This window comes from Peribacillus muralis (assembly GCF_001439925.1).
Lineage (GTDB): Bacteria > Bacillota > Bacilli > Bacillales > DSM-1321 > Peribacillus > Peribacillus muralis.
In genome coordinates this window covers 442,443-493,293 of record NZ_LMBV01000001.1, presented here as the reverse complement: position 1 = coordinate 493,293, position 50,851 = coordinate 442,443, and the positions used below count along the sequence as shown (strand labels likewise).

General features: G+C 42.5%; 46 protein-coding genes. 9 read left to right on the top strand and 37 right to left on the bottom strand.

Annotated elements, in window-relative coordinates:
- The first annotated feature begins 397 nt into the window (after positions 1 to 397).
- A complete protein-coding gene (locus ASU00_RS02370) occupies positions 398 to 835 on the top strand; it encodes a hypothetical protein (protein ID WP_057911821.1) in 438 nt (145 codons plus the stop codon).
- Between the two features lie 419 nt (positions 836 to 1,254).
- Here the strand turns inward: ASU00_RS02370 and ASU00_RS02365 are convergent, their stop codons facing one another.
- The 4 genes from ASU00_RS02365 to ASU00_RS02350 form a co-directional block, all read right to left on the bottom strand.
- Entirely contained in the window at positions 1,255 to 1,659 is a 405-nt protein-coding gene (locus ASU00_RS02365) for a DUF6262 family protein (protein ID WP_057911820.1), read from the bottom strand.
- Positions 1,652 to 3,658, bottom strand: a complete 2,007-nt coding sequence (locus tag ASU00_RS02360) for a tyrosine-type recombinase/integrase (RefSeq protein WP_057911819.1) — start codon at positions 3,656 to 3,658, stop codon at positions 1,652 to 1,654. Before ASU00_RS02360 ends, ASU00_RS02365 begins: the two co-directional genes overlap by 8 nt.
- Positions 3,648 to 4,742, bottom strand: a complete 1,095-nt coding sequence (locus ASU00_RS02355) for a tyrosine-type recombinase/integrase (protein WP_057911818.1) — start codon at positions 4,740 to 4,742, stop codon at positions 3,648 to 3,650. The genes ASU00_RS02360 and ASU00_RS02355 overlap by 11 nt, the downstream gene beginning before the upstream one ends.
- Positions 4,743 to 4,939: 197 nt before the next feature.
- Positions 4,940 to 6,202 carry a Y-family DNA polymerase gene (locus tag ASU00_RS02350; protein WP_057911817.1) on the bottom strand — a complete coding sequence of 421 codons (1,263 nt, stop codon included), beginning with the start codon at positions 6,200 to 6,202 and terminating at the stop codon, positions 4,940 to 4,942.
- Positions 6,203 to 6,609: 407 nt separating this feature from the next.
- Here ASU00_RS02350 and ASU00_RS02345 point away from each other — a divergent pair, with 407 nt between their 5' ends.
- A complete protein-coding gene (locus ASU00_RS02345; protein WP_330219506.1) occupies positions 6,610 to 7,278 on the top strand; it encodes a C40 family peptidase in 669 nt (222 codons plus the stop codon).
- Between the two features lie 190 nt (positions 7,279 to 7,468).
- Here the strand turns inward: ASU00_RS02345 and ASU00_RS02340 are convergent, their stop codons facing one another.
- A complete protein-coding gene (locus ASU00_RS02340) occupies positions 7,469 to 7,996 on the bottom strand; it encodes a DUF3221 domain-containing protein (RefSeq protein ID WP_057911816.1) in 528 nt (175 codons plus the stop codon).
- 204 nt (positions 7,997 to 8,200) lie between these two features.
- Between ASU00_RS02340 and ASU00_RS02335 the strand changes: the two genes are divergently transcribed.
- Complete coding sequence (locus tag ASU00_RS02335; protein WP_330219505.1) at positions 8,201 to 8,551, top strand: GyrI-like domain-containing protein; 351 nt, start codon at positions 8,201 to 8,203, stop codon at positions 8,549 to 8,551.
- Positions 8,552 to 8,761: 210 nt separating this feature from the next.
- Here ASU00_RS02335 and ASU00_RS02330 read toward each other — a convergent pair whose 3' ends face one another.
- Positions 8,762 to 9,553: an SDR family NAD(P)-dependent oxidoreductase gene (locus ASU00_RS02330; protein ID WP_057911815.1), complete on the bottom strand. Its 792-nt coding sequence runs from the start codon at positions 9,551 to 9,553 to the stop codon at positions 8,762 to 8,764.
- 23 nt (positions 9,554 to 9,576) lie between these two features.
- Entirely contained in the window at positions 9,577 to 10,545 is a 969-nt protein-coding gene (locus ASU00_RS02325; RefSeq protein WP_057911814.1) for an MBL fold metallo-hydrolase, read from the bottom strand.
- A 512-nt stretch (positions 10,546 to 11,057) separates the two neighbouring features.
- Here ASU00_RS02325 and proC point away from each other — a divergent pair.
- The gene (gene proC / locus ASU00_RS02320) at positions 11,058 to 11,903 is read left to right on the top strand and encodes a pyrroline-5-carboxylate reductase (protein ID WP_057911849.1); all 846 of its coding nucleotides are present in this window, start codon (positions 11,058 to 11,060) and stop codon (positions 11,901 to 11,903) included.
- 110 nt (positions 11,904 to 12,013) lie between these two features.
- Here proC and ASU00_RS02315 read toward each other — a convergent pair whose 3' ends face one another.
- Positions 12,014 to 12,445: a VOC family protein gene (locus ASU00_RS02315; RefSeq protein WP_057911848.1), complete on the bottom strand. Its 432-nt coding sequence runs from the start codon at positions 12,443 to 12,445 to the stop codon at positions 12,014 to 12,016.
- A gap of 226 nt (positions 12,446 to 12,671) precedes the next feature.
- Here ASU00_RS02315 and ASU00_RS02310 point away from each other — a divergent pair, with 226 nt between their 5' ends.
- Positions 12,672 to 13,226 carry a MerR family transcriptional regulator gene (locus ASU00_RS02310; RefSeq protein ID WP_057911813.1) on the top strand — a complete coding sequence of 185 codons (555 nt, stop codon included), beginning with the start codon at positions 12,672 to 12,674 and terminating at the stop codon, positions 13,224 to 13,226.
- A 74-nt stretch (positions 13,227 to 13,300) separates the two neighbouring features.
- On the opposite strand, the gene ASU00_RS02305 is transcribed toward ASU00_RS02310, so the two are convergent.
- From ASU00_RS02305 to rnz, 5 genes are all read right to left on the bottom strand, one after another.
- The gene (locus ASU00_RS02305) at positions 13,301 to 14,095 is read right to left on the bottom strand and encodes an ABC transporter ATP-binding protein (protein ID WP_057911812.1); all 795 of its coding nucleotides are present in this window, start codon (positions 14,093 to 14,095) and stop codon (positions 13,301 to 13,303) included.
- Entirely contained in the window at positions 14,070 to 15,101 is a 1,032-nt protein-coding gene (locus tag ASU00_RS02300) for an ABC transporter permease (RefSeq protein ID WP_057911811.1), read from the bottom strand. The genes ASU00_RS02305 and ASU00_RS02300 overlap by 26 nt, the downstream gene beginning before the upstream one ends.
- 32 nt (positions 15,102 to 15,133) lie before the next feature.
- Positions 15,134 to 16,129, bottom strand: a complete 996-nt coding sequence (locus tag ASU00_RS02295; protein ID WP_057911810.1) for an ABC transporter substrate-binding protein — start codon at positions 16,127 to 16,129, stop codon at positions 15,134 to 15,136.
- A 212-nt stretch (positions 16,130 to 16,341) separates the two neighbouring features.
- Positions 16,342 to 17,160 (bottom strand): squalene/phytoene synthase family protein, encoded by an 819-nt coding sequence (locus ASU00_RS02290; protein WP_057911809.1) that lies wholly within the window; start codon positions 17,158 to 17,160, stop codon positions 16,342 to 16,344.
- A 64-nt stretch (positions 17,161 to 17,224) separates the two neighbouring features.
- The gene (gene rnz, locus ASU00_RS02285; RefSeq protein ID WP_057911808.1) at positions 17,225 to 18,166 is read right to left on the bottom strand and encodes a ribonuclease Z; all 942 of its coding nucleotides are present in this window, start codon (positions 18,164 to 18,166) and stop codon (positions 17,225 to 17,227) included.
- 231 nt (positions 18,167 to 18,397) lie between these two features.
- Between rnz and zwf the strand changes: the two genes are divergently transcribed.
- Positions 18,398 to 19,894 carry a glucose-6-phosphate dehydrogenase gene (gene zwf, locus ASU00_RS02280; protein WP_057911807.1) on the top strand — a complete coding sequence of 499 codons (1,497 nt, stop codon included), beginning with the start codon at positions 18,398 to 18,400 and terminating at the stop codon, positions 19,892 to 19,894.
- Between the two features lie 50 nt (positions 19,895 to 19,944).
- On the opposite strand, the gene ASU00_RS25280 is transcribed toward zwf, so the two are convergent.
- The 6 genes from ASU00_RS25280 to mce all read right to left on the bottom strand — a co-directional run bounded on the left by ASU00_RS25280 (position 19,945) and on the right by mce (position 26,935).
- A complete protein-coding gene (locus tag ASU00_RS25280) occupies positions 19,945 to 20,106 on the bottom strand; it encodes a hypothetical protein (protein ID WP_161809681.1) in 162 nt (53 codons plus the stop codon).
- Between the two features lie 496 nt (positions 20,107 to 20,602).
- A complete protein-coding gene (gene gndA / locus ASU00_RS02275; RefSeq protein WP_057911847.1) occupies positions 20,603 to 22,015 on the bottom strand; it encodes an NADP-dependent phosphogluconate dehydrogenase in 1,413 nt (470 codons plus the stop codon).
- A 41-nt stretch (positions 22,016 to 22,056) separates the two neighbouring features.
- Positions 22,057 to 23,331, bottom strand: coding sequence for a DNA polymerase IV (locus tag ASU00_RS02270; protein WP_057911806.1), 1,275 nt, complete (start codon positions 23,329 to 23,331; stop codon positions 22,057 to 22,059).
- Positions 23,332 to 23,635: 304 nt separating this feature from the next.
- Positions 23,636 to 24,754, bottom strand: coding sequence for a tripeptidase T (locus tag ASU00_RS02265; protein ID WP_057911805.1), 1,119 nt, complete (start codon positions 24,752 to 24,754; stop codon positions 23,636 to 23,638).
- A gap of 205 nt (positions 24,755 to 24,959) precedes the next feature.
- Positions 24,960 to 26,513: an acyl-CoA carboxylase subunit beta gene (locus ASU00_RS02260; RefSeq protein WP_057911804.1), complete on the bottom strand. Its 1,554-nt coding sequence runs from the start codon at positions 26,511 to 26,513 to the stop codon at positions 24,960 to 24,962.
- Positions 26,510 to 26,935, bottom strand: a complete 426-nt coding sequence (gene mce, locus ASU00_RS02255; protein ID WP_057911803.1) for a methylmalonyl-CoA epimerase — start codon at positions 26,933 to 26,935, stop codon at positions 26,510 to 26,512. Before mce ends, ASU00_RS02260 begins: the two co-directional genes overlap by 4 nt.
- A gap of 143 nt (positions 26,936 to 27,078) precedes the next feature.
- Between mce and prli42 the strand changes: the two genes are divergently transcribed.
- Positions 27,079 to 27,174, top strand: coding sequence for a stressosome-associated protein Prli42 (prli42, locus tag ASU00_RS26605; RefSeq protein ID WP_152983664.1), 96 nt, complete (start codon positions 27,079 to 27,081; stop codon positions 27,172 to 27,174).
- Between the two features lie 41 nt (positions 27,175 to 27,215).
- Here prli42 and ASU00_RS02250 read toward each other — a convergent pair whose 3' ends face one another.
- The 5 genes from ASU00_RS02250 to ASU00_RS02230 all read right to left on the bottom strand — a co-directional run bounded on the left by ASU00_RS02250 (position 27,216) and on the right by ASU00_RS02230 (position 31,247).
- Entirely contained in the window at positions 27,216 to 27,731 is a 516-nt protein-coding gene (locus tag ASU00_RS02250; protein ID WP_057911802.1) for a L,D-transpeptidase, read from the bottom strand.
- Positions 27,732 to 27,761: 30 nt separating this feature from the next.
- Positions 27,762 to 28,751 carry an aromatic acid exporter family protein gene (locus ASU00_RS02245; protein WP_057911801.1) on the bottom strand — a complete coding sequence of 330 codons (990 nt, stop codon included), beginning with the start codon at positions 28,749 to 28,751 and terminating at the stop codon, positions 27,762 to 27,764.
- Between the two features lie 191 nt (positions 28,752 to 28,942).
- Positions 28,943 to 29,665, bottom strand: coding sequence for an amino acid ABC transporter ATP-binding protein (locus tag ASU00_RS02240; RefSeq protein ID WP_057911800.1), 723 nt, complete (start codon positions 29,663 to 29,665; stop codon positions 28,943 to 28,945).
- Complete coding sequence (locus ASU00_RS02235) at positions 29,658 to 30,317, bottom strand: amino acid ABC transporter permease (protein WP_057911846.1); 660 nt, start codon at positions 30,315 to 30,317, stop codon at positions 29,658 to 29,660. Before ASU00_RS02235 ends, ASU00_RS02240 begins: the two co-directional genes overlap by 8 nt.
- A gap of 126 nt (positions 30,318 to 30,443) precedes the next feature.
- Positions 30,444 to 31,247, bottom strand: a complete 804-nt coding sequence (locus ASU00_RS02230; RefSeq protein ID WP_201786261.1) for a transporter substrate-binding domain-containing protein — start codon at positions 31,245 to 31,247, stop codon at positions 30,444 to 30,446.
- A 685-nt stretch (positions 31,248 to 31,932) separates the two neighbouring features.
- Between ASU00_RS02230 and ASU00_RS02225 the strand changes: the two genes are divergently transcribed.
- The gene (locus ASU00_RS02225; RefSeq protein WP_057911798.1) at positions 31,933 to 32,469 is read left to right on the top strand and encodes a hypothetical protein; all 537 of its coding nucleotides are present in this window, start codon (positions 31,933 to 31,935) and stop codon (positions 32,467 to 32,469) included.
- Between the two features lie 221 nt (positions 32,470 to 32,690).
- On the opposite strand, the gene ASU00_RS02220 is transcribed toward ASU00_RS02225, so the two are convergent.
- The 10 genes from ASU00_RS02220 to ASU00_RS02175 form a co-directional block, all read right to left on the bottom strand.
- Entirely contained in the window at positions 32,691 to 33,128 is a 438-nt protein-coding gene (locus ASU00_RS02220) for a BrxA/BrxB family bacilliredoxin (RefSeq protein ID WP_057911797.1), read from the bottom strand.
- A 212-nt stretch (positions 33,129 to 33,340) separates the two neighbouring features.
- Positions 33,341 to 34,462 carry a methylmalonyl Co-A mutase-associated GTPase MeaB gene (gene meaB, locus ASU00_RS02215; protein WP_057911796.1) on the bottom strand — a complete coding sequence of 374 codons (1,122 nt, stop codon included), beginning with the start codon at positions 34,460 to 34,462 and terminating at the stop codon, positions 33,341 to 33,343.
- Entirely contained in the window at positions 34,462 to 36,654 is a 2,193-nt protein-coding gene (scpA, locus tag ASU00_RS02210; protein WP_057911795.1) for a methylmalonyl-CoA mutase, read from the bottom strand. Before scpA ends, meaB begins: the two co-directional genes overlap by 1 nt.
- A gap of 1 nt (position 36,655) precedes the next feature.
- Entirely contained in the window at positions 36,656 to 38,554 is a 1,899-nt protein-coding gene (locus ASU00_RS02205; RefSeq protein ID WP_082630114.1) for a methylmalonyl-CoA mutase family protein, read from the bottom strand.
- Positions 38,555 to 38,829: 275 nt separating this feature from the next.
- A complete protein-coding gene (locus tag ASU00_RS02200; protein WP_057911794.1) occupies positions 38,830 to 40,125 on the bottom strand; it encodes a dihydrolipoamide acetyltransferase family protein in 1,296 nt (431 codons plus the stop codon).
- Between the two features lie 26 nt (positions 40,126 to 40,151).
- On the bottom strand, positions 40,152 to 41,135 hold the full coding sequence (locus ASU00_RS02195) for an alpha-ketoacid dehydrogenase subunit beta (RefSeq protein ID WP_057911793.1): 984 nt from the start codon (positions 41,133 to 41,135) through the stop codon (positions 40,152 to 40,154).
- 12 nt (positions 41,136 to 41,147) lie between these two features.
- On the bottom strand, positions 41,148 to 42,143 hold the full coding sequence (locus ASU00_RS02190; RefSeq protein WP_057911792.1) for a thiamine pyrophosphate-dependent dehydrogenase E1 component subunit alpha: 996 nt from the start codon (positions 42,141 to 42,143) through the stop codon (positions 41,148 to 41,150).
- A 24-nt stretch (positions 42,144 to 42,167) separates the two neighbouring features.
- A complete protein-coding gene (lpdA, locus tag ASU00_RS02185; RefSeq protein ID WP_057911791.1) occupies positions 42,168 to 43,589 on the bottom strand; it encodes a dihydrolipoyl dehydrogenase in 1,422 nt (473 codons plus the stop codon).
- Positions 43,590 to 43,699: 110 nt separating this feature from the next.
- Positions 43,700 to 44,797, bottom strand: coding sequence for a branched-chain amino acid dehydrogenase (bcd, locus tag ASU00_RS02180; protein ID WP_057911790.1), 1,098 nt, complete (start codon positions 44,795 to 44,797; stop codon positions 43,700 to 43,702).
- Between the two features lie 403 nt (positions 44,798 to 45,200).
- Positions 45,201 to 47,258: a sigma-54 interaction domain-containing protein gene (locus ASU00_RS02175; RefSeq protein WP_057911789.1), complete on the bottom strand. Its 2,058-nt coding sequence runs from the start codon at positions 47,256 to 47,258 to the stop codon at positions 45,201 to 45,203.
- Between the two features lie 200 nt (positions 47,259 to 47,458).
- Between ASU00_RS02175 and ASU00_RS02170 the strand changes: the two genes are divergently transcribed.
- The gene (locus tag ASU00_RS02170; protein WP_057911788.1) at positions 47,459 to 47,695 is read left to right on the top strand and encodes a DUF2627 domain-containing protein; all 237 of its coding nucleotides are present in this window, start codon (positions 47,459 to 47,461) and stop codon (positions 47,693 to 47,695) included.
- Positions 47,696 to 47,739: 44 nt separating this feature from the next.
- Here the strand turns inward: ASU00_RS02170 and ASU00_RS02165 are convergent, their stop codons facing one another.
- The 3 genes from ASU00_RS02165 to spo0A form a co-directional block, all read right to left on the bottom strand.
- On the bottom strand, positions 47,740 to 48,474 hold the full coding sequence (locus tag ASU00_RS02165; RefSeq protein WP_057911787.1) for a glycerophosphodiester phosphodiesterase: 735 nt from the start codon (positions 48,472 to 48,474) through the stop codon (positions 47,740 to 47,742).
- A gap of 90 nt (positions 48,475 to 48,564) precedes the next feature.
- Positions 48,565 to 50,142 carry a DUF342 domain-containing protein gene (locus ASU00_RS02160; protein WP_057911786.1) on the bottom strand — a complete coding sequence of 526 codons (1,578 nt, stop codon included), beginning with the start codon at positions 50,140 to 50,142 and terminating at the stop codon, positions 48,565 to 48,567.
- A 337-nt stretch (positions 50,143 to 50,479) separates the two neighbouring features.
- A partial coding sequence (gene spo0A, locus ASU00_RS25965) for a sporulation transcription factor Spo0A (protein WP_236712563.1) occupies positions 50,480 to 50,851 on the bottom strand: 372 nt, incomplete at its 5' end.

Sequence of the window (50,851 nt, the reverse complement as noted above, 5' to 3'; positions counted from 1 at the left end):
TGAGAGTAATAAAGGGAAGGATATATTTTTCTTTCCAGATGAAAAGCAGGCAATTGAAAAACTAAGTTTGGTGTAATCATTACTGATAAAGATAATTTTTTTTTTTTTATATCAAAGATAGTGAAAGGTTGTACTTTTTTATTCAATTAACAACATTAAAATTTAAAAGAGCCTATTCATTAAGCAAGATTGTGAAGAATTGTACTTAAACTAACGGGTGCGTTAGCTTGAGAACAATGGCTGCCATTTGGTGGCCTTTTTGCTTAATGAACTAAAGGGGCAGTATAGTTCCATAGGGTTTTATTCCTTTTTGGGTTAATTTAGCAACAAGTGAATTGAAACATCATTGATTCGGGAAACGTATAAGAAGAAACTATAAAAAAGGAATTGAAGGAAATTGGCACAGTATTTCTCTTTACTAATCTTGTCATTTGTAATGCTTGTGGGGATGTCGGCTTATTTTTGGCATTTTTATAAATTGAAAAAGAAAAACGGAGATTCATATAAGATACCGATCAAGGACATTCTTGGAGTCGCCTTTTTATTTCTCCTATCAGGATTCCTGTTTGTTTATTCTTTGTTAGACCTTCCTAACGTTTTAGCTGATAAGACGAAACAATATAAAGGGGATTGTGAGATCGTCATATTCGATATTACAAGAGGGGGACATACAGAGGCGAACTTTGGAAAACATAGCATTATGTTTCCTAAGAATTATCAGGGTGTAGAAGAAGGAAACTACTACTGTGAAGTGGAGTATTATTCACAAACTGAACAAGGAAAGTTATTGAGAGTTTATCAGTCAAAAGGCGGAATACTAATAAATGAAAAATAGTGATCCTTAATCAACTAACGAGTGCGTTAGTTGAATAAGAATAACTAAAAAAGTCGATTCCTTGAGATGGAAATCGGCTTTTTAAATAGGTGACATTTCCTTAGCGTTGTAAATCCGCATTTTCCTGACGCTACCCCAGGGAGAACAACCAAACATGGCGGGTGTCAATGGTAAATGTCTGACCGATTAAGGAATTGATACCTTATCTCTCCAAGAAGCTTACCCAAATTCATTTGGTTTGACGGTCTTCCAAACCGAATGGAATGGCACGTGCCGAGCGAGCCCCCAAGGGTTGGGGGTTCGCTCGATTGTTGAACAAGAAGTAAAAGGGCAATACATATTATCCATGTCTAATATGTATCGCCCTTTATTTTTTTGACTTTTTAAACAAATATTTTGAGTTGGAATGCTATCCCTAACTATATCTTGTCATAAATATTCCCTAGCTCAACTTTACGTGTTTCTTTTAGTTGTTTGTTTTCAAGTTCCAATTCCCGGATCTTTTGATTTAATTCACTTATTTTATTCTTTAATGCCTCAATAATGACATCTTTCGATGTTTCCGAGACACTTTTCTTATAATGGTTTAGAGACTTAATTCCTTCCTGTTCTTTTCGAAATGATTCAATTTTATTGCGATACTCTAATTCTTTATAAAGAAATGCTTTTGACACTTTGGCCACCTTTGAAACTGAATTAAAGTTAATTCTCACGTTCTCTTTATACATTTTTTTTAGAGCTTCATCCACACGTTCCTTCGTAATTATTTTCTTCTGTAATGCGTATGTTTTTAGTCCTTGAGTATTTGGATTTACATTAGCCATGTGGTCCTCCTTTTTTACGTTCAGAGCCTATATATTCTCTTCTCTCTTTTGATAGTCCCAAGATTTCAGTACCCTCAGATATTGAGTCACGTATCTCCTTGTATTTACTTATTTTTGGCTCTATTAATTCAATAGAGCGATAACGTCCACTTTTTTTATATAATTCTATATCCGATTCCATTTTTAAGATTTGACTATTGTAATAATCTAAAAACGTTTGATCTACATGAAAGCTTCGACAATTATTCTTTATACAAGGTGGTTCCAATGTTTGTTCTAAAAAATCACAATTAAGTTTCGGACTTTTTATACAAAAACCATGGTCTAGTCTTACGGAATCCATATTATGACGTATCCATTCTAACTCAAGACCATTTTCTTCAACTTGTTCACTTAAATCTGCATGTATAACCTCTCCATAAGGATTTAAACGAACTGCATTTTCGACTTTTTCCCATTCCTTACGGAGGGTGTTATCTAGTATTCTAGCGTAAGTTAGAGTCATCTCAGGGCTTGTATGTGCCATTAATTTTTGTACGTGGAGGATATTCATTCCATTATTTATTAAGGTTACGCCATATCGGTGCCGAAAGGCATGGTTTTTAAAATGATAAATAGAGCCATCCTTGTCTAATATGTTCATCTTCTGTGCCAACCGATTAAGGGCATTGCTCACTATTTTCTGTGATACAACTTTACCTTTATTTCTACCGGATAGCACAGGAAACAAAAACCTGTTAGGATTATCGTCCTCTTGAGAACGCGAAAGTACATACTCTTGCTGCATTTTTATAATAGTTACGATTTCCTCAGATATAGGAACAGTATGCTTTTCATGCCTAACTTTGCGTTGATCACCTATTAACCACCAGCCATCACTTTTGCAAATTAGACAATCATAATTTAATTGACATACATCTGAGACACGGAAGCCACTAGCCTCTAAAATAATAATTAATCTTGCAATTTCCGGTTCAAGAAGGTGTAAATATTGTTGTACTTGTTCCCAAATTTCATCTGGTACATGTTTAATATGGTCACTATAACGAATAAACTTTCTTTTAGGCATATCTTCCGGAAAAATCAATAGTTTGACCGGTATTGTCGGTGCTTCTTCCCATTCGTATCTCTGCATATATTCAATTAACCTTTTAACATTAGAAATACATTCTAAAATGTGTCTATTACTTGGTTTCCGATTTTTTGTGTAACTCCTGCCACCCATCTCAATATTTCTGACATACAAGAGAAACCGTTCGATATCCATTCGGGACAAATTGCGTAAATCTTCCCAAGTTGGGTGATCTTCAACAATAAAGTCAAAAAATAAGTACATTTTTTTCATAATATTTGTTGCTGTTGAGTAAGTAATTAACTGCTGAACAAGAAGGGTTTGATACATATACTCTTTGACCAGTTCTCGGAATATAGGCGGAATATTCTCAAAATTTATATGTTTATCTCTTCTAGACATATTAAATTCAATGCCTAACTTTTCAACATTCCAACAATCTTTTTTATATTCAGGTCGATCATCATAAAAATCTGTCCAAAATTTATAAAACTCATTATAAACACCTATGTACTTCGAAATACAATTTCTGCTACTTCCTTTTAAAGGTTTGTTGTTCTCAATTAGAAATTGTTTATATTTTTGAAAGGACTCTTGATACGGCATTTCTGTTATCGATTGGATATCTTTATGGTATGAGGAGATGAATTTCCAAACCCAAAGTAAATAATTGTATGTACCATTGCTGTAAGAGGAAAGAAGCCAATACTCATGAGACAAACCATAATACGAATAGTATTTCATTTGGTGCCTAATGCTTGAATTTTGAATTACCGTAAAATCAAATTTTGCTTTACCTACACCGCGTCCGAGTTTATCAGGATATGGAAAGTCTTTCACTTCCCAAATGTCAGCTGCCCAATAGTCCGTTAAATTAGGATCTATGATGCTATTAGAATTTAGTAATGTTACTACATTAGTTGTCATATAAGTCTCCTGTTTGTTTTTTTATTGCACTTTCCCAATGTTTTCGAATAGTCTCATCTGAAGGATGAACATACATTTGCATAGTTGTCTGAACATAAGCATGTCCTAAAAACTTTTGAATAGATGAAGCATCCATTCCATGCTCATGTAAGTTAGTTGCACATGTATGACGAAGCATATGGGCTGAAAAGTCAATACCAGTCTTTTTCCCTATTCTTCGCATTAAGGATTGAATTGTCCAATATTGTATTGGTTTTCCTTTATTTTTGCCTGATAAGTTAAAAAAAACAAAATTTGTATCTACCTCATCAGTATGATAATCAATTATATAATCTTGGAAAACATTCATTGTCTCCTTAGAAACATAAACCTTACGGTTTTCTCCGGCTACAGTTTTAGATTTTCTAACAAGAACACTATGATCATTAATATTAAAATCTTCTATCCATAAATTTATTACTTCGCTTGCTCTTAGACCCCCTTCGTACATTATTCTAATAATTAATTGGTCCCTAATGGTCTTACACGCTTTTTGAATCTGTGTTATCTGTTCCTCGGTTACAGTTTTAATTTTTCTTCTAGGTTCTTTAACTTTTAATACGTTCATTATTTGTAACTGCTTATCCGAAATGTGATTCAGAAAAGATTTATAAGAGTGCTTATGTACCTTTATTTCTTTCATTACTTTAGTTTTAAGATCTTTCTCGAAGCCATCTAATCTCATTAAATAATCATAAAAATTGATAACACAGCTAACAATTATATTTATAGATCGCTCACGTCTTTTCGCTTTTTCCCCATAAAGGTATTTAACTTTTCCATTTTGTTGCGGCATCCTCAACCAACCTATAAAACTTGCTAGTAAATTAAGATCAACTTCTTTATAGCTCTTATTGTGACTAAGTAGAAATTCCCAGTAAAGCTTTAAATGATAACAGTAGGATTTGAGTGTATTAGGAGCCTTTCCTAGACTATCAAGGTACTTTATATATTTCATTATTGGAATGACTGGCTCAATTTCATTAGCTAACACTATCCACCTTTTTTCCCCAGAAGGTATAACAACCTCTCTTACTATAACCATCTTGTTCCTCCATTTGATTAATCATTAATTACTATAAAGACTATATAGAAATACAATATTGATAATAAATAAACAACGATAAAAAAGAAGGAGAAGTATATCGTTATAAACGTTATAGCCTCCCCTATATTATAGTATTGTTTAGATACGACCTCGATCTCGAATCATTCTTTTCCCCTCCCTTCAAAATTTCAGCCTCACGCCTTATGCCCGCCAAGCAGCTTGCTTCGGTATACGGCTGTACCCGCTTCGGTATACGAAACGGCACGCAATAACGCTTTCGGCCCATATTTATGGCGAATTCGATCAACCGTGTAACTCAGCTCCCGCTTTTTCCAGCGCGACATATCAAATAAAGTCAGCTGCATCTCGTTATCGTCGACAATATTCGCGAGTGTGACCGCTATGCTGCGAACCGTTTTTTGCTTCTTATAGTTCTCATGGAAAAGCTCCAGGCACACTTTATACAGCTCCATCGTAATATTGGTCGGTTCGCTAATCGAACGCGAACGATGGAAGCCCCCGCCAAATTCATCCTTGCTGTAACCAATGCCCAGGCTGACCGTCCTTCCTGCTTTGTGATGGGTGCGTGCCCTTCTTCCGACTTCTTCGCAAATCTCCAGCATCACCTGCTTGATTTCATACTCTTCCTTATAATCCCGCAGCAGAATCTGACTTTTACCAAAGCTCACCTGTCCTTCAATAATCGGTGCCCCCAAATCCGATAAATCTATTCCCCACGCATGGTGGTAAAGCTGATTGCCCATAATTCCAAACTTCGCTTCAAGTAATTCAAGATCATAATTGGCAAGCTGCCCAACCGTAAATATTCCCATTCCATGAAGGGTTTTTTCCACACGCCTGCCGATACCCCACATTTCATGAAGCGGGGAAATTGGCCAAAGCTTATTGGGCACATCCTCATACGTCCATTCGGCGATCCCTTCATGCTTGGCTTCTAAATCCAAGCAAAGCTTAGCCATAAGCATGTTCGGACCAATTCCAATGGCACAGGGGAGCTGTAATTCCCTTTCGATTTCATCTCTTATCTTTTCAGCTATCATCCGGGCATCTCCCCATAAAGAAGCGGCCCCATCGACTTTCACAAAACTTTCATCCACACTATATACATGAATCGCTTCTTTGGGCACATAACGGTTGAACAATCGCGTAATTTCCGTCGAGACCCTTAAATAGGTAGCCATTTTCGGTTCAACGACGACAATCCTTGGATCATTCGGAATCTCAAACATCCGCGAACCCGTTTTGATGCCAAATTCCTTCTTCATCTTTGGAGAAGCGGCCAGCACAATGCTCCCCGTCCTCTGCAAATCACCAACCACCGCCAGGTAACACTCGAGCGGGTCCAAGCCAAGCATGACCGCTGAACAGCTTGCATAAAAGCTTTTCATATCGATACACATAATTGATTGTTTCGGCATCGTCCCATAATCCATCATCCATTCACCCTAACAAGAATATACGTTCGCTTTTATTATATTCATTACTTTAACCGAATATACGTTCTTATTCAATGGAAGTTTTCAACCAAATTTCTACTTTTTATTGCATTTTCCTCGAAAAATATATTTATCCTAAAAATAGATAAAACTCCAATATTTAACTCCATAACCATATAGTTTTTTTATAATAGATCAATTAGTAGCTTGAATAATTGATAATGAATCCAAATGCTTACTTTATGAAGCGATTTAATTTCAATATCAACAGACTTTTGTCTTTTTTTAACATGGTCTTTGTGCCTATTTATTGTAATGGAATTGTAATCAAAAATATGTCTAATTGTCATAATGGTATTGTAGGATAATATTGTTAAGAACAATCGTGAGATAGAGAGGAAGAGGAAATGAAAAGAATGAAGAAATGGATTGCTTCAGCTGCTGTTGCATCTGCCATGATGCTAACACCACTGCAAGCCTATGCTAACATTGGAGACCAAACCCTCAGACCCGGAATGACACATAGCGATGTCAAACAATTACAACAACTATTAAAAACCAAAGGTTATTTTACATATTCAGGTTCACTGACTACACATTATGGAACCTATTCCACATCAGCAGTAAAGAAGTTCCAAAAAGCTAAAGGATTGACTGCCGACGGAATTGCCGGCCGAGCTACATTCAATGCGCTTGGTGTTTATAAGGTCAATAATACAAGCATGATCAACTATGCAAAAACCTTGATGGGCAAACCGTATAAATGGGGCGGAACGACTCCGGCTGGATTCGACTGTTCCGGCTTCATCTATTACGTGTTCCAGAAGTCACAAGGAATCACCTTACCGCGTACCACGTCCTTGCTCTATTCCAATACAGGTTTGAAAGTATCGTCACCCTCTAAAGGTGATCTTGTATTCTTTGATACTTCTTCTGGGAGAACAGGCGTATCACATGTTGGGATTTATATCGGAAATGGTCAATTCATTCAGGCTTCGACTTCAAAAGGCGTAACGATCACGGATATGGATAATTCTTATTGGAAACCAAGATATTTAGGGGCAAAAACCTTATAAATCCAAGGATACATACGATCAAAGAACCGGACTCAGCCCGGTTCTTTTTTATTTCGAATTATTGAGTAGTGACTGAACAAAAAAAGACCCATGAAGGGTACTTTTTGGTATGTCACCGCTGTTATATATGACCTTCTCAAAACTGTTTTCAGTAACCTGCCCCTCCAATTCATCAAGATGCAACAGAACCTTATTTCAGATATAAGATCTCACCCGTAACATCCTCGACAATCACCATGAAAGAAGAATCCATGTTGGAACGATTCATCATTTCGATCGTGTACACATGCTCTGAAGGTAGATGGGTGACTTCAAGAACGATGAATCGCTGACTTTCGGCTTCGCTGACATGGTCGAGGGCGGCAGTGACCGCCCGTTGCTCGGCTAAGCTTTCCTCGTCCGCCAAAACAAGAATCAATTCCGCTTCCGCTTTCCCAGGAAATGAATCCGTGACCCCACCCCGGTGCCACGGTTTCACTTTCATCCCTACCTCTAAATCGGAATAATCGAGGTTCAAACCATGTTGATCTTGAATATATGTATGATTGTTCACTTTATAATACGTCCCTTTAATCAAAATCCTTTTATCATCAAGATCTGTAATGAAGCCAACTTCTCCTTTATCAATGTCCTCCCGCTTGTTCCAATCAGAGGTTTGACAGCTCCCCAGAATACAGACGACTAACAAATACATATAAAGGTTTACCATCTTCTTCATGAAAATCCCTCCTAAGAAATAGACGAAATACACCATGTATAGTTACCAGCTGCACCAGGAATTCATTTTTTGAAACGATATCTGGAAAAAGAAGGAGATTAACGTGTTTTATAGAATGGGTAAGACATGATACAGAATAAATTCTGGAAGGAAGAAAACGCGTGAAATTAAAAATCATAAACAGTTTACGAACGAACAATTTTAATGACGACCTATTGCTGGAAAGAATTAAGGAATTATGGCAGCAGGCTTCCTCCTGGTCTGGCTAATAAAATTACCTATGCTGTCTATCATAATTATGAAAGTGACTATAAAGGTGATTATTCATTAAGTATAACCGTTGAAGATAATGATGGGCTACATTCACTGGAAATACCGAATTTCGCAAAATATGATGTCTTCAGTGTGGACACAACGGTGGAACACGGGGTCCTCAACACCTGGAAGGCAATATGGGCGCGTGAGGATGCGGGTACATTGGAAAGAGCATACTCATTTGATTTTGAAAAATATTACCCTAATGGAGAAATTGAAGTTTACATAGCATTAAGATAGCGTTCATGCACTGATCAATCGAAAAACGAAGGTTTGTGCTTGTCCTTGGGGCACGAATTTAAGGAGTAGTCCACTGATGCCTTATAATGTGTAGGTATGACGGCATCTCTATAAATGGTTAAAAAAAGGGGTTTCAAAATGGAAACATTTCGAAACCCCTTTTGTCTATACACTGAACGACTCGTTATGTACGAAAACCGTACATTTGTACTATTTTTTAAAAAAGGCTTTTTTTCCTAAAAATTCGGTGATCCCGGGAAACAGGGTATACCATTTCCCCGCTACATCCATCCAGCCAGGGAGATTGATTTCCCTCTTATTGGTCAGCATCGCCGCGACAATTTTAGTCGCGACTTTCTCCGGTTTAAGCATGAATTTTTCAACATTCTTTACATATGTACCCGATTCATCGGCAATGCCGAAGAAATTCGTTTCTATCGGCCCTGGGTTGACGGTGGTGACATAAACATGATCTTCCATCAACTCGAGCCGAAGAGCATTAGAATAGCCAAGAACGGCGAATTTGGTCGAAGAATACAAGGTTGATTTAGGTGTGGCAATTTTACCTGCCTGTGAGGCGATATTGATGATATGCCCTGATTTTCTCTGCTTCATATAGGGAAGGACTAGCTTTGTACAGGCCATTAATCCGATCACATTGACGGCAAACATCGCTTTCGTTTCGTCCATTTTCGTATCCTGCGCTTCTTTAAAGGTACCGAAACCGGCATTATTGACCAATACGTCCACTTCACCTATTTGCGCATGGATGTCATCAAATACCGCTGTGATCTGATCGGTATCTGAAACGTCAAGCTTAAATGCATATGCATCAATCCCGTATTGAGTGATTAGCTCATTCTTTAGCTGCTGTAATTTATCAAGACTTCTAGCCAAGAGAACAAGACGTCCGCCCTGCTTTGCCGCTTCGATTGCCACTTCCTTGCCAATCCCTCCGGAAGCACCCGTAATAACAATTACTTTTCCTTGCAAGTTTTTCAAAAAGTTGCCCTCCTTTTAGAACATTAAGCGATTGAATAGAGAATGACCCCAGCTTCGATTGCGGTTTCGACTTCACCCAAATCTTCTAGATAGTCAAGTTGGCCGATCGTTTCCGAAAGTGTAAGGCCCACTTCTTGAAGATATACTTTTGGAAACAACTGCTGACACACCTCAAAGACTGATAGGGGTTTAATAGAAAGCATGCTTTTCACCTGCATCGCCCGATTATGCTGCCGCTCGAACCTATATTGAATCAGGTCGGCCACCGCATCACCATTCACTTCATCTCCATGTCCGGAGTAGACGGTTGATATGGAAAAATCCAATAGCTTCTGAAGTGAGGCATTATATTGCAGTAACGGCCGCGGTCTATTGTCCCCCGGAAGAATTGGCGGTTCCATCAATGGATTAGGTGAAATCTTGGCAAGCAAATGATCACCTGCAATCATGACACCGTCACTTTCGCGATAAAAGGATAAATGACTTTGCGCGTGACCAGGAGTCTCGATCGTTTTCCAGCCTGGAAGCCCCGGAAGCTCATCCCCCTCAGCTAAATACCCTTGCAGCTTCCGTTCACTAAGAAAACGAATATCGTCGCGATGATGAATCAATTTGTCTTTCAGCTCTTCGGCAACCCCAAACTTCGTGGCATACTCAAGGAAGAAACAATTATGCGTTTCAAGAAAATCATCACTTATGTCCAGCCAGCGCTGATTGTTTTTGTGGCCATATACCGGGATTTCCTTTGGAAAGAAATCGAGTGCGCCAGCGTGATCAGGATGATGATGTGTCAAGATGATTTGTTCGATATCTGACAACTTCAAGCCCAAATCCGCAAGTCCCTGAGTCAACGCTTCCTTCGATCGTTTCGTTTTAACGCCAGTATCTATGAGAGTTAATGCATCCCCTTTAATTACATAAACATTTACATCACCGACAGCAAACGGTGTGGGCAAAGCAATTTTTGCAATATCTCCATTCCATTTCGCCATAAATATTTCCACCTTAGAAATTATATTTATATAAATTTTTTTATGCACCAAACAAAATTATTGGTACGTATAACTAGAGAATCAATGTATAATTACCATTTTACATATATATTTTAATAATGTCATTATTTTCACATAATTCATGTCTATTTTTTGACGGTCATGCATATATTAACATTGACAGAGTACCGTTTTATCCTTCATAATCACAAGTAATTAAAAACGGCGTGGCTTTGATTAAGGCCAAGTAAATTTATTGATGGCGTAAAGAGAATGAAGCTCCGTGCTGAAAGGCTTCATCGCCCTCTCATGATTGAACCTACCTTATGAGCCTTCAGGAAAACCTGACGTAAATCCCGCGTTAGAGGATACAAGTGCAGTTTTCCTGTTTATTTGCTATGGAACACTGAACAAAGGTGGTACCACGGAAGCGAGACCTTTCGTCCTTTATTGGATGAGGGGTCTTTTTGTTTTTTAAAAAAAGAAGCGTTGAAGGAAAAGGAGCGGAAAATATGAAGAAAATCTCATTCATCGGGGCTGGATCGATGGCAGAAGCAATCATTTCGGGGCTGGTGACGCAACAGGTCATTCAACCTGCAAATATTTTCGTAACGAATAAAACAAATGATGATAGGTTCCATTACTTAAAGGAACAATACGGTGTCACCACCACAAGATCGCTGCAGCCATTGTTACAGGACGCGGACCTTGTCGTCCTCGCAGTGAAACCGAAAGATATTCTAGAAACGATGCAATTAATAAAAGAATACATTCGTGAAGAAATGCTGTTCGTTTCCGTAGTGGCCGGCGTTCACACATCAAGCTTGGAGGGAATCGCCAATAAGCAATTCTCGATCGTTCGTGCCATGCCAAATACATCGGCAACTGTAGGAAAGTCAGCAACGGCACTTGCCGCTAATAGCCATACGAATGAGTCGCAATTACACACGGCCATCACCCTGTTTGAAACGGTAGGAACGGTGGCAGTCGTTGAGGAAAATCAGCTCGATGCGGTAACCGGCTTATCAGGGAGCGGCCCGGCTTATATTTATTATTTGGTCGAGGCACTGGAAAAGTCAGCAGAAACGATCGGTCTCGATTCACAAACGGCGAAGCAATTAATTCTTCAAACATTGTTGGGTGCGGCCGATATGTTGCAGAAGTCCCCTAAAACGCCTGCCGTGCTTAGGAAGGAAGTAACGTCACCAGGCGGAACGACTGAAGCAGGTTTGAAACAGCTGCAAGCTCACCAAGTGCAGCAAGCCTTCATTGCCTGTGTACAGGAAGCGACTGAGCAATCGAAGCGAATGGGCAATCAAATAAGCAAGGAACTTGCCCAATATGTCATCCCCCAGTAAGGCCGATGATGATGGGCTGTTGTCTCGCACCCCTTTATAGGAGTGGCAAGGCAACAGCTTTTTTCACGATGTAGGAATGCATGCGCGTGCAACTACTTATAGGCGAACGGTCACTCTATGACCAGCATATCTTGTTCATCAAAACGCCAATCCTTCGAATACGCCACCTCCCAATAGTACCCATCAAGATCGGAAAAGTAGCCGCTGTATCCTCCCCAAAACACCTCTTGAGGCGTTTTCTCGATTATCCCTCCGGCCTTTTTGGCCTTATCCATGATCTCATTCACTTCTTCAACCGATTTGGCATTGTAAGCAAGTGTCATGCCCGAAAATCCCCCCCGATTCGGTGGCTCCAGCTCGCTGATATCTTTCGCTAACTCCTCTAAAGCGTACAAAGTAAGTTTCGTTCCCGCATTATTGAAAAAAACAATGGAAGGCCCATCCTCTTTAATAGATGTATGGAACCCCAAGCCATCCCGATAAAATGTTAATGATTTACTCATATCCTTTACGCCTAATGTGATAAGGTTAACCCTATTCATGATATTCCTCCTTTTTTGCAGCTCAAAAGGTAATTCGACATCACTTGCAATTAACCCTTTTTGCAACTAGTCAGCAGCCCTCTTAGGCATCGGCTCATGAATGGATTCGATTCTTCGCAAATTACGTAGGAAATCCACTTTCTTTGCCGAATGGATAAAAGTTTTGTCAACCGTAAAGGAATTGCTTCTTCCTTATCGAATTCAAGAATCAAAAGGGGGAATTTCGATGAATACAAGTGCAGTTGCCCGGTTACTGAATGTTTCCCACAGTACGATCCAACGTTGGGTTAGCCAATTGAACATGGAAGTAGAAAGGAATCAGCTTGGCCACTACCAGTTTTCAGAGGAAGACATTGCCTTGTTAAGAAAAATTCAGAATCAGCTGAATGAGGGGATCATTCTCCAAAAGGTCAGCATATCAGAGAGTAAGCTTAAAAAAGCAACCGTCCGGAAACACCCTGAAACGAAAAAAGAACATGAACAGCTTATGGAACGGGTCATCCGACTTGAAAATGGACTAAAAACAAAAGCGGATGATGTGGTATCTTATCAGCTTTTACAGCACAGAAGTGAAATGGAAGAGATGCACAGACTCGTTAAAAAGCTCGAAGCGCGAATTGAAGCGTTAGAAACGCCAACAGTCCTGCCATTTGATTACTTCCTCGCAGCTGAAGAAGCCGCCGCCACGAAAAAAACGAAAAAGAAGCCCTTCATGAAAATGATTTTTGGAAATGGCCGAAAGAACGATCCCACCTCCTTGAGCACGGCAGACAGCGATTAAGTTCATGATTGGCGTAATAAAATGAAAGGCCCTGACCCAAGGTTTTCTTAACCTTTGAGTCGGGCCTTTTCATTTTAAATTAGCACGGCACGGTCATTGATCATTTTCTCACCTTTGATCCGCTGGAATTCGTTAAGCAGTTTTTCAACGGTAAGCTTCTGCTTTTCAGCGCCTCTAGCTTCAAAAATGATCTGTCCCTTATCCATCATGATCAAGGAATTTCCAAGATCGATTGCTTGCTGCATATTATGGGTGACCATCAAGGTCGTCAACCGGTTTTTTTCGACAATCTCTTTCGTCAGATTTGTTACAAGCTCTGCCCTGGACGGATCAAGAGCGGCTGTATGCTCATCAAGAAGCAAGATTTTCGGATCGGTGAAGGTCGCCATCAACAATGATAATGCCTGACGCTCACCGCCTGATAATAATCCTACCTTGGCAGTCATGCGGTTTTCCAATCCTAGGTGCAGGGTATTCAAGCTTTCTTTAAAAAGCTCCTTCCGTTTTTTGGTCACGCCGAAGCCGAGGCCTCTTCTATTGGTCCTGCCATAGGCAATGGCCATATTTTCTTCGATTGTCATATGCGGAGCCGTACCAAGCATCGGGTCCTGAAACACACGGCCAATCATTTTGGCACGGGCATGCTCCTCGATCGCTGAAACGTTCTCACCATTAATGAACACTTCACCGGCATCAGGGAGAATTTTACCGGAAATCATATTCATCAACGTCGATTTCCCGGCACCGTTACTTCCGATGACCGTTACGAACTCTCCTTTTGTCATCTGCAGCTCAAGATTTCCAAGGGCCAGCTTTTCATCTGGTGTTCCTTCATTGAAGACCTTATAAATCTGTTTTAACCGAAGCATAACCTTCCCCCCCTTTCGATAAAGTCCCGCCATGGCGCAGTTGAATTTCCTTGAGACGCTTTTTCTTCCGGCTTTTTTCCTTTTGTTTATCAGAAATTTTTGGAATGATAAGTGCCCCGATTACGATAAGTGCCGTAATTAGTTTAACATCACCTGTATCAAGGAATTCCACGCGTAATGCCAATGTTACGACAATTCGGTAAATGATAGCTCCCCCGATTACCGCAAGTGTTGCACGGGCAATCGTTTTTGCACCAAACAACGCTTCGCCAATGATGACGGACGCCAAGCCGATGACGATGATACCTATCCCCATGCCAATATCGCTAAAGCCGTTATATTGGGCAACCAAGGATCCCGAGAAAGCCACAAGTGCATTTCCAATTCCAAGTCCCAGAACCTTCATGTTTCCTGTATGGGCGGAAAAACTGTTGACCATCGCTTCATTATCCCCCGTCGCCCGTAAAGCAAGACCGATTTCCGTTTTCAAAAAAGCGGACATCGTCATTTGAATGATCACAGCGACGATCAGCATGACGATCAATATCGACCACGTTTTCGGCAGGCTACCACCCAGACCCACGATCGATAAAAGACCATTCAACATGTTGTCCAGCCCAGTGCCAGCAAAGGCATCCTGGATTTTCGTGATGATGGTCGTTTGGGAAAGCAGTGGGATGTTGGATGCCCCCATGATCCTTAAATTGATGGAGTAGAGGGCGATCATTATCAAAATACCTGCCAGGAGTGGATTGATTTTCCCCTTCGTATGCAGGAGCCCCGTGATGGCCCCAGCAATGAATCCAGCCAACATCGCACAGAAGGTGGCAATGATTGGCGAGTAACCGTTAACGATCATAATGGCGGCAACGGATGCCCCTGTCACAAAACTCCCTTCGACCGTCAAATCGGGGAAGTCGAGGATCCTGAATGTTAAATAGACTCCGAGTGCCATTATCGCGTAAATCATTCCCGACTCAAAAGAATTGAATAAGGCTGTAGACATATTCTTCTTCCTTTCTTGAACAAAAGCAGCGTTTATTTTACAAACTCAGCATCTGCTTTCCATTCTTCTTTTATTTCAATACCCATTTCTTTTGCTGCCTTTTCATTGATGACCAATTTCAGTTTTTGTGGATATTGAACTGCGATATCTCCAGGCTTTTTGCCATCCTTCAAGATTTCAACCGCTTTTTGTCCAGCTTCATAGCCAATATCGAAGTAGCTGAAGCCATAGGCGGCGAAGCCGCCGGCATTTACGGAATCAAGCTCGCCAACGAACAAAGGAATATCTTTATCATTTGCCACCGAAATGACCGATTCCAATGCCGAGACTACGGTATTATCGGTAATGATATAAAAAGCATCCGCTTTTCCGATTAATGATTCCGTTGCCTGTTTAACGTCGGCTGAAGTGGAAACGGATGCTTCCACGACTTTCAATCCCGCTTTTTTCGCTTCCGCTTTCACGTTTTTGATTTGAACGACGGAATTTTGCTCCCCTGTATTATAAACGGTTCCAACTGTCTTGGCGCCCAGTTCTTCCGCCAGGAATTTCATTGATTTGGCAATCGCTTCAGGATGTGAATCCGTCGTACCTGTCACATTTCCGCCTGGTTTGTCCAAAGAAGTAACGAGCTCCGTCGCCACAGGGTCTGTGACCGATGTAAATACGATCGGGATATCCTTTGTCGCATTTAAAGCGCTTAGAGCACTAGGAGTCGAATTGGCAAAAATCAAATCGACCTTATCACCAACAAAATTATTGGCAATCGTTTGATTGTTGTTTTGATCGCCCTGCGCATTTTGGAGATCATACTTAGCCTTGACATCACTGTCCTTCAACGCCGCCTTGAACCCTTTATACGCTTGATCCAGTGAGTCATGCTGAACGAATTGGGTCACTCCGATGTCGTACGTTTCCGTTTTGTTTCCATCCTTCGCCGTATCTTTTTCCTTGTCATTGCCGCACCCAGCCAATGTTAACCCTGCTACTAAAGTCACCGCTAATGTCGAATATAATTTCTTTTTCATATTTTCCCCCCGCTTTTTACTTATTTAAGATCAGTACTTTCCGCTCACACCAGTTTTTTCGCGTATATGAGTTAAATTATAATCGTTTAGTCCCAATTATTCCAATATATTTTTTAACTTTTTAGAATCTTTTGAGTTATCAGATGATTGAACCCAAAAAAAGCTGCCGTGAAAGAAAATATTACCTTTCACGGCAGCTTTTTTTGGATTGGTCAATGTTCGACAACTTGATTCACGATCTCGGTTACAGTGGCACGATCAATTTTTTCTTTGCCCTCTTTTAATGCCTTCAATGTAGCTTTTGCTAATTCCAAGGGGATTTTACAGAAATGGATGATTTCTTTCGTTTCTATCTCCGCAATATAAGCATCCGCTAATGCTAAATTATGTTCCGTATGCGATAGCATCTCTTCAAAGTCCCAGCCATCCGGATAAAAATTCACCCCGCGTTCTGCATCTTCCTCCCGGTTACGCAGAATATTGACCGTTTGGAGCCCACGGCCAAATGCGATGGCTAGCTTTCGATCCGTTTTGGTTCCATCATACCAGTTCCACATATCAGACAGCATGACCCCCACCAAGCCTGCAACATAATAGGTGTAATCATCAAGCTCTTCCTCATCATGGATTTGCCAATCCTTCGTAACCCATTTTGCCATGCCTTCGGCCATTTCCTGTGTGGACTCCAAAACTTTGGCTTTCGCTCCTGGAGGACAATATTGTATCCAATCCGCTAGAAGCAAAGTCACCTCGGGCAAATCGTCCTTATATGGCTTGAATAACGATTCAAGCTCATCTTCACGGCAATCCTCCTTAAGCAGCTTGCTTAGGTCCTGTAACAGGGAAACCTTACTGTCTGCGGGTAGGCCTGGATGATCCTCGATCTCATCGATGGCACGCATGCACAGGTATGCAGCCCCGATCGCCTCTTGTAAACCTTTTGGGAGATAGCTGATCGGAATGAAGAACGTCCGGCTTGTTTTCAAGAGAAAATCCATTGCTTTATTATGTAGGTTGCTTTCGTCAGTCATAGGTTACACTCCTTTAAAAATCCAATGAACAGTTGTTTCATTATATCAAACATTCATGTTGATTTCAGCTTCCCTCTTTCTCTGCATATAAAGGAATTCTAATCGTCATTAAATCTTCTGCCATGATCGTGTTTGCGAAAATCGCTTGGCTTTGCTGTTTTAACCTCTCCGAATCCTCGACGCTATACCGTGAGCTGATATGGGTAAGAATTAAATGCTTGGCTCCTGCTTTCAAGGCCGTTGTTGCAGCCTGAGCGGTTGTCGAATGGTAATAGCTAGAAGCCATTTCCGTTTCTTCTGCAGAAAATGTGGCTTCATGAACAAGATAATCTGCCGAATCGGCAAGTACGAGAGCATTATCGCACATTCTCGTATCCCCGAGGATCGTGATGATCCGGCCCTTCTGCGGGGTGCCTAGATAATCTTTCCCGTTCAAGACACGGCCATCCTCGAGGGTGACATTTTCTCCATTCTTCAATGCTTTATAATGCGGACCTGGCTTCACACCAGCTTGATGCAGTAAATCGACGAGCAGGCTTCCCGGACGGTCCTTCTCTTTAATCCGGTAACCGACACTGTATATGCCGTGATCGAGCACCATGGCCGTCACGGTGAATTGCTCGTCCTCGAATACGATGCCTTCTTCAATTTCGACGATTTCCAATGGATATTTTAAATGAGTCCCGCTCACAAGTAAGCTTGTCTTAATATAAGCATCAATCCCTTTTGGACCATATACCGTCAATTTATCCACCCCGCCCTGAAAGGATCTGCTGCTTAACAGCCCAGGGAGGCCGAAGATGTGGTCTCCATGTAAATGGGTGATGAAGATTTTTTCTATCTTTCGCGGTTTGACCGCCGTTTTTAAAATTTGATGCTGTGTCGCTTCACCACAATCAAATAACCAAACGGAGCCCCGTTCTTCCAATAATTGCAGGGCGATTGACGTCACATTGCGCGCCTTGGCCGGAACGCCGGCGCCTGTACCCAATAAAACAAAATCCACTGATCCTACCTCCGTTGCCAATACGTTAATAGCTTAACTATAGCATAATCATGGCGGTTCTTTCATTTATGACCGACTAAAAGCGTTATCAAATTAAACTTTTTATGAAATATGAGAAAAAATGCGCAAATTGATTGCTTTGAGGGAAAGCTAACCGTAAAATTAGAAATTGGTACACATACGGGAATTCCAACTTTAGAGATAGAATTAACGGAAAGTTGAGGTTTTAACATGACAGAAAATAATAAACCGACGGCATTGATCATGATTTTTGGTGCTACAGGAGATTTGGCGAAAAGGAAATTGTTTCCTTCCATATATCGACTATTTCAAAAAGAGAAAATCAACAAATTTGCCGTCGTAGGCGTAGCAAGGAGACCCTTGACGAACGAGGAGTTTCAATCAAGCGTCAAAGACTCCATTCTTACGTTCGGACACGCGGAAGAAAAAGTCGATGAATTCATTTCCCATTTCCATTATCATTCTCATGACGTATCGAGCTCGGAATCCTACCAGCAGTTAAAAGGGATTGCCGAGGACTTGGACGGGCAATATCAATTAGAAGGAAATCGCATTTTCTATTTAGCGATGGCACCTGAATTTTTCGGAACGATTGCCGAACAGATCAAGGCTCAAGGCCTGACTGATTCGAAAGGGTATAAGCGTCTGGTCATTGAAAAGCCATTTGGGCATAGTTTCGAAACAGCCCAGAAATTGAATGAACAGATCCGCACGGCATTCGCCGAAGATGAAATTTACCGTATCGATCATTATCTAGGTAAAGAGATGGTTCAAAATATTGAAGTCATCCGTTTTTCCAATGCGCTATTCGAACCGCTTTGGAATAACCGATATATCTCCAACATCCAGGTTACTTCCAGTGAGACGCTTGGCGTCGAAGAACGCGGGCGTTATTATGAAACGAGCGGCGCGCTAAGGGATATGATCCAGAACCACCTGCTCCAAATGGTTGCCTTGCTTGCAATGGAGCCTCCGATCGCCTTAACGACGGAAGAGATTCGAAGCGAAAAGGTGCGGGCATTGCGTTCGCTTCGGCCAATGAAAGTCGACGAAGTCGGTAAATTCTTCGTCCGCGGTCAATATGGGGAAGGAACAGTAGACGAGAAAACACTGCCAGGTTACCGTAATGAACATAATGTAAATCCTGATTCAAATACGGAAACCTACGTTGCTGGGAAATTGCTGATTGATAACTTCCGTTGGGCTGGTGTTCCTTTTTATATCCGCACAGGTAAGAGAATGGCTGTAAAATCCACGAACATCGTTGTTCAATTCAAAGATATCCCGATGAATCTGTACTACAAAACGGAAGAAACCTTGAACCCGAATCTGCTCGTTATCAATATTCAGCCTGATGAGGGGATTACACTTTACTTAAATGTCAAGAAATCCGGGACCACATCGAATACGAAGCCAATGAAGCTGACGGTATCCAACAAGGGAATCGAGCATATCAATTCCCCAGAGGCATATGAGAAGCTATTATTCGATAGCATGCGCGGAGATGCCACGAACTTCACGCACTGGGACGAGGTTGCCCTTTCCTGGAAGTTTGTCGACACGATTTCCAATGCTTGGGAAAACACGAAAGATGAGTCTTTCCCGAATTACGCTGCAGGATCGACAGGTCCACTTGCATCCGATGAGCTTCTAGAAGAGGATGGACATATTTGGTGGCAAATCAAGAAAAACACAACCGAATCGTAATTGATTTTTAAAAAATGGGATGCCAAATCGGCATCCCATTCTTCTTTCTTTCATGATACACGCTTCCTGACTAATTTCTCCCGGATATTATGAAGCATTTCCTTAGGTTTAGACAGTTCTTCATTCATTTGGGAATTGAGCCAATAAGAAACACCAAGTTCTAAAGCAATAAAAAATAAAAAAATGGCAATAGCCAACCAGATGATAAACATGGTCATTCGCTCCTTCTCTCTTGACTGCCGACTGTATCATGAATTCCGTCCTTAGCTTTCATTGTTTATATTCCTTGTTACGATGGTGTTTAAACCCCATGGCATGTATGAGATATATTATACTATATTTTCCAGTAAAAAGGGAGTTATTTCTTTCTGTTTGATGTCATAAGAATGTTTGATTATGGTTCCTAAAACATATCACTACATAGCTTCTGAAATGATCGAAGAATTTAGACAATAATCCATCTTTGCGTATTCCTACAAAAGCAATTATGCCCTTTCAGGGTAGGGAACTGCCTTTTTATTTACTAATACCGGTTCTGTTGCTCCATCACTGGGTTGTGTTTCACTACCATACCACCCCGCCGTAGTTCTTGAGCGTTTTTGGTAAAAATCAGTGGTTTCATTATCTTAAGTCTTAGATGTTCAGATGAAGATTCCTAAACAAAAACCGGCTTAAAAGGATCTCTCCTTTTAAGCCGGTTTGATTTCATTATTTTTCCATCCATTCAGTATGGAATGTACCTTCTTTGTCGATGCGTTGGTACGTATGGGCTCCGAAGTAATCACGTTGCGCCTGAATTAAATTGGCTGGCAGCGTTTCAGTACGATAGCTGTCGAAATAAGCAAGTGCTGATGAAAGACAAGGAACCGGAATTCCGTTCATCACCGCTGTTGATACGACCTCACGTAAAGCCCCTTGGTAGCTTTCAACGATCCCTTGGAAGTAAGGGTCAAGCAGCAGGTTGTTCAAGTTCGCTTCACGATCATACGCTTCCTTGATTTTTTGCAGGAATTGTGCACGGATGATGCAGCCGCCACGGAAAATCATCGCGATCTCACCATATTGCAAATTCCAGTCATTTTCCTCGGATGCAGCCTTCATTTGAGCGAAGCCTTGCGCATAGGAACAGATTTTGCTCATATAAAGTGCTTTACGGATGCTTTCGATTAACGCCTTTTTATCTCCTGTAAAGCTTTCGGCTTTTGGACCGCGAAGAATCTTGCTGGCTTCAACACGTTCTTCCTTGATGGCCGAAATAAAACGGGCGAATACGGATTCGGTAATGATTGGCAGCGGTACACCAAGATCAAGTGCACTTTGGCTTGTCCATTTCCCGGTTCCTTTTTGGCCAGCTTTATCTAAAATGACATCGACCATCGGTTTGCCTGTTTCTTCATCATGCTTTTTGAAGATATCAGCAGTGATTTCAATTAGATAGCTATCAAGTTCCCCTTCATTCCAGTCTGTAAATACTTCATGGAATTCCTCAGCAGAAAGTCCAAGAAGATTTTTCATCAGGAAATAAGATTCGGAAATCAATTGCATGTCGCCGTATTCAATACCATTATGTACCATTTTCACATAATGACCAGCTCCATCCGGTCCGATATACGTACAGCAAGCATCGCCATCGACTTTAGCGGAAATATCCTTCAAGATTGGTGCAACCAGTTCATATGCCTCTTTTTGACCGCCTGGCATGATCGAAGGACCCGTTAGTGCTCCTTCTTCCCCGCCTGAGACGCCTGTACCGATGAAATGGATGCCAAGCTGGCTTAATTCCTCATTGCGGCGTTGCGTGTCCTTGAAGAACGTATTACCTCCATCAATGACGATATCGCCTTTTTCAAGTAACGGTTTTAATTGCTCGATCGTTGCATCCGTGGCCGCTCCGGCTTTAACCATCAATAAAATTTTACGTGGTGTTTCCAATGAGTGGACGAATTCTTCAAGCGTATACGCAGCTTTTACATTTTTGCCTTCCGCTTCCTTCATCATTTCATCCGTTTTTGAACCTGAGCGATTATAAACGGATATTGAATATCCTCTGCTCTCAATATTGAATGCAAGATTCTTACCCATTACAGCAAGTCCGATAACGCCAATCTGTTGTTTTGTCATGATCATCTTTCCCTCCTCCATATCTTTACGCAGCCCAGACGCTAATCTTCGACACCTGGAGAACCCTTCCTCCTTGATTGCTCGAAAAAATCTTTGTTGAAGCTCGTGTCTGTTCCGATCGAACCGTTCTTCAAGGGTAATCCCTTTTTAATAATATTTTCTCCGTACTTATTTTGCAAGTGTTCCATCGCTTCATACAACGGCTCTTTTTCCGCTTCCTTTTGAAAAGAAAAAATGTCCAGCTGCATAAACGCCGACTCTTTCTCGATGACATCATGGGCGGTTACACCGAGAAGCCTGATTCCTTCGCCATTCCAATTTTTCATGAAAAGATCGGTCGCTCCAGCCAAGATGTCCTTTTTTTCAAACACCGGGTTGGAAACGGTCCGGCTTCTCGTAATGGTGCGACGGTCTTTGTATCGGATCGTCACCCCTATTTTTTGGCCAAGGAGACGTTTATTTTTCAAACGGGCAGCCACCTTGCCCGATAGCTTTTCCAGGACACCGAGCAATTCTTTTTGGTTGGTGGAGTCATGAGGGAGGGTGGTCGAATTCCCAATGCTCTTATGATCAAAAATCGCTTCAGGATCCACAACCCTTGGGTCGATGCCGTTGGCCCTATCTTTCAAACGAATCCCATTGATCCCAAGCAACTGTTTAAGCTGATTATCATGGGCATGGGCAAGGTCTTTGATTGTGATGATGTTGATTGCATGAAGTTTTTCCGAGGTCTTTTCACCGATGCCATGCATTTCACCGACTTGCAGTGGCCAGAGCTTCTCAGGAATGTCCCTTTTCCGTAAAACGGTGATACCCATCGGTTTCTTCATATCAGAGGCCGTCTTGGCCAAGAATTTATTAGGGGCAATCCCAATGCTGCAGGGGAGATCCATCGTGTTAAAAATTCTTTCCTGAATGCTTTTGGCTATTTGCAAAGGTGAACCCAATTCGGCGCATTCACTAATATCCAGATACCCTTCATCGATTGAAACCGGTTCAACCATCTCTGTATATTGCCTTAATAATTCGAAAATGGCCAATGATGCCTTTCGATAACGTTCGAAGTTCGGCTTCTGGATGACCAATTGGGGACAAAGTTTTTTTGCCTGCCATATCGGCATCGTCGTTCTGACCCCGAATTTCCTCGCCTCATAGCTGCAGGTCACGATTATGCCTCTTCTCTCCTCAACATTACCAGCGATGGCTAACGGCTTGCCTTTTAAAGAAACATCATAGGACATCTCCACCGAAGCATAGAAGCTATTCATGTCTACATGGAGAATGACCCTGCCATTTTTGGGATACATGTCCTTCATATGTAAACCGTCACATCCTTGAAAAGATAAAAAAACGGATAATTAGGGCCGGACAATAACCATTCCTTTTAAGTTACCCTAGTTAAACGTTGATAACCACGGTGAAGGTACGTTTCGCTTCAAGAAAAACAGCCATCATTTCATTGATGACTGTACATGTCTTCCTGCAATGCTAATCGCAAACAACCGGTTATCTGCCTTTGTAACACTCTGCAAACTATCCAGTTGTCACATAAGCCGAAGCAAAAAAGGGGATGCTTCGATAAAAAACATCTTCTCAGATCCCCTAACCTCTTTTCGCTATTTAAGCGGATACTTCCTGAATGATGCTGACGACCATTTCAGCTAGCTTCGTTAATTCCTCAACCGGAATTCTTTCATTCGTAGTATGGATATCTTCATAGCCAACAGCAAGATTGACAGTAGGAATGCCAAAACCTGCAATGACATTCGCATCGCTTCCGCCGCCGCTTTTCACAAGCTCGCATGGACGGCCGATTTTTTCCGCTGCCTTTCTAGCGACTTCGACTACATGATCACCAGCACCATATTTGAACCCTGGATACATGACGGTCACTTCCACTTCAGCCCGTCCGCCCATTTCAATGGCTGCCGTTTCGAATGCTTCTTTCATTCTTGCTACTTGTTTTTCCATTTTTTCAGGAATCAAGGATCTTGCCTCTGCAAGGATTTCCACATGGTCACAAACGATATTCGTTTGCTGTCCTCCTTGGAAACGGCCGATGTTAGCTGTCGTTTCCTCGTCGATGCGGCCCAACGGCATTCTTGAGATCGCCTTGGAAGCGATCGTTATCGCTGAAACCCCTTTTTCCGGAGCCACACCAGCGTGAGCGGTCTTGCCTAAAATGATTGCAGACACTTTCGCCTGAGTAGGTGCAGCAACAACCACATTCCCCACTTTTCCATCACTATCGAGAGCAAAACCGAATTTAGCCGTTACAAGGGAGCGATCCATCGCTTTTGCTCCAACCAATCCAGATTCTTCCCCAACGGTAATGATGAACTCGATTGTTCCGTGCTCGATATTCTGTTCTTTCAACACTTTAAGCGTTTCTAACATGACCGCTAACCCGGCTTTGTCATCCGCCCCTAAAATGGTGGTGCCGTCTGACACTATGTATCCATCCTTTATGGAAGGCTTGATGCCCTGACCAGGCACAACCGTATCCATATGGGAAGTGAAATAGATCGTATCTACGCCTTCCTTCGTTCCTTTAAGCGTACATATTAAATTACCTGCACCGTGACCGGTAACGGCTGTTGTATCATCTTCGAAAACCTCTACACCTAATGCCATGAATTTTTCTTTCAGCACTTTGGCGATGGCTGCTTCATTTTTCGTTTCGGAATCAATTTGCACCAATTCCATAAATTCACTTACGATACGTTCTTCATTAATCATAAAATAAAACCTCCAAAAAAAGTTTTCCTCTTTAATTATACTTCTAAAAGCGACGCCCCGGCAAATAATGTGATAATGAATCGTCGCCCGCATGAATGAAGGGCTTTCTTTTTTTCCCAATCAATGGTGAACGAACGCGTGCATTTTCCTTTCCCGTAGAGGAAAGAGCCCAAACAATATCGTTTGGGCTCTTTGTCAAATATGATTACAGCGGGATATTGCCGTGCTTTTTCCATGGACGCTTTTCCTTTTTGTTGCGGAGCATCTCCAGTGATTGGATGATCTTGATCCTGGTTTCACGGGGATCAATGACATCATCCACCATTCCAAGGCTTGCTGCGACATATGGATTAGCGAATTTCTCACGGTATTCTTCGATTTTAGCTGCACGGGTCGCTTCCGGATCTCCACTGTTTTGTATCTCACGGGCAAAAATGATATTGGCCGCTCCTGCAGAGCCCATGACCGCAATTTCGGCATTAGGCCATGCAAACGTTAAATCCGCACCAATGGACTTACTATTTAGCGCCACATAAGCTCCTCCGTAAGCTTTACGCAGGATGATCGTCAATTTTGGCACGGTTGCTTCTGAATAAGCATATAGCAACTTTGCCCCGTGGCGGATAATTCCGCCGTGCTCCTGTTTAACACCTGGGAAGAACCCTGAAACGTCTTCAAACGTAATTAACGGAATGTTGAACGAGTCACAGAAACGAATAAAACGGGCAGCCTTATCGGAGGAATCAATATCAAGCCCTCCAGCCAATACTTTTGGCTGATTACAGACAAGTCCCACTGATTTTCCTTTGATTCTTGCTAAACCGACCACTATATTTTTCGCAAAACTTTCCTGCACTTCCATGAAGGAACCGTCATCGACGACTTGTTCCAATACTTTACGAACATCATATGGACGGATTCCCTCATAAGGGACAACATCCGTTAAGTCCGGCCGATAGTCATCGTTATCGTCACTTTCCAAAACCGGCGGCTTCTCTTCATTGTTTTGTGGCAGATAGCTGAGGAGACGTCTTACATCTGCCAATACTTGTTCTTCAGAGGCTCCCTTGAAATGTGCATTACCACTTATCGTATTATGTACAGTCGCTCCGCCCAATCCTTCAGATGAAATCTTTTCTCCTGTAACCGTTTCAATGACTTTCGGTCCTGTGATGAACATTTGACTTGTTTTTTCAACCATGAAGACGAAGTCGGTTATGGCTGGAGAATATACAGCTCCCCCTGCACAAGGTCCCATGATAACGGAAATTTGCGGGATCACACCGGAATATATCGAGTTGCGATAAAAGATTTGACCATATCCGTCAAGAGAAACGACACCTTCTTGAATACGTGCCCCACCAGAGTCATTCAAACCGATGAAGGGTGCTCCATTTTCCGCTGCCAAATCCATGACATTGGCGATTTTCAGAGCATGCATCTCCCCAAGTGCACCGCCAAATACAGTGAAATCCTGGGAAAACAAATAAATGTCACGGCCGTTTACTTTTCCGTAGCCCGTAACGACCCCTTCTCCTGGCCCTTCTGCCTTTTCCATGCCAAAATTAGTGTTACGGTGTTTAATAAAAGGATTTAGTTCAATGAAGGTTCCCGGATCAACCAAGAGTTCGATTCTTTCCCTTGCCGTAAGCTTCCCTTTTTCGTGCTGCTTTTCGATTCTTTCTTCACCGCCGCCCATTTCCACTTTACGGCGTCTGTCATATAAATCATTGATCGCTCCATATATGTCGTCTGTCATCCCTTCTCCTCCTTAGATAATGCATGTTCACAAAGCTCATATAATACACCCGCAGTAGACTTGGGGTGAACGAAAGCAACATCGGCAGCGTGAGCTCCCTTACGCGATGTATCATCAATCATGCGTAACCCTGATTGTTTCAATTCTTTAATTCGAGCTTCGATATCCTCTACGCCAAGGGCAACATGATGGATACCTTCACCACGCTTATCAATGAATTTGGCGATTGGGCTTTCAGGTGTTAGCGCTTCCAATAACTCCAAACGGGTATTGCCTGCCAAAATAAAGGCCACTTTAACACCTTGGCTTTCCACAGTCTCGATACCTTCTAGTTTCAGCTTCAGCGTGTTCGTGTAAAGCGGCAACGATTCTTCCAGTGACCTGACCGCAATACCGATATGATCGATATTTTTAATCATCATCCAGCCCCCTAGTTCAATATTGGTTGACTCTATTAATATATAACTACCATTCCCCATTTATAGGAACATTGCATTTTTACTTGTTTCTACTAATCGTACACGTTAAAATGGAATCAATTAAACTGTTTTAAGGGAGAGAGCATATGGGAAACAAAAAATTAAGAAAAGTCGTTGTGTATTTAATGCTTATCTCAATGATATTAACGACATTGTTGTCAGGTATTGCATTTCTTTTGTAATAGATGTGAGATGAAGAGGGGAGCCTTAAGCTTCCCTCTCTTCATTTTATCGCGCCGCTTTTGATTGCCAATGTTCTGAAGTCCTCGGATGAATGGGTAATCAACACCTTTGTACCTTCAGTAACTTTTTCGTACAAGCGCTCTACATCCGGCTTATGCATGCGCACACAGCCATTTGAAATGAATTTCCCGATTGAGGACGGTTGATTCGTACCATGAATTCCGTATATCCTTCCATCGGTATTCCGTGCGTCAAAACCAATCCACCTCGATCCCAAAGGATTGCTCGGATCGCCGCCGGGAATATTCTTTTTTCGATAATAAGGTTTGACGGCTTTAACCTTGATCGTGAACACCCCTTCAGGTGTCAGCTCTTGACTCTTTCCAGTACCAACCGGCAAAATCTCCTTGACCTCGTTATCATCAATGATCGCCAATTCATTGTTGGCTTTGTTGATGATGATGAAAGCATCTCCAGGTTTAACCGATTGAGGTTGGGCATGTACAGAAAGCGGCGACAAAGAAAGCATAAGCAATAAAGAAAGGACCCATTTCATTTATATCAATTCCTTTACTTTTTGCTTAGTTTAAGCAAAGTGCTTCTTCTTCATTCGGTTATTGTTAAGTTCAGGCAATCCTTTGAAGGAATGCTTCAGCAATAAATACCGTTCCATTTCCTTCATGAGCTGCAGTAATGCCGCCCTCGATTCAAACTCTTCCCGTGTCTGTGGAAGGGTCATTCCCCTAAAAAAGACCTCCAATTCTTCAAGCTTCTTCAAATAAATGATGGCCGTGTTTTGGGGATGGACGTTTTTCGCGAGATCTTCTATGAAATTAGCCACGATGCCGCTTTGTTTGACGACCAACGGGATATTCGTGACGAGGGGAAGAATGCGCTCAATTATTTCAAATTGCTTTTCACGCATTTTGAAATAATGATAATACAGATCTTCTTCCCTTAAAAAGTGATTTTCCACGTCCCTGAAAGCAAGACTTTTGGCTTGATTGAGAAGATCGGCCGTTTCAGTGATTTCCTTTCCACCCCATGTGTGATCATTATCCCGTAAATAGCGGACGATACCCATCAAGATTTCACTGAAGTTCGTTTCGATGCGTTCCTGATAGGAAAGCAGCTTATCATCCACACTAGGCATGTACAGATTCATGACAAGTGCCACACCAACCCCAACGGCTATTAATACCGTTTCATTCATTAGCAGGGAAAAAGTGATGTCACCCGATCCATATAAATGCAAGATGATGACACAGCTTGTAACGATTCCCTCGTTAATCTTCAAGGCAACGGTCGTTGGAATGAAAATCAATAGAATCAATCCTATGATCAGTGGATGGAACGCGATGAACTCAAACATAAGGGAAGCGTAGGCCATTGCGATTAAACCAGCTAAAAACCGGTGCCAGGAGGCATCCACCGACTTCTTCTTCGTAACTTGGACACATAAAATCGTAATGATTCCCGCAGACGAGAAATATTCCAGATTAAGCATTTGTGAAATAATGATTGCCAAGGTAGCCCCCAAAGCAGTTTTAATCGTTCTGTATCCGATTTTAAACATTGTTATGTATCACCCGGCTCTTTCCTTGTCTATTATAATACTATCAGGATTACAAAAATTTTCACAGTCCTTTGACGATGAAATTTCCGATTTTTCAAAATAGATTCCTTCAAGAATATGTTATAGGAATAAAATAAAAAAAGGCAACCTAAATGTTACCTTTTTTCATGATTATATACTATTTGCTCCGCTTATAAAACTTTTTCCAAGAAGTCTTTTGCCCGCTGGCTTTTCGGATTGGAAAAGAATTCGGTCGGGGCACTTTCCTCGACGAGCAAGCCCTCGTCCAAGAACAGGACACGATCGGCCACTTCTTTGGCAAATCCCATTTCATGCGTTACGATCAGCATGGTCATCCCCGTATGTGCCAATGACTTCATCACCTCGAGAACTTCCTTCACCATCTCGGGATCAAGTGCCGAGGTCGGCTCATCGAAAAGCATCACTTCCGGATTCATGGCCAATGCCCGTGCAATGGCAACCCTTTGTTTTTGTCCCCCTGATAGGCGATTCGGATAAGACGATTCTTTATCGGACAAGCCGACTTTGGTCAGAAGCTCACGTGCTTGCCTTACTGCCTCGGCCTTTGATAATTTTTTCACCTTCATCGGTGCATATGTCAAATTTTCGAGTACGGTTTTATGCGGGAATAAATGAAAATGTTGAAATACCATACCGACATTTTGGCGCACCTTCATGATATTCGTCTTTTTTTCGGTGATCAATTGATCTTTAAACCAGATTTGACCATCCGTTGGGGTCTCCAGCATATTGATGCAGCGCAAGAATGTTGATTTTCCTGAACCGGATGGGCCGATAATGGCGAGCACTTCTCCCTGGGCAATCTCGGTGCTGATTCCTTTCAGAACCTCGAGCTTACCATAATTTTTTTTGAGTTCGTCAATTTTAATCACTGCGTCTCATTCTCCTTTCAATCACTTTGCCTAAGATGGTAAGAATCATGACCATCACATAATAAATGAGACCGGCAAACAAAATCGGTTCGAAGAATTTATAGGTCTCACCGCCGACAATATAAGAACGGCGCATGATATCCCCTAATCCAATGATCGTAACGACGGCCGATTCCTTCGTTAAGGAAATCAGTTCGTTCACAAGGGATGGCAGGATATTCTTGATGGCTTGCGGAAGGATAATATTGAGCATCATCCCTGAATAAGGAACCCCTAGTGCCAGTGCAGCCTCACGCTGCCCTTTATCGACAGCTAAAATGCCTCCCCTGATGATTTCAGAAATGTATGCGGCAGAATTCAAGCCGAATGCTAAAAATGCTGCTTCGAATGCTTCGATTTGAATTCCTAGTATTTGTGGTGAACCAAAATAGATTAACATCAATTGCAGCACTAAAGGTGTACCGCGGAAAATGGATGTATAAAAGTCCGCAATCCAATTCAATGGCTTAATTCTACTGATTTTAAGTATAGATAATAGTATTCCCAAAACAAAACCGATCACAGCCGCAACCGCCACAACCTTTAAAGTAATCGGGATTCCCTCCAAAATATAGGGAAGGGAGGGCATAATCCTATCAAATTCCAGATTCACTTCATTCATCCTCTCTAAAAGAAGGCCTCCATGACCTTACTTGCTTCATTATTAGCGACAATAAAGCGCGGAAAAACGTCCAGAAGGCATACGATATCACTTCTGAACGCTTTTCCTCTGTCTGCATTATTCAGTTTCGCTGCCACCGAACCATTTTACGATCAATTTTTCCATTTCACCATTTTCTTTCATTTTCTTCAATTCGGCATTGAATTGATCCGTTAGTTTACTTCCTTTTTGGAATGCGATTGCCGAACCGGCTTCTTCTTCGCCAGAATCGACTAAATAGCCTACCAAATCTTTATTGTCTTTTAAATACCCTTTTGCGACAGTATCCTCCATGATGATGGCGTCAAAACGTCCTGTGGACATTTCTTGAACAACCTCTGGAATCCGATTCCGCTTTTCGACTTTCATCCCAAGATCATTAGCTTTATTCAAGTCTGTCGCCAATGTCTCCTGAATGGAAGCTAGCTGTACGCCTACCGTTTTTCCTTTTAAATCATCAACCGATTTGATTTTACTATCCTGTGTCGTAATGATCATGTTTTTAGCCGTATAATAAATATCACTGAAGTCAACCGATTGCTCACGTTTTTCTGTAGGAGTCATCCCGGAGATAACAAAATCGATTGATTTGTTTTCAAGCGCAGGTACGAGACTATTAAAATCAATATCCTTCACTTGGACCTCATATCCTAATTTTTTCCCGATTGCTTTAGCGATATCAATGTCAAATCCTTTTATTTCATCACTTTTAGATGTTTCAACATATTCAAACGGCGGATAGTCCGCAGATGTTCCCATTACCAAGACCTTTTTGTCTCCATTTCCAGTTGTGTTCTTCTCTTCTTTCCCCGATGTTCCGCATGCCGCTAAAATTCCAACCAGGAAAACGGTAGCAAGCAACAACGCTAACTGCTTTTTCAATTTCATCATTATTCCTCCAAAATGATATTTTCAATTCTTTTGTTAGTAAATTTGATTGTAGTTAAAATATCAATTAATTTAAATAACTAATATTCATGCACTATTGTGTATTTTAACACACTCTGATAATTATTCAATAACGCAAATAATAGATTTATTTTTCAGAATATTAATACAATTACACTTCTGGGTTTCTCTCTTTTCCTCCAAAGGGAATATACCGGCTTCCTTTTCTATCTTTTTTCCTAAATGCTCGTAACTTATGCAAATTCATAAATAAAAAAAACGCACATGGGCGGTTTTCAGGCTGTAAACAAACTCGAAGAAAAGCCAGTTTACATACGGTTTTTTCCAGTTGATTTCAGAAATCCGCGCCCTTTCTCCGACTGTCGCCAAGCCTTATCAAAACAAGCGCCTGTGGGATCTAGGTTAGCCAGCTATTAGGCAGGAGCGTCGCAAATCGTTAAATATACATTGAGCCCTTAATGGCTAGTATTCATAAGACTGTATCTTTGATTACCACGTAATTGTCGAAGAAGGTTATTGGTATAACCGTTATATCTTTGGTCATAAACCATTGTTATTATTAGTCACTTATATAATGAGAATGCATTTATATAACTTATTTTCTTGACTCCAACATATACTTTTACTGTTAAAGATGATTGTTTAGGGAGGTATTGTAATGAATAATGATTATCAACAGTATGTAAATAAAATTATGAATTCTTGGGAAAAGGAACAAAAAGAAGGAGCCATAAAAATCATAAAAAAATATGGCCATCCCCAAGAAGCAATACCAAGTAGATTAATCTGGTATAATAACGGACCCTGGAAACGTACAACTTTGTACCGAGATTCGGTGCCACATAATTTTCCTGCCAATCATGAAGACTTTCTTGAACAAACCGTTGATTATAGAACTCCAATAGACGTATTTGAAAAAATTGCCCGTTTTGATGGGAGTTGTTATCCTGATAGAACAAAGGGAGAAGTTAGTGTTATTTGTGATACAGAGGAGGCGAACTTTTTGTTTGTAAACCTGTTTCACGATATCGTGACTGGAAAACGTACTGAAGAAGAAGCAAAATTTTTCGCCGCTAAAACAGAAGAAGATTACTTATTTAATAATATTTCATCGCCATATTTAGAGAAAATATTATTCCCTCCTCAACGTTTTACAAATGACCCTGGTATCCAGTACTTTGATAAAAAAACGTAAATATCGGTGCGATAATTCAACAGAAAAGTCAAAAAGCCTGTTAAAGCCATAGTAAGTAATATGGTCAGCTTATATGTATACCTTAAACAACCTTTAATTAATTTGTATGTTAAATATTTAATAGAGGATTAAAAAAAGGAGTAAGGATTATCTTACTAACCATCCTTACTCCAACATTTAATATGTGATTACGATTAAGCGTTTTTTAGCTAGTCTATGACTTACACTTCTTCGCAATATTGATCGAAGTAGTCTTGTAATTTTTCAACAACTGACATCGGGTGATGACCTTCAATTTCATGACGTTCTATCATCGTGATGATCTTTCCATCCTTAAGCAAGGCGAATGATGGAGAGGATGGCGGATACCCTTCGAAATAATTCCGTGCCTTCTCCGTTGCCGCTTTGTCTTGGCCTGCAAAAACCGTTACAAGCTGATTTGGGCGTTTGTCGTTATGGATTGCATGAGCCGCTGCCGGTCTTGCTATTCCTCCGGCGCAACCGCAGACGGAGTTGATCATGACAAGCGTCGATCCTTTTTGGGCAAAAACTTCTTCTACTTCCTCGGGAGTCGTCAATTCTGTATATCCAGCAGTCTTGATCTCATCGCGAGCCTGCTTGACCACATCGTTCATCAAAAAATTAAAATCCATATTCATCGTATGTGCCCCTTCCAAGTTTTCTCTTCAACCCTATCATATCAATTGCCACATCTTGATTCAATAAATTTACCTGCTATTTTCTACTAAAGCTTTTGACGAACAAGTTTAAAACGAAATCGAAGTGGGAAACATATGTGTAACAACAAGAAAGCTTCACTTCATACAAAAGGAGGAGGTATGCATAAGATACATGCGTACCCCTCCTTTTTTCACTTAAGTTTGTCCATAAAAGCTTGAAATGCCTGCTTAACGGCAGCGGTGACCGTTTTATTACCAGACATCACCTCGTTCTCAAGGATAGGGAGCAGCTCCTTGATGGCTTCATTTTTATAGAACATTCTTTTAAGCTGATGATCCATTAATGAATAAAGCCATTCCTTAGCTTGCATTCTTCTCCGTTCCTGGAAAACACCAGATTTTTTTGTCGTATCGGAAAAATCCGTCAAGACCTCCCAAAGCTCAGGAATTCCTTTTCCGGTTATGCTAGAACATGTATAGGCTTTCCCTGCCCACCCTTTCGTCGCTGGCTGGAGAAAGTGCAGTATCCTGCTATATTCCGACTTCGTTCTAATCGCAAGCGGGATATTATCACCATCCGCTTTGTTGACCACAATCCCATCGACAAGTTCCATGATCCCTTTTTTCATTCCTTGTAATTCATCGCCGGCGCCCGTCAGGACAAGGAGCATGAAGAAATCCACCATGCTGCGAACGAGAGCTTCACTCTGACCGACACCGACCGTTTCAATAAGGATAACATCAAATCCTGCCGCTTCACAAAGCAGCATCGTTTCCCTTGTTTTACGATGAACGCCTCCTAAAGTACCTTCTGAAGGTGAGGGTCTGATGAAGGCGCGGGGATTTCTCGCCAATTCCTCCATCCTCGTCTTATCACCAAGTATACTCCCCCCGTTAATGGAAGAGCTCGGATCGACGGCAAGGACGGCAACCTTATGGCCCCTGTCACATAAATAGGTTCCGAACGTCTCGATGAACGTGCTTTTCCCGGCACCGGGCACCCCGGAAATTCCGATTCGAATCGACCGCCCTGTATCGGGAAGGACGGAATGCAGCAACTCCTGTGCAAAATCAAAATGATGGGCAGCGTTGCTTTCAATCAGTGTAATACCTTTAGCAAGACTTGCCCTGTCTCCCGTTATGATTCCTTTTTTCAGTGCTTGGATTGGTATGGTTCGATCATGCTTTTTGACGAATTTGCTTGTTGATGGTTTGTTAAGGCTTGCTTTTAACTCCACGCCTGGTTTTAATGTAGATGCAAAACCCTCCTGATTGTCGGGATCGAACCATTCCGGTTTTTTGTAATCACTCATTATTCGGTCACTTCTTCATATCCGAGACGGCTATATATTTCGAAAAGCACCTTTTTCGCTGCCTGGGGAATGACCGTTCCAGGTCCGAAAATGGCTGAGGCACCATTTTCCATTAAGTACTCGTAATCTTGTGCGGGAATGACGCCGCCAACAATCACGATGATGTCTTCGCGTCCCAATTTCTTCAGTTCCGACATAAGCTGCGGCAACAATGTTTTATGTCCGGCAGCAAGTGAGCTCATGCCAACTACGTGTACATCATTTTCGACAGCCTGCAAGGCCGTTTCTTCCGGTGTTTGGAATAATGGACCGATATCGACATCATAGCCCAAATCTGCAAACCCCGTCCCCACCACCTTAGCTCCGCGATCATGGCCGTCCTGGCCCATTTTGGCCATAAGCAAACGTGGTCTTCTTCCTTCGTTTTCAAGAAATTCCTCCGTCATGCGGACAACTTCTCCAATCTCTGCTTCTCTTGAGTATGCAGCGCTATAAACGCCGCTTATGGAACGGATCGTCGCTTTGTGGCGGCCAGCAACTTCTTCGATCGCATCCGAGATTTCACCTAACGAGGCCCTCACTCTAGCAGCCTGCACAGCCAATTCAAGCAGATTCCCTTCACCAGTTCCGGCTGCTGCGGTTAATGCCTGAAGGGCTTCATCCACCTTTGCCTGATCACGTTTCCCTTTCAATTCTCGCAAACGTTTAAGCTGGCTTTCGCGAACGGCGGTATTGTCGATTTCCAGTATTTCAATCGGATCTTCTTTTTTCAAACGATATTTATTGACGCCGACAATCGTTTCATCTTGGGAATCGATTTTAGCCTGTCGCTTTGCGGCGGCTTCCTCGATTCGCATTTTAGGGAGTCCCGTTTCAATGGCCTTTGCCATCCCTCCAAGATCCTCGATTTCTTCGATGTGAGTCCAAGCACGTTCTATTAGTTCATTCGTGAGCGATTCTACATAGTATGATCCAGCCCACGGATCGATGACCTTGGTAATTCCCGTCTCCTCCTGCAAAAAAAGCTGTGTGTTACGGGCAATCCGCGCCGAAAAATCGGTAGGCAGCGCAATCGCCTCATCCAGAGCATTCGTATGCAAGGATTGTGTATGGCCAAGTGCAGCAGCATGTGCTTCGATCAACGTTCGTGAGACGTTGTTAAACGGATCCTGCTCGGAAAGGCTCCAGCCAGAGGTTTGGGAATGAGTCCTCAATGCCAGCGCTTTTTTGTTTGTCGGTTCGAATTGCTTCATCAGTTTTGCCCAAATGAACCGAGCGGCCCTCATTTTCGCCACTTCCATGAAGTAGTTCAGCCCTACAGCCCAGAAAAATGACAGCCGCGGCGCGAATTTATCGATAGCTATGCCTGCTTTCATGCCTGTACGAGCATATTCAAGGCCATCGGCCAACGTATAGGCAAGCTCGATATCCGCAGGGGCGCCAGCCTCTTGCAGATGATATCCCGAGATGGAGATGGAATTGAATTTAGGCATATATTTGGAAGTATATTCAAAAATGTCGGCGATGATTTTCATCGACATTTCGGGTGGGTAAATATACGTATTCCGAACCATATATTCCTTTAGGATATCATTCTGAATCGTGCCTGATAGTTTATCCTGTGTGACGCCTTGCTCCTCTGCTGTCACGATGTAAAAAGCCAGAATAGGTAAAACGGCACCGTTCATCGTCATAGACACAGACATCTGATCAAGCGGAATCCCGTCGAATAGGATTTTCATGTCCAGAATGGAATCAATCGCAACTCCCGCCTTCCCCACATCACCGACAACGCGTGGATGATCGGAGTCATAGCCACGGTGTGTGGCTAAATCAAAGGCAACGGATAGTCCCTTCTGCCCCATCGCCAGATTACGTCTGTAAAACGCATTGGATTCCTCTGCAGTCGAAAAACCTGCATATTGACGGACCGTCCATGGACGGTTGACGTACATCGAGGGATAAGGCCCTCTTGTAAATGGGGCGATGCCAGGCATACTTTCCATATGCTCCAAATCCTGATTATCTGCTTTTGCATAAAGCGGTTTAACCTTTATTTGTTCATTCGTTTCAAACAATAAATCTTCAATATTTTCTCCAACGGCTTTTTCGGCTTCTTCTTTCCATGCTTCAACCGTTCCTTTTCTTTCAGCCCTGATTGGGTTTATCGTTGAAAAATTCGGTTTTTTCATTTCAGTTCACCCCTAGCTCATGCAATAATTCCTCTATAACGGCAATAGCATTCGTTTTAACATGAATGAAATCTTTGACACCAGCTTCGCTTAGCATGCTTTCCAAATCCTTTTGCTGCTTGCCGGCGAGATAAATATGGATATCGGGGAACTTAATCTTAATCTCACTAATGACGGCTACCGCTAATTCCAGGTAATCAGCATCGCTGCCGCAAACACAATAGATAGCAAGATTGGTTGCAGTCACGTATTCGATTGCATCTTCAACAGTTTGACAGCCATCACTTTCAAGTGTTTCGATACCTCCTGCTGCAGCCAGCCCTTTTGTGAAGTCGGCACGAGGTTTATAGGATTTGATGTCTTTTAAATTAATCAAGCCGATCTTCGGTGACGCTCCGGTATTTGCTTTGTGTTTTTCACTGCGCAGTCTAATCCGTTCAAACTGAACAGACACTCGACCCAAGGCAATTGGCGTAATTCCAATGGCCTTCTCAACCTTCATATATGACTCGCGGTCAGCTTGTGCAGGAGCCTTAATCCGATCTGCTGGATTCGGATATACATTCGTCCCGATGATGCTCTCTTTCCTATAAGCTGCATTTTGAATTCTTTCTTGAAATACCTCAGCTATTTCCTTCTGGAGGGATCCTTGCTTGATCAGGTTCAATATGCCGCCTGCTTCGTCGATTTCAAGGAATTTCAGCCAAGCTTTATCAGCCAATTCATCCGTTAATTGCTCAACATACCAAGAACCGCCTGCAGGATCGACGACGTTCGTTATATTCGTTTCTTCTTTTAAAATCAAGTGTATGTTACGGGCGATTCTTTCCGAAAAATCATCCGTTCCGCCACTTGCATGATTGAATGGATGAATTTGAAGATAGTCGATGCCACCAATCGCGGCTGCGAAAGCTTGGTTGGCGGTCCTAAGGATGTTGACATGTTCATCATATAACGTTTCCGTCAATTCGGACGTAACGGCATGTATCGACATTTTAAAATGCTCCGCATCTGTTTCGAAAGCTTCAGCAAGACAGGCCCAAAGCCGCCTCACTGCCCTTAGCTTAGCGATGGTCATGAAATAATTGGAGTCCACGGCAAAGGAGAAAACGATTTTTTCGGCAAGGGAAGCGATAGGGACGCCTTGTTTTTGCCCTTCCAATAAATATTGGACCGCAACCGATAATCCGTACGAGATTTCTTGCACGGCATTCGCTCCGCCATTATGGTATACAGCCGTATCGATCAGGACGGTTTTTACATCCTGACCTACCTTTTGATACTCTTCAATCGTCTTCAACCATTCCGCGAAGTACTCATCCGTATTTTCCGGCAACTGGCCCACAATGAGCCACTGTGCGATCGGATCTTCTGCAAGAACGCCTGTCAATGGTGTATGTTGTGATTCACTGGCAGCTTTGAATTGTGGGAGGAACCTTTTTTGTCCTCCCTTTAGATCGATGAAAACTGGTATGTTCTTTAATGGGATATTATTGATCAAGTGTTCAAGCCTTGCTCCTTCGGCTAGCAATCGAGCCGGGAATGCGACAACATTTTGGCCGCGTTTGAACGCTGCCAGCATTTTTTCATTTACCTCTTTTGCCGTGATACCGCCTACAGGCTGGACAACTAGCCAAGGTTTTTCGTAATAACCCATTGGAGAGGTCCCACGCGTGTAAGGAAAGAATCCTGGTAATTCCGCTTTTTTTGCTCTTGAATCAAATGTTTCCGTATAGAGCGGATCAAGGGTGATGCCTTCATATGTATCCGTTTTCAATTGATCGATCGTTTTACCTCTTAAAGTGACTTCGACGGCTTCTTTCCACTCTTCTAAAGAAGGCAACGGAAAGGTAATGTTTTTTACATCTTTAAGCTCCACTTGTAATCGCTTTCTTATCATGGTTCAAACGCAAACGTCCCATCCTTTTTTATGGAGAACGAACGCTCAGTCAGGTTAGATAAGAAAACCACCCTCCCATCCATATGATTTGGTTTATACTAACATTCTATCATAATTTTCTTGAAATTTAAGGTAATGGAACTTTTTTCACCTGCCCTGTATTAGAACAGTCCTCTCTAAAATAATAGCAAAAATACCATATTTGTCGATGTTTTTCTAAGGAAACAGGCGGACAAAAAAAGGAAGGACCTATTCGGCCTTCCTTTTTCGTTCTTTTAGTAAATGGAGGTGTTGTCTTTGGACATGTTTTCGATGATTTCTTTGACCCTGGCAAGGAAATGGCCGCAAACGAGCCCGTCCAATACTCGGTGGTCAAGAGATAGACAGAGATTCACCATGTCGCGTACGGCAATCATGTCATTTATCACGACTGGACGTTTTACGATCGTTTCGACTTGTAAAATCGCCGCTTGTGGATAGTTAATGATTCCCATCGACTGCACGGAACCGAATGAACCTGTGTTGTTCACTGTGAACGTGCCGCCCTGCATATCCTCTGCTTTTAACTTGCCCGCCTTCACTTTCGATGCAAGCTCTTGTATCTCCCTGGCAATCCCTTTAATCGATTTTTCATCGGCATTTTTGATGACAGGTACAAATAAGGCATCTTCCGTTGCAACGGCAATCGAAATATTGATTTCTTTCTTTTGGATGATCTTATCGCCTGCCCACATTGAATTAAGCTGCGGGAATTCCGTTAGCGCTTGAGCGACCGCTTTTACAAAAAAGGCGAAGTACGTTAAATTATAGCCTTCTTTTTGTTTAAAGCCGGATTTAAGCTTATCACGCAGCTTTACCATATTGGTTGCGTCCACTTCCACCATCGTCCAAGCATGGGGAATTTCGTGCTTACTTTTTAACATATTGGAGGCGATTGCTTTACGCACGCCGGTAATGGCAATTTCCTTATCGCCAGTAGCAGTCGAAACAGGTGATACGGTGCCTTCTGCTGCTGAGGGCCGGGTCAGTGGAGGAGCTGTTTCTTCACGGGCCGCTTCCGTTATCAAAGCAGGCTCGTCCGCGCCAGGAATGGTGCCGGACTCTACAAGCTTAAGTAAATCCTTGCGGGTGATCCGCCCTTCACTTCCCGTTCCTTTCACTTTGGAAAGGTCGATTCCATGCTCCTGGGAAAGTTTCAACACGGCAGGTGAATAGCGAGCTTTCCTTGATTGGTCCGCTGCTTGCTTCACTTCTCCCGTATCAGGCGTTCCAGCTTGTTCCTCCGTTTGAGAAGCAGCTTGCCCTTGATGTTCGTTATCAGCCTTTGCCGATTCAACTTCGATCGAGCAAATGACTTCCCCGACTGCCAACGTTTGGTTCTCTTCCGCTTTCAATTCCTTGATGATGCCGGTAAAGGAAGAAGGAACCTCAGCATTTACTTTATCGGTCATCACCTCAGCCAGCGGGTCGTATTTCGTGACATGATCGCCAGGCTTTACAAGCCATTTACTGATGGTTCCCTCTGTGACACTTTCGCCTAATTGAGGCATCTTCATTAACTCCATAGCCATAAATCGTTCCTCCTTCTTAACAGTCATTAAAACTCTGCCAATTCCCTCATTGCTTTCTCCACTTTGTCTGGATTGACCATAAAGTGTTTTTCCATCGTAGGAGCATATGGCATGGCTGGCACATCAGGTCCAGCCAACCGTCTTACCGGGGCATCCAAATCAAACAGGCAATTCTCGGCAATGATGGCTGCTACCTCACTCATGATGCTTCCTTCCTTATTATCCTCGGTAACGAGAAGCACTTTCCCCGTTTTTGAGGCTGCTTCTATAATCGCTTCCTTGTCTAAAGGATAGACCGTTCGCAGGTCCAGAACGTGAGCGGAAATTCCATCTGCAGCTAATTTTTCTGCTGCCTGCAGGGCAAAATGCACGCAAAGCCCATAAGAGATGACCGTAATGTCTTCCCCTTCCCGCTTCACATCCGCCTTACCGATCGGCAGTACATAATCTTCAGTTGGCACCTCTCCCTTGATCAAGCGGTAGGCGCGTTTATGTTCGAAGAAAAGCACGGGATCTTCATCGCGAATGGCAGCTTTAAGTAATCCCTTGACATCATATGGAGTCGAAGGCATCACAATTTTCAATCCTGGCTGATTGGCAAAAATCGCTTCAACCGATTGTGAATGATACAGGGCCCCATGAATTCCTCCTCCATATGGTGCACGAATGACCATGGGACAGCTCCAATCATTATTGGAGCGATATCTAATTTTGGCAGCCTCTGAGACTATTTGGTTAATGGCAGGCATGATGAAATCGGCAAATTGCATTTCCGCTATTGGCCGAAGTCCGTACATGGCTGCTCCAATTCCAACCCCTGCAATGGCAGATTCAGCAAGCGGGGTATCAATGACCCTGTCTTCACCGAATTGGTCATATAAACCATTGGTAGCTTTGAAGACGCCACCTTTTTTCCCAACATCTTCTCCCAATACGAATACACGGGAATCCCGTTCCATCTCTTCCCTCATTGCCATCGTTACGGCATCTATATAAGAAATCACTGGCATTCTATAACCCCCTTACTTTTGTGCATACACATGGTTCATCGCACTTTCAGCCTTCGGATATGGAGCGTTTTCAGCATAATCAGTCGCTTCGTTGACTATCTTCATGACCTCATCATTCATTTGTTTTTCAGATTCATCATCCAGAATTCCCACTTCTTTTAAATACGCTCCGAATGTTTTGATCGAATCCTTTGTTTTTGCTTCCGCCACTTCGTCGGCAGTCCGGTAGCTCCTGTCATCATCATCACTTGAATGAGGCGTGAGCCGATATGAAACCGTTTCTACAAGGGTAGGGCCCTCTCCCCTCCGCGCACGGTCTGCCGCTTCTTTCACTGCTGCGTACACTTCCAATGGGTCATTGCCATCCACGGTTATCCCAGGCATGCCATAGCCGATTGCCCTGTCGGAAACATTTTCACACGATAGCTGTTTCGAAATGGGGACGGATATTGCATACTTATTATTCTCACACATGAAAATCACCGGCAGCTTATGTACCCCTGCGAAGTTGGCACCTTCATGAAAATCACCCTGATTGGATGAGCCTTCCCCGAACGTTACGAAGGTTACTAAATCCTTCCCTTCCATCTTCCCTGCAAGTGCAATCCCGACTGCATGCGGCACCTGAGTCGTAACAGGCGATGAACCAGTGACGATCCTGTTTTTCTTTTGACCAAAGTGTCCAGGCATCTGGCGGCCGCCGGAATTGGGATCTTCCTCTTTGGCAAAGCCTGATAGCATCAAGTCTTTTGCGGTCATTCCGAAGGTTAGCACCACACCGACATCCCGATAATATGGCAACACATAATCCTTTTGCCGATCAAGTGCAAACGCTGCCCCAACCTGCGCAGCTTCTTGCCCCTGGCAGGAAATCACGAAGGGGATTTTCCCGGACCGGTTCAATAGCCACATCCGCTCATCAACCCTTCGTGATAATAGCATTGTCCGGTACATATCTAGAACCGTTTCCTCATTTAAGCCTAATTGTTCATGACGTTTTTCTGCCATCATAAAACCTCCTGACCTTATTGTTTACGAATGAATGGCTAGTCCATCAACAGCAAGCGCTGCCTCGCCGATTGCTTCGGAAAGACTCGGATGCGGATGAATGGTCTTTGCTATCTCCCAAGGCGTCGCATCAAGCACACTGGCAAGTCCTGCTTCTGAAATCATATCCGTAACATGTGGTCCGATCATATGAACCCCCAGGATATCATCCGTTTTCTTGTCTGCAATGATTTTGACAAAGCCATCCGCTTCTCCGAAAACAAGCGCCTTCCCAACTGCCCGGAATGGGAATTTGCCAATCTTAAGCTCGAACCCCTCTTGCTTCGCCTGTTCTTCGGTCAAACCGACGCTGGCGGCTTCAGGACTTGAATATATACATTTTGAAATAAGTGAATAATTCAATCGTTCCGGTTTTTTCCCAGCCATATGCTCGACAGCTGTAATCCCTTCGTGGGAAGCAACGTGAGCCAATTGCAAACCGCCGATACAGTCACCGATCGCATAGATATGCGTTTCCTTCGTTTGGAAGAACTCATTGGTTGCAATAAAGCCATTTTCTTTCATGATTTCGGTATTCTCAAGGCCGATTCCTTCTATATTTGCTGATCTGCCAACGGAAACGAGCATTTTTTCAGCCTCGAATTCCTGTGTCGTTCCCTTTACTTCCGCAGAAATGGATACTGAACCGTCCGTTTTTAAGGTTTCCGGCAAGACCTTGGCTCCTGTAACGAATTTGACGCCTCTTTTGCCGAGGAGACGCAGCATTTCACTTGAAACATCATGATCCTCGGTCGGGATGATTGTATCCGCATATTCCAGCACCGTCACTTCCACGCCAAAATCATTCAGCATTGAAGCCCATTCAATCCCGATCACTCCCCCGCCTACAATAATGATTGATTTTGGAAGGCTCTCAAGATTTAAAGCTTCATCTGACGTTAGCACCAAGTTCCCATCAATCTCTAAACCGGGAAGTGTCCTTGGACGCGAACCGGTAGCAATGATGATATTTTGCGGAATGAGCATTTCATTTTCACTGCCATTATTCATTTCCACGGAAATAGTCCCGGGCATCGGTGAAAAAATCGATGGACCAAGAATCCGGCCCAACCCTTCATAAACCGTTATCTTCCCTTGCTTCATCAAATGCTGGACACCCTTATAAAGTTGTTCGACCACTTTGTTTTTTCTATCCTGCACCTTTGAGAAATCCACCTTGACATCTCCGGTAACAATACCGAATTCCTCACCTTTAACGGCAGTCTGATAAACTTCCGCACTTCTTAATAGTGCTTTTGAAGGGATACAGCCTTTATGTAGACACGTTCCGCCGAGCTTTCCTTTTTCCACGACGGCCGTTTTCAAACCTAATTGAGCAGCCCTTATTGCTGCCACATACCCGCCTGTTCCTCCACCGAGGATAACGAGGTCAAATTCTTCAGCCAAAACCGCTCCTCCTCACGAATACATTCTATTGTTACCATTTTTACTATCATGATGAAGATTCCTGTGTTTAACTAAAAAAACACAGGAATTTATATCTTGTATAGCTACATTTATTTTCTTCCATTTAAGATATGTTTTTCATTTTGCAAGAATTGACTTCTTGAATTCCTCATGCGAGCAATGCGCTCCTCTGCCATTCTATCCGCTGCTTTATATGTTGGGATTTGATCACGTTTTGCAATCTCGATGACTCGTTCAATTGTATCATAAACCATTTCCACTTTCTTCATGGCTCTTTCCCGATTATACCCTAAAAGCTCATCGGCTACATTAATGACGCCACCTGCATTGATGACATAATCAGGCGCATAGATAATGCCTTTTTCATGGATTTGATCACCATGAACCGCATCCTTCAATTGATTATTGGCTGCGCCTGCAATGACCTTCGCCTTGATTTGATTGATGGTTTGATCATTTATGACGGCACCTAACGCACAAGGTGCATAGATATCACATTCGACTCCATAAATCTCATCAGGATTCACAGCAGTTGCGCCAAACGCTTCAACCGCACGGGCCACGCTTTCTTTATTGATATCCGTAACGATCAGCTTGGCGCCCTCCTCATGAAGGTGACGGCATAAGGTATAAGAAACATTCCCGACACCTTGAACGGCAACGACCTTGCCTTCTAATGAATCCGTTCCGAAAGCTTCTTTTGCAGCGGCTTTCATCCCGCGATATACTCCATAAGCCGTTACTGGGGAAGGGTTACCCGAAGAACCGAATGCAGGCGAAATTCCCGTGACGAAATCCGTTTCCTCATGAATGAGATCCATATCCTCAACCGTCGTCCCTACATCTTCAGCCGTTATATAACGTCCGTTCAATCCTTGGATATACCTTCCGAAGGCACGGAACATTTCTTCATTTTTATCCTTACGCGGATCGCCGATGATGACGGTTTTCCCTCCGCCTAAATTCAAGCCGGCAGCAGCGTTCTTATATGTCATTCCTTTTGAAAGCCTCAAGGCATCTTCTATCGCATCTTCCTCGGAAGCATACGTCCACATTCTTGTTCCACCCAGTGCAGGACCTAACGTCGTATCATGAATGGCAATGATCGCCTTCAAACCTGATTGTTTATCCTGACAGAATAGCAGTTGTTCGTAATCATACTTCTCAAGATATTTAAAAATTTCCATAAAGGAACCCTCCCTAGATGTTTTAATACGTGGCAGTTCAAGCAAGGATATACCTGTTCATCCTTACTGGTTATTGCGTTCAATCCGAATATAATTTGCTACTTACATGATATTTTCCCCATTTAAGAAAGTGCCCTTGAATAATTCATGTTTCGCATTGCTAATGTGCATTTCAACCTCTATCTTGCACCATAATAAACATGCAAATAACATGCCAATAAAAGGATATCAAAAGCCCGGTTCACAACAAAATGGAGATGCTCGTAGATAAGTTGACCCATTAAGCCTATACCAAATTCAAAAAAATTTCATGCGCGAAGTGAATTCTCGCCTAAATTAAAATAAATCAGAAAATTCCACGCAATATTTTGCACACCAAGCAATGTTTTGCACGCAATAATTTTCACAGTTGCAGTTTTTCCATTTTGTAATATAGATTTCTGACTGAGATCCCTAGCGCTTTTGCCGTAAGCGTTTTGTTTCCCTTAAAGGTATGTATCGCTTGCTCGATGATTTTCGTTTCATACTGGTCTATTATCTCCGAGAGCGTTTTACCTGATACGTAGGCAGAGGCCATCGTTGCCTCTTTATCCTGTGGCAATGATTTCGTTTCGATAAAATCGGGAATGTGCTGGATATCAATGAACGTCTCATTCAATTTCATGAAAATGATCGCCCGCCCTAAAATATTCTCCAGTTCCCTGACATTTCCCGGCCAGTCATAATTTTGCATCTTATGTATAGCAGCTGCACTGATTCCTTCTATGCTCCGTCCGTACTCCTGATTAATTTTGAGAATTAAATGTTCCGCCAGTTCCCGCAAATCTTCCTTTCGCTTTCGTAAAGGAGCAATGAATATCGGCATGCGGTTCAGCCTGAAATATAAGTCTTCCCTGAACGACCCGTTGGATATGGCTTTTTCAAGATTGATATTCGTAGCGGCAATGACCCTGACATTGATGGAAATCGGCTTTGTTCCGCCTACCCTGATGATTTCCCGTTCTTGAAGGACCCGAAGTAATTTAGCTTGAATGTTGGCTGGTAATTCACCGATCTCGTCCAAAAAAATACTTCCTTGATTCGCTTCTTCAAAAAAACCGACCTTTCCGCCTCTATTTGCCCCGGTAAAGGCTCCCTCCTCATACCCGAACAGTTCACTTTCAAGCAATGCTTCAGAGATTGCTGCACAGTTAACGCGAACGAATTTATTGAATTTCCTATCGCTCGCATTATGGATGGCGTGGGCAAATAGCTCCTTGCCTGTCCCTGATTCCCCCATCAACAAGACAGTCGCAGGTGTTGTTGCCGATAATTTCGCCTGTTCAACGGGAAGCTTCATCTCTCTAGAAGCCCCAATTATATCATCGAAGGAATATTTGGCCTGTAGCGTCCTGATAATTTGTCTTGCCCGGTTCAATTCATGAGTCAAGGCTTGAATTTCCGACACATCATGAATGACGCCCACACTTCCCTTCAAGTGTCCATCGACAATGATCGGAGCAACATTCACAATCACTTCCTTATGCTTTGGGCCCACTCGCATATTGACTCCCCGTACAGGCTTTTTTGTCTGCAGCACTTTCATATGCATGCTCTCGCCTTCGTAAATGTCAATCGAGGCCGGCTTTCCAATTACTTGGGATTTGGTTAAACCAGTGATTCTTGTATAGGCAGGATTGATCAAAAGACCCCTCCCTTGCTCATCAACGACTGAAATGGCTTCATCACTCGACTGTATGATCGCTTGAAGCATCGTCTGGATTTCTTTTAAATCCGTGATTTGCTCCGCCAAGTGTACGGCGTCCGTTTTATTCTTGAACATGGAAAAAGCACCTATGATTTCCTCATCGGCATTCACGAGTGGAATCCTTGTCGCAATGAGTTCCAATCCATTACTAAGGATAATCCGCTGATTAACTTCTTTACGGTTCGTTTCCATCACACGAATTAACCCCGTTGAAGGGACGATATCTTTAATATGCCTGCCCATCACATCTTTACGTTTAATGTTCGCTGCTCGTTCGGCGCTATCATTGAACATGACGATCATTCCGTCATGATCGATCACGACCATCCCTTCACTCGTCGAATTAAGGATTAAGTCCATTTTAGCCGAAGCGTTTTCCAATTTATTAATTAACCGATTTTTTTCTTCAAATAACATCGACATAATGTGGGCGACGCTTCCCGGAATGAGGATGGTATGATCTCCCATCTCGTTTTTGATTTCTTTATGGACAATGGGATCCCCTGTGGTATCGACGATGATGTCCAACAACTCGTTCAATCCCTTCCTCCAGCTAGTCACTGCAGGAATCCTTCGTTCTTTTGCAGCAAGCATCCCTTCAGCCCATTCATTCGTATCAGCCATACAAACGATCGAGAAAAAATCACTTTCAGAAAGGAGCTTCAACACGGTTGTCCCCCCGACTCCGCCTCCTACTATCATCACCTTCTGCATGAGCCATCTCCCTTCGGTTTATTACACCATGAAAAATCATCCCTGCAAATCCTTTCGTACTCCCCTCATTTTACCATATTGATATCATCTAAAAACAGGCCTCCTCCTTCCAGTCCTTTTCTGCTTTCCCGAAACTTGACAAATATTATATATCCTTTATCATTTTTTTAAGAAGGAATTATCGGAAGGGATTTGACCGCATGAAACGCTTAATCGCTTTTTTGATTCTTTTTATTCCCGGGGCCTTTGCCGCCTATGGCATAAAAATAATGAGGGACATGGTGTTCGGCATTTTACAGCCGCCCTATCCACAACTTTGGCTGCAATTTTTAATTGGTTTGATTATTACGATTGGCGGGATTGCCTTTATTGCAGGGTTCATCCTTCATCGGGACCGAAAACAAAATAAAGTCCAAAGCAGGTTCAATAAGTTTTAATCCGTAAAAAAAGGTGCCCTATTAGGATATGGCACCTTTTTCCTTCATTTCATTTGAAATCCTTTTCTAATCTCCACCGCTTTCTCTGGAAAGTCGGTGATGATGGCACTGCATCCCAATTGGAACAACCGCTTCATCTCGGCTGGCTTATTAATGGTATAAGGCCTTACAGGAAGGCCCATGCTCAAGCATGCTTGAATGATGATATCAGGGGCTGCACGGATATTCGGGTGGATTGCACTTCCGCCAATTGCCTTTGCATATACCCACGGCATATATAAGCCATCCCTATATAGCGGTGCCGTTTCCAGTTCAGGGGCCAATTGATGACAATTGACCAAGCTATAATGATTGAAGGAAGAAAGGATGATTCTTTCTTCCATCTTATAGGAACGGACGAGCTGGATGACTTTCTCTTCCAAGCCTGGATAAAGAAAAAGCGTGTTCTTCAATTCAATGTTGCACAACAAGTGATTATCGTTGAGCCATAACAATAATTCTTCAAGCGTCGGTATTTTTTCCTTCCCCCAATTACCTTTAAACCCGAAGGACGCATTGCAGGTTTTCAACTCGCGCAATGTCCGATCCTTCACATATCCCGAGGCATTCGTCGTTCTATCCAGTCTCTCGTCATGCATGATGATGACTTCCCCGTCTTTCGAGAGCTGGACATCGGTTTCAATTCCATCCGCGCCAACACGTGCCGCTTCGTTGAACGCGGTCATCGTATTTTCCGGATGTGTACCTGCCGAGCCTCGATGAGCAAAGATTAAGGTCATGTTGAACGCTCCCACCTCTCAAAAACCGTTATATCCCAATTTATGAAAAGCAAAGCAAAAATATTTTCATCAATCAGCATTCAGCGGAATTCAGTCAAAATGCAGATGATTATATTCTGCATAGAAGGTTCCTTTCGTCCTATCATTCAATTTCTTTTCCATGCTTTTGATTTGCAAGCGAGTTTCCGGATAGGCCACTTGACGAATCGTGATTTCCCCTTCTCCTTTTGAATCAAGCATATCCATGATCGATTTCCGCTTTCGGTCAAGTTGAGTAATGTCGGCCAATAATCTTTCCTGCTGCTTTTTAGTTTGGTCATATTGTAAATGGTCCACTTCATCCAATTTACCAAGAACCATATCATACACTTCAAGCTTGTCCTTAATCGACTCCAATTGCTTTATCTTTAGTTTATATAGGAGCAGGGTCTCGTTCAGTTCTTCCTTGATAAGAATACGGTTAAATCCTTTCACGGTAATGATCGTTTTCCGTTCCATACGGTTACCGATCACTGCCGCCCTCACCTTTCCTTGCGCTTCTACGACGCCGCCGATTAGCTTCCCCTTTTTTTCATCCGTGAAAATATTCTTCGCTTTAAGGAAACTGCCAAGTGAATAGGATCCGATATGTATATTCTCCCCTGCATGTAAGTGACATTCATTGGCATGTTTCACAAAAATGTTTCTTGCTGCCGAGACTCTTGATAAGCCTTTACCAAATATGCCTCCTTTAATGAATACGTCACCCTCCTTCGAGTTGATTTCTTCAACATTAGATACACCGAGCTCACTTAATATGGAAATATCCTTCGTAGCCGTCACGGAAAAATGATCCACGACGGTCCCCTTCACCGTTACGCTTCCATCAATATCGATATTCCCGGTTTCAATCCCAACATCACCGGCAATCGATAGGTGGGCGCCTACCGTAATTTTACCATCCCTCACTTCGACAACACCGTCAATCAATGCCCTTAGGACAGTCTTACCGTCTTCCTCGATTGCAGCGATCGTTTTTTGGTCATAAAGAAGTTTTTTATCTTTTCCTTTTCTAGGCAACGCAAGCTCTCCTGTAATTAACCGCCCCATTTCCCCAGATGAAGGCGGTATCCTTTCGCCCAGCCAATCGCCCCTCTTCACCTCATCAAGAAAGTTCATATCATAATAATCCGCTTTTCCATCTTCCTTGACCGTCGGTTTTCGTTCCGATCGTTCGAAGTAAGTGACAATGGCATCCTTGCCATGGACTGGTTCCTTTCCCATCGCAATGACTGTAAAATCTTTAATGGTCAGTTCGTTCTGCAAAACATCCATTAAGATTCCTTCTGAAATTTTTTCCTTATGCAGATTTTCAAGAATAGTGCCGACTATCGCTGAATAATTATCTTTAAGGTAGTATTCTGAACAATTAAGTTTGACCCGTGTGGACATTTTATCCTCGGCTATGTCCAGCTCCACGATCGGTTTTAGCCTCCCCACTGAAATTCTTTCTCCTATAGCTTCCGTAAGGGCTTGTTTTAAGTCTTTTACGTGCTCCAGCATCAATTGCGGGAACTCTAATAGGATCGAATTGAAGTTCAGTATCGAAAAACCCTTCATAAAAACGGTGATATATACCAATCCAAGCTCCGATTCTAAAATAAAGTGCTCATTTTTTTTAAGAATCATTTCCTTACCCCCTTATTGCCCGGTTATATATACCTATGATTATAATCTAAAAATTAAGACAAATACAAAAATATACATTTATCTAAACATTTATTTCCCCAAACAAAAACGCCTTTTATTTATTGGATTCTTTCTGCAAAATCCAATAAATAAAAGGCGTTTAATTTTTAGCCGGCCGAGTTAAAATTTGAAGTTGCCAAATAGTATGAATGACGAAGCAACTTCATTCTAGCTCTTACCACCAACATGAGGAATTCCTATTTATCTTTAACGGCTCTAGCCTTTATCTACTCAATGGGTAACACGCCAATCTTTGCTATAGGTTCCCCTATTCCTGTCAAGAAGCTTTATGTTCAAGACGGAGTTTATCGGCAACCATCGCGATGAATTCGGAATTCGTAGGTTTTGCCTTCGTCATGCTGACGGTATAGCCGAAAAGAGATGAAATGGATTCGATGTTGCCGCGGCTCCAGGCCACTTCAATTGCATGGCGGATGGCTCGCTCGACACGGCTGGCTGTTGTATTGTATTTTTTGGCGATATCCGGATACAAAACCTTTGTGATCGACCCCAACAGTTCAATATCGTTGTAGACCATGGATATAGCTTCCCTTAAATACAAATAGCCCTTAATATGTGCAGGCACACCAATCTCATGAATAATACTTGTAATGCTGGCATCGAGGTTCTTCGGCTTGGACTCATTTTG

What these genes read in the sequence shown, in the direction of transcription:
- ASU00_RS02345 (WP_330219506.1), top strand. Translation starts at nt 6,610, where the DNA reads ATGAAAAGAATGAAGAAATGGATTGCTTCAGCTGCTGTTGCATCTGCC.
- ASU00_RS02355 (WP_057911818.1), bottom strand. Translation starts at nt 4,742, where the DNA reads ATGGTTATAGTAAGAGAGGTTGTTATACCTTCTGGGGAAAAAAGGTGG.
- ASU00_RS02290 (WP_057911809.1), bottom strand. Translation starts at nt 17,160, where the DNA reads ATGACTGACGAAAGCAACCTACATAATAAAGCAATGGATTTTCTCTTG.
- mce (WP_057911803.1), bottom strand. Translation starts at nt 26,935, where the DNA reads ATGATGATTAAAAATATCGATCATATCGGTATTGCGGTCAGGTCACTG.
- ASU00_RS02350 (WP_057911817.1), bottom strand. Translation starts at nt 6,202, where the DNA reads ATGATGGATTATGGGACGATGCCGAAACAATCAATTATGTGTATCGAT.
- ASU00_RS02260 (WP_057911804.1), bottom strand. Translation starts at nt 26,513, where the DNA reads ATGACAGACGACATATATGGAGCGATCAATGATTTATATGACAGACGC.
- ASU00_RS02170 (WP_057911788.1), top strand. Translation starts at nt 47,459, where the DNA reads ATGAAACGCTTAATCGCTTTTTTGATTCTTTTTATTCCCGGGGCCTTT.
- meaB (WP_057911796.1), bottom strand. Translation starts at nt 34,462, where the DNA reads ATGAGTGATTACAAAAAACCGGAATGGTTCGATCCCGACAATCAGGAG.
- ASU00_RS02165 (WP_057911787.1), bottom strand. Translation starts at nt 48,474, where the DNA reads ATGACCTTAATCTTTGCTCATCGAGGCTCGGCAGGTACACATCCGGAA.
- ASU00_RS02295 (WP_057911810.1), bottom strand. Translation starts at nt 16,129, where the DNA reads ATGAAAAAGAAATTATATTCGACATTAGCGGTGACTTTAGTAGCAGGG.
- ASU00_RS02200 (WP_057911794.1), bottom strand. Translation starts at nt 40,125, where the DNA reads ATGGCTATGGAGTTAATGAAGATGCCTCAATTAGGCGAAAGTGTCACA.
- ASU00_RS02220 (WP_057911797.1), bottom strand. Translation starts at nt 33,128, where the DNA reads ATGAATATGGATTTTAATTTTTTGATGAACGATGTGGTCAAGCAGGCT.
- ASU00_RS02205 (WP_082630114.1), bottom strand. Translation starts at nt 38,554, where the DNA reads ATGATAAGAAAGCGATTACAAGTGGAGCTTAAAGATGTAAAAAACATT.
- ASU00_RS02335 (WP_330219505.1), top strand. Translation starts at nt 8,201, where the DNA reads ATGACGACCTATTGCTGGAAAGAATTAAGGAATTATGGCAGCAGGCTT.
- ASU00_RS02195 (WP_057911793.1), bottom strand. Translation starts at nt 41,135, where the DNA reads ATGCCAGTGATTTCTTATATAGATGCCGTAACGATGGCAATGAGGGAA.
- ASU00_RS02360 (WP_057911819.1), bottom strand. Translation starts at nt 3,658, where the DNA reads ATGACAACTAATGTAGTAACATTACTAAATTCTAATAGCATCATAGAT.
- ASU00_RS02225 (WP_057911798.1), top strand. Translation starts at nt 31,933, where the DNA reads ATGAATAATGATTATCAACAGTATGTAAATAAAATTATGAATTCTTGG.
- ASU00_RS02325 (WP_057911814.1), bottom strand. Translation starts at nt 10,545, where the DNA reads ATGGCGAAATGGAATGGAGATATTGCAAAAATTGCTTTGCCCACACCG.
- ASU00_RS02250 (WP_057911802.1), bottom strand. Translation starts at nt 27,731, where the DNA reads ATGAAATGGGTCCTTTCTTTATTGCTTATGCTTTCTTTGTCGCCGCTT.
- ASU00_RS02365 (WP_057911820.1), bottom strand. Translation starts at nt 1,659, where the DNA reads ATGGCTAATGTAAATCCAAATACTCAAGGACTAAAAACATACGCATTA.
- ASU00_RS02175 (WP_057911789.1), bottom strand. Translation starts at nt 47,258, where the DNA reads ATGCAGAAGGTGATGATAGTAGGAGGCGGAGTCGGGGGGACAACCGTG.
- ASU00_RS02160 (WP_057911786.1), bottom strand. Translation starts at nt 50,142, where the DNA reads ATGATTCTTAAAAAAAATGAGCACTTTATTTTAGAATCGGAGCTTGGA.
- ASU00_RS25280 (WP_161809681.1), bottom strand. Translation starts at nt 20,106, where the DNA reads ATGTTTATCATCTGGTTGGCTATTGCCATTTTTTTATTTTTTATTGCT.
- scpA (WP_057911795.1), bottom strand. Translation starts at nt 36,654, where the DNA reads ATGAAAAAACCGAATTTTTCAACGATAAACCCAATCAGGGCTGAAAGA.
- ASU00_RS02305 (WP_057911812.1), bottom strand. Translation starts at nt 14,095, where the DNA reads ATGCTTCGGTTAAAACAGATTTATAAGGTCTTCAATGAAGGAACACCA.
- ASU00_RS02270 (WP_057911806.1), bottom strand. Translation starts at nt 23,331, where the DNA reads ATGAAGGACATGTATCCCAAAAATGGCAGGGTCATTCTCCATGTAGAC.
- gndA (WP_057911847.1), bottom strand. Translation starts at nt 22,015, where the DNA reads ATGACAAAACAACAGATTGGCGTTATCGGACTTGCTGTAATGGGTAAG.
- bcd (WP_057911790.1), bottom strand. Translation starts at nt 44,797, where the DNA reads ATGGAAATTTTTAAATATCTTGAGAAGTATGATTACGAACAACTGCTA.
- ASU00_RS02265 (WP_057911805.1), bottom strand. Translation starts at nt 24,754, where the DNA reads ATGATTAATGAAGAACGTATCGTAAGTGAATTTATGGAATTGGTGCAA.
- prli42 (WP_152983664.1), top strand. Translation starts at nt 27,079, where the DNA reads ATGGGAAACAAAAAATTAAGAAAAGTCGTTGTGTATTTAATGCTTATC.
- ASU00_RS02245 (WP_057911801.1), bottom strand. Translation starts at nt 28,751, where the DNA reads ATGTTTAAAATCGGATACAGAACGATTAAAACTGCTTTGGGGGCTACC.
- proC (WP_057911849.1), top strand. Translation starts at nt 11,058, where the DNA reads ATGAAGAAAATCTCATTCATCGGGGCTGGATCGATGGCAGAAGCAATC.
- ASU00_RS02190 (WP_057911792.1), bottom strand. Translation starts at nt 42,143, where the DNA reads ATGGCAGAAAAACGTCATGAACAATTAGGCTTAAATGAGGAAACGGTT.
- zwf (WP_057911807.1), top strand. Translation starts at nt 18,398, where the DNA reads ATGACAGAAAATAATAAACCGACGGCATTGATCATGATTTTTGGTGCT.
- ASU00_RS02300 (WP_057911811.1), bottom strand. Translation starts at nt 15,101, where the DNA reads ATGTCTACAGCCTTATTCAATTCTTTTGAGTCGGGAATGATTTACGCG.
- ASU00_RS02315 (WP_057911848.1), bottom strand. Translation starts at nt 12,445, where the DNA reads ATGAATAGGGTTAACCTTATCACATTAGGCGTAAAGGATATGAGTAAA.
- ASU00_RS02340 (WP_057911816.1), bottom strand. Translation starts at nt 7,996, where the DNA reads ATGAAGAAGATGGTAAACCTTTATATGTATTTGTTAGTCGTCTGTATT.
- ASU00_RS02310 (WP_057911813.1), top strand. Translation starts at nt 12,672, where the DNA reads ATGAATACAAGTGCAGTTGCCCGGTTACTGAATGTTTCCCACAGTACG.